The organism is Photobacterium nomapromontoriensis, assembly GCF_050336815.1.
Taxonomy (GTDB): Bacteria; Pseudomonadota; Gammaproteobacteria; order Enterobacterales; family Vibrionaceae; genus Photobacterium; species Photobacterium nomapromontoriensis.
On record NZ_JAKJSL010000026.1, the window covers coordinates 57,672 to 115,342 of the forward strand.

The 57,671-nt window shown below is 48.5% G+C and carries 50 protein-coding genes and 1 tRNA gene (2 of these 51 cut by a window edge); 27 read left to right on the top strand and 24 right to left on the bottom strand.

The features are described 5' to 3' along the window. From L4D12_RS10840 to ilvN, 3 genes are all read left to right on the top strand, one after another. Positions 1-1,071, top strand: partial view of an AMP-dependent synthetase/ligase gene (locus tag L4D12_RS10840; protein WP_428447854.1) — the 3' portion only. It extends 747 nt beyond the left edge of the window; only the last 1,071 of its 1,818 coding nucleotides appear in the window; its start codon lies beyond the left edge, outside the window; the stop codon is at positions 1,069-1,071. A gap of 637 nt (positions 1,072-1,708) precedes the next feature. Further along, complete coding sequence (locus L4D12_RS10845) at positions 1,709-3,427, top strand: acetolactate synthase 3 large subunit (protein WP_428447855.1); 1,719 nt, start codon at positions 1,709-1,711, stop codon at positions 3,425-3,427. Further along, positions 3,427-3,921 (top strand): acetolactate synthase small subunit, encoded by a 495-nt coding sequence (ilvN, locus tag L4D12_RS10850; RefSeq protein ID WP_428447856.1) that lies wholly within the window; start codon positions 3,427-3,429, stop codon positions 3,919-3,921. Before L4D12_RS10845 ends, ilvN begins: the two co-directional genes overlap by 1 nt. Before the next feature lie 318 nt (positions 3,922-4,239). Here ilvN and L4D12_RS10855 read toward each other — a convergent pair whose 3' ends face one another. Together L4D12_RS10855 and pykF are read right to left on the bottom strand one after the other, a co-directional pair. Next, positions 4,240-4,899 (bottom strand): FCD domain-containing protein, encoded by a 660-nt coding sequence (locus L4D12_RS10855; protein ID WP_428447857.1) that lies wholly within the window; start codon positions 4,897-4,899, stop codon positions 4,240-4,242. Between the two features lie 229 nt (positions 4,900-5,128). Further along, complete coding sequence (gene pykF / locus L4D12_RS10860) at positions 5,129-6,541, bottom strand: pyruvate kinase PykF (RefSeq protein WP_428447858.1); 1,413 nt, start codon at positions 6,539-6,541, stop codon at positions 5,129-5,131. Positions 6,542-7,129: 588 nt separating this feature from the next. Between pykF and L4D12_RS10865 the strand changes: the two genes are divergently transcribed. Further along, entirely contained in the window at positions 7,130-8,473 is a 1,344-nt protein-coding gene (locus L4D12_RS10865; protein ID WP_428447859.1) for a sensor domain-containing diguanylate cyclase, read from the top strand. Position 8,474: 1 nt separating this feature from the next. On the opposite strand, the gene L4D12_RS10870 is transcribed toward L4D12_RS10865, so the two are convergent. Next, the gene (locus L4D12_RS10870; protein ID WP_428447860.1) at positions 8,475-9,185 is read right to left on the bottom strand and encodes a helix-turn-helix transcriptional regulator; all 711 of its coding nucleotides are present in this window, start codon (positions 9,183-9,185) and stop codon (positions 8,475-8,477) included. Positions 9,186-9,511: 326 nt separating this feature from the next. On the opposite strand from L4D12_RS10870, the gene L4D12_RS10875 reads away from it, so the two are divergent. Then, a complete protein-coding gene (locus tag L4D12_RS10875) occupies positions 9,512-9,883 on the top strand; it encodes a hypothetical protein (protein ID WP_428447861.1) in 372 nt (123 codons plus the stop codon). Between the two features lie 56 nt (positions 9,884-9,939). Here the strand turns inward: L4D12_RS10875 and L4D12_RS10880 are convergent, their stop codons facing one another. After that, the gene (locus L4D12_RS10880) at positions 9,940-10,248 is read right to left on the bottom strand and encodes a hypothetical protein (protein ID WP_428447862.1); all 309 of its coding nucleotides are present in this window, start codon (positions 10,246-10,248) and stop codon (positions 9,940-9,942) included. 124 nt (positions 10,249-10,372) lie between these two features. On the opposite strand from L4D12_RS10880, the gene L4D12_RS10885 reads away from it, so the two are divergent. Further along, positions 10,373-11,599: a hypothetical protein gene (locus tag L4D12_RS10885; RefSeq protein ID WP_428447863.1), complete on the top strand. Its 1,227-nt coding sequence runs from the start codon at positions 10,373-10,375 to the stop codon at positions 11,597-11,599. Positions 11,600-11,726: 127 nt separating this feature from the next. Here L4D12_RS10885 and L4D12_RS10890 read toward each other — a convergent pair. The 5 genes from L4D12_RS10890 to rpsU all read right to left on the bottom strand — a co-directional run bounded on the left by L4D12_RS10890 (position 11,727) and on the right by rpsU (position 16,565). After that, positions 11,727-11,802 (bottom strand) — tRNA-Ile (locus L4D12_RS10890). A gap of 219 nt (positions 11,803-12,021) precedes the next feature. After that, on the bottom strand, positions 12,022-13,866 hold the full coding sequence (gene rpoD / locus L4D12_RS10895) for an RNA polymerase sigma factor RpoD (RefSeq protein ID WP_428447864.1): 1,845 nt from the start codon (positions 13,864-13,866) through the stop codon (positions 12,022-12,024). Positions 13,867-13,958: 92 nt separating this feature from the next. Further along, positions 13,959-15,710 carry a DNA primase gene (gene dnaG / locus L4D12_RS10900; RefSeq protein ID WP_428447865.1) on the bottom strand — a complete coding sequence of 584 codons (1,752 nt, stop codon included), beginning with the start codon at positions 15,708-15,710 and terminating at the stop codon, positions 13,959-13,961. Between the two features lie 168 nt (positions 15,711-15,878). Next, complete coding sequence (locus tag L4D12_RS10905) at positions 15,879-16,322, bottom strand: GatB/YqeY domain-containing protein (protein ID WP_428447866.1); 444 nt, start codon at positions 16,320-16,322, stop codon at positions 15,879-15,881. 27 nt (positions 16,323-16,349) lie between these two features. Further along, positions 16,350-16,565, bottom strand: a complete 216-nt coding sequence (gene rpsU, locus L4D12_RS10910) for a 30S ribosomal protein S21 (RefSeq protein WP_005301411.1) — start codon at positions 16,563-16,565, stop codon at positions 16,350-16,352. Between the two features lie 183 nt (positions 16,566-16,748). Between rpsU and tsaD the strand changes: the two genes are divergently transcribed. Then, on the top strand, positions 16,749-17,768 hold the full coding sequence (gene tsaD, locus L4D12_RS10915) for a tRNA (adenosine(37)-N6)-threonylcarbamoyltransferase complex transferase subunit TsaD (RefSeq protein ID WP_428447867.1): 1,020 nt from the start codon (positions 16,749-16,751) through the stop codon (positions 17,766-17,768). Positions 17,769-17,839: 71 nt separating this feature from the next. On the opposite strand, the gene plsY is transcribed toward tsaD, so the two are convergent. Then, complete coding sequence (plsY, locus tag L4D12_RS10920) at positions 17,840-18,463, bottom strand: glycerol-3-phosphate 1-O-acyltransferase PlsY (RefSeq protein ID WP_428447868.1); 624 nt, start codon at positions 18,461-18,463, stop codon at positions 17,840-17,842. 216 nt (positions 18,464-18,679) lie between these two features. On the opposite strand from plsY, the gene folB reads away from it, so the two are divergent. From folB to L4D12_RS10935, 3 genes are read left to right on the top strand one after another with little or no spacing between them, the layout of a single operon-like run. Then, positions 18,680-19,033, top strand: coding sequence for a dihydroneopterin aldolase (folB, locus tag L4D12_RS10925; RefSeq protein WP_428447869.1), 354 nt, complete (start codon positions 18,680-18,682; stop codon positions 19,031-19,033). Then, on the top strand, positions 19,030-19,515 hold the full coding sequence (folK, locus tag L4D12_RS10930) for a 2-amino-4-hydroxy-6-hydroxymethyldihydropteridine diphosphokinase (protein ID WP_428447870.1): 486 nt from the start codon (positions 19,030-19,032) through the stop codon (positions 19,513-19,515). Before folB ends, folK begins: the two co-directional genes overlap by 4 nt. 8 nt (positions 19,516-19,523) lie before the next feature. After that, complete coding sequence (locus L4D12_RS10935) at positions 19,524-20,327, top strand: undecaprenyl-diphosphate phosphatase (RefSeq protein WP_428447871.1); 804 nt, start codon at positions 19,524-19,526, stop codon at positions 20,325-20,327. Between the two features lie 123 nt (positions 20,328-20,450). Here the strand turns inward: L4D12_RS10935 and L4D12_RS10940 are convergent, their stop codons facing one another. Next, positions 20,451-21,677, bottom strand: coding sequence for a multifunctional CCA addition/repair protein (locus tag L4D12_RS10940; protein WP_428447872.1), 1,227 nt, complete (start codon positions 21,675-21,677; stop codon positions 20,451-20,453). Between the two features lie 198 nt (positions 21,678-21,875). Here L4D12_RS10940 and L4D12_RS10945 point away from each other — a divergent pair, with 198 nt between their 5' ends. Both L4D12_RS10945 and L4D12_RS10950 read left to right on the top strand, forming a co-directional pair. Next, a complete protein-coding gene (locus L4D12_RS10945; protein ID WP_428447873.1) occupies positions 21,876-23,540 on the top strand; it encodes an ExeA family protein in 1,665 nt (554 codons plus the stop codon). Beyond that, the gene (locus L4D12_RS10950) at positions 23,540-24,463 is read left to right on the top strand and encodes a general secretion pathway protein GspB (protein ID WP_428447874.1); all 924 of its coding nucleotides are present in this window, start codon (positions 23,540-23,542) and stop codon (positions 24,461-24,463) included. Before L4D12_RS10945 ends, L4D12_RS10950 begins: the two co-directional genes overlap by 1 nt. 66 nt (positions 24,464-24,529) lie before the next feature. Here the strand turns inward: L4D12_RS10950 and L4D12_RS10955 are convergent, their stop codons facing one another. From L4D12_RS10955 to L4D12_RS10965, 3 genes are all read right to left on the bottom strand, one after another. Beyond that, on the bottom strand, positions 24,530-25,147 hold the full coding sequence (locus L4D12_RS10955) for a TIGR04211 family SH3 domain-containing protein (RefSeq protein WP_428447875.1): 618 nt from the start codon (positions 25,145-25,147) through the stop codon (positions 24,530-24,532). A gap of 114 nt (positions 25,148-25,261) precedes the next feature. Beyond that, complete coding sequence (locus L4D12_RS10960; RefSeq protein WP_428447876.1) at positions 25,262-26,530, bottom strand: inorganic phosphate transporter; 1,269 nt, start codon at positions 26,528-26,530, stop codon at positions 25,262-25,264. Positions 26,531-26,560: 30 nt separating this feature from the next. Further along, the gene (locus L4D12_RS10965; protein WP_428447877.1) at positions 26,561-27,241 is read right to left on the bottom strand and encodes a TIGR00153 family protein; all 681 of its coding nucleotides are present in this window, start codon (positions 27,239-27,241) and stop codon (positions 26,561-26,563) included. 187 nt (positions 27,242-27,428) lie between these two features. Between L4D12_RS10965 and L4D12_RS10970 the strand changes: the two genes are divergently transcribed. After that, entirely contained in the window at positions 27,429-28,946 is a 1,518-nt protein-coding gene (locus L4D12_RS10970; RefSeq protein ID WP_428447878.1) for a CYTH and CHAD domain-containing protein, read from the top strand. A gap of 192 nt (positions 28,947-29,138) precedes the next feature. Here L4D12_RS10970 and L4D12_RS10975 read toward each other — a convergent pair whose 3' ends face one another. Beyond that, positions 29,139-29,909 carry an ion transporter gene (locus tag L4D12_RS10975; RefSeq protein WP_428447909.1) on the bottom strand — a complete coding sequence of 257 codons (771 nt, stop codon included), beginning with the start codon at positions 29,907-29,909 and terminating at the stop codon, positions 29,139-29,141. A 180-nt stretch (positions 29,910-30,089) separates the two neighbouring features. Here L4D12_RS10975 and L4D12_RS10980 point away from each other — a divergent pair, with 180 nt between their 5' ends. The 3 genes from L4D12_RS10980 to hldE all read left to right on the top strand — a co-directional run bounded on the left by L4D12_RS10980 (position 30,090) and on the right by hldE (position 36,294). Further along, positions 30,090-31,691, top strand: coding sequence for a methyl-accepting chemotaxis protein (locus L4D12_RS10980; RefSeq protein WP_428447879.1), 1,602 nt, complete (start codon positions 30,090-30,092; stop codon positions 31,689-31,691). Positions 31,692-31,866: 175 nt separating this feature from the next. Further along, the gene (gene glnE / locus L4D12_RS10985) at positions 31,867-34,740 is read left to right on the top strand and encodes a bifunctional [glutamate--ammonia ligase]-adenylyl-L-tyrosine phosphorylase/[glutamate--ammonia-ligase] adenylyltransferase (protein ID WP_428447880.1); all 2,874 of its coding nucleotides are present in this window, start codon (positions 31,867-31,869) and stop codon (positions 34,738-34,740) included. Positions 34,741-34,860: 120 nt separating this feature from the next. Continuing rightward, complete coding sequence (gene hldE / locus L4D12_RS10990; RefSeq protein ID WP_428447881.1) at positions 34,861-36,294, top strand: bifunctional D-glycero-beta-D-manno-heptose-7-phosphate kinase/D-glycero-beta-D-manno-heptose 1-phosphate adenylyltransferase HldE; 1,434 nt, start codon at positions 34,861-34,863, stop codon at positions 36,292-36,294. A 73-nt stretch (positions 36,295-36,367) separates the two neighbouring features. On the opposite strand, the gene tolC is transcribed toward hldE, so the two are convergent. Beyond that, the gene (tolC, locus tag L4D12_RS10995; RefSeq protein WP_428447882.1) at positions 36,368-37,651 is read right to left on the bottom strand and encodes an outer membrane channel protein TolC; all 1,284 of its coding nucleotides are present in this window, start codon (positions 37,649-37,651) and stop codon (positions 36,368-36,370) included. 306 nt (positions 37,652-37,957) lie between these two features. Between tolC and nudF the strand changes: the two genes are divergently transcribed. The 8 genes from nudF to idi all read left to right on the top strand — a co-directional run bounded on the left by nudF (position 37,958) and on the right by idi (position 46,375). Then, positions 37,958-38,596: an ADP-ribose diphosphatase gene (nudF, locus tag L4D12_RS11000; protein ID WP_428447883.1), complete on the top strand. Its 639-nt coding sequence runs from the start codon at positions 37,958-37,960 to the stop codon at positions 38,594-38,596. A 20-nt stretch (positions 38,597-38,616) separates the two neighbouring features. Next, positions 38,617-39,045 carry a DUF1249 family protein gene (locus L4D12_RS11005; protein ID WP_428447884.1) on the top strand — a complete coding sequence of 143 codons (429 nt, stop codon included), beginning with the start codon at positions 38,617-38,619 and terminating at the stop codon, positions 39,043-39,045. A gap of 30 nt (positions 39,046-39,075) precedes the next feature. Beyond that, positions 39,076-39,900 (top strand): 3',5'-cyclic-AMP phosphodiesterase, encoded by an 825-nt coding sequence (gene cpdA, locus L4D12_RS11010; RefSeq protein WP_428447885.1) that lies wholly within the window; start codon positions 39,076-39,078, stop codon positions 39,898-39,900. After that, positions 39,901-40,479 (top strand): esterase YqiA, encoded by a 579-nt coding sequence (gene yqiA / locus L4D12_RS11015; protein ID WP_428447886.1) that lies wholly within the window; start codon positions 39,901-39,903, stop codon positions 40,477-40,479. It begins immediately after the preceding gene. Positions 40,480-40,597: 118 nt separating this feature from the next. Further along, complete coding sequence (gene parE, locus L4D12_RS11020; RefSeq protein WP_428447887.1) at positions 40,598-42,481, top strand: DNA topoisomerase IV subunit B; 1,884 nt, start codon at positions 40,598-40,600, stop codon at positions 42,479-42,481. A 92-nt stretch (positions 42,482-42,573) separates the two neighbouring features. Then, positions 42,574-44,838 (top strand): DNA topoisomerase IV subunit A, encoded by a 2,265-nt coding sequence (parC, locus tag L4D12_RS11025; protein ID WP_428447910.1) that lies wholly within the window; start codon positions 42,574-42,576, stop codon positions 44,836-44,838. A gap of 183 nt (positions 44,839-45,021) precedes the next feature. Further along, positions 45,022-45,747 (top strand): 1-acylglycerol-3-phosphate O-acyltransferase, encoded by a 726-nt coding sequence (locus L4D12_RS11030; RefSeq protein ID WP_428447888.1) that lies wholly within the window; start codon positions 45,022-45,024, stop codon positions 45,745-45,747. A 103-nt stretch (positions 45,748-45,850) separates the two neighbouring features. Beyond that, positions 45,851-46,375: an isopentenyl-diphosphate Delta-isomerase gene (idi, locus tag L4D12_RS11035; protein WP_428447911.1), complete on the top strand. Its 525-nt coding sequence runs from the start codon at positions 45,851-45,853 to the stop codon at positions 46,373-46,375. A gap of 99 nt (positions 46,376-46,474) precedes the next feature. Here idi and L4D12_RS11040 read toward each other — a convergent pair whose 3' ends face one another. The 5 genes from L4D12_RS11040 to argF form a co-directional block, all read right to left on the bottom strand. After that, positions 46,475-46,861, bottom strand: coding sequence for a RidA family protein (locus L4D12_RS11040; protein WP_428447889.1), 387 nt, complete (start codon positions 46,859-46,861; stop codon positions 46,475-46,477). A 96-nt stretch (positions 46,862-46,957) separates the two neighbouring features. Further along, positions 46,958-47,827 carry a S1 family peptidase gene (locus tag L4D12_RS11045; protein ID WP_428447890.1) on the bottom strand — a complete coding sequence of 290 codons (870 nt, stop codon included), beginning with the start codon at positions 47,825-47,827 and terminating at the stop codon, positions 46,958-46,960. 213 nt (positions 47,828-48,040) lie between these two features. Then, positions 48,041-48,505 carry an aspartate carbamoyltransferase regulatory subunit gene (pyrI, locus tag L4D12_RS11050; protein ID WP_428447891.1) on the bottom strand — a complete coding sequence of 155 codons (465 nt, stop codon included), beginning with the start codon at positions 48,503-48,505 and terminating at the stop codon, positions 48,041-48,043. A 15-nt stretch (positions 48,506-48,520) separates the two neighbouring features. After that, positions 48,521-49,450 carry an aspartate carbamoyltransferase gene (gene pyrB / locus L4D12_RS11055; protein ID WP_428447892.1) on the bottom strand — a complete coding sequence of 310 codons (930 nt, stop codon included), beginning with the start codon at positions 49,448-49,450 and terminating at the stop codon, positions 48,521-48,523. A 313-nt stretch (positions 49,451-49,763) separates the two neighbouring features. Beyond that, positions 49,764-50,768, bottom strand: a complete 1,005-nt coding sequence (gene argF, locus L4D12_RS11060) for an ornithine carbamoyltransferase (protein ID WP_428447893.1) — start codon at positions 50,766-50,768, stop codon at positions 49,764-49,766. A gap of 406 nt (positions 50,769-51,174) precedes the next feature. Here argF and rraB point away from each other — a divergent pair, with 406 nt between their 5' ends. Further along, on the top strand, positions 51,175-51,585 hold the full coding sequence (gene rraB, locus L4D12_RS11065; RefSeq protein ID WP_428447912.1) for a ribonuclease E inhibitor RraB: 411 nt from the start codon (positions 51,175-51,177) through the stop codon (positions 51,583-51,585). Positions 51,586-51,721: 136 nt separating this feature from the next. Here the strand turns inward: rraB and L4D12_RS11070 are convergent, their stop codons facing one another. Then, positions 51,722-52,627 carry a bifunctional helix-turn-helix transcriptional regulator/GNAT family N-acetyltransferase gene (locus L4D12_RS11070; protein ID WP_428447913.1) on the bottom strand — a complete coding sequence of 302 codons (906 nt, stop codon included), beginning with the start codon at positions 52,625-52,627 and terminating at the stop codon, positions 51,722-51,724. A gap of 291 nt (positions 52,628-52,918) precedes the next feature. Between L4D12_RS11070 and L4D12_RS11075 the strand changes: the two genes are divergently transcribed. Both L4D12_RS11075 and L4D12_RS11080 read left to right on the top strand, forming a co-directional pair. Continuing rightward, a complete protein-coding gene (locus L4D12_RS11075; RefSeq protein WP_428447894.1) occupies positions 52,919-54,070 on the top strand; it encodes a YjgN family protein in 1,152 nt (383 codons plus the stop codon). Next, positions 54,070-55,062: a M48 family metallopeptidase gene (locus tag L4D12_RS11080; RefSeq protein WP_428447895.1), complete on the top strand. Its 993-nt coding sequence runs from the start codon at positions 54,070-54,072 to the stop codon at positions 55,060-55,062. The genes L4D12_RS11075 and L4D12_RS11080 overlap by 1 nt, the downstream gene beginning before the upstream one ends. Before the next feature lie 55 nt (positions 55,063-55,117). Here the strand turns inward: L4D12_RS11080 and L4D12_RS11085 are convergent, their stop codons facing one another. Further along, complete coding sequence (locus tag L4D12_RS11085; protein ID WP_428447914.1) at positions 55,118-55,531, bottom strand: DUF2061 domain-containing protein; 414 nt, start codon at positions 55,529-55,531, stop codon at positions 55,118-55,120. A gap of 163 nt (positions 55,532-55,694) precedes the next feature. Further along, positions 55,695-57,671: the 3' portion of a valine--tRNA ligase gene (locus L4D12_RS11090; protein WP_428447896.1), read on the bottom strand. It continues 885 nt past the right edge of the window; only the last 1,977 of its 2,862 coding nucleotides appear in the window; the start codon falls outside the window, past its right edge; its stop codon occupies positions 55,695-55,697.

A 57,671-nucleotide genomic window follows, 5' to 3' on the forward strand; every position in this document is an offset into this window, starting at 1 on the left:
CTGGCTGATACCAACTTGCTCCGAGAAGCGTTGACTGAGGTGAAGCCCAATGTGATGGCAGCAGTGCCTCGGGTGTATGAAAAACTCTATTCAGCAATTCATGACAAAGTATCGCGTGCACCGTTCCACCGTAAGCTGATCTTTACCTGGGCCGTAAACATGGGCGCGCGCATGGCGCTGGCTCGTCAGGAATGCCGAGAACCGTCTTGGATGCTGAAGAAAAGCTATGCGTTAGCTGACAAGTTGGTGCTATCTAAACTGCGGATGCTGCTTGGCGGTCGGATCAAGTTCATGCCGTGTGGTGGTGCTAAGTTGGATGAAAGTATTGGCCGTTTCTTCCATGCTATCGGGGTGAATGTCAAGTTAGGTTATGGCATGACAGAAACCACTGCGACCATTTCGTGCTGGGATGACAAATGCTTTAACCCAGACTCGATCGGGATGCCGATGCCAGGTGCCGAAGTCAAAATAGGCAAGGACAACGAGATCCTAGTTCGTGGTGAGATGGTCATGCGTGGCTATTACAACATGCCGGAAGAAACCGCGAAAAACTTCACAGAAGACGGTTTTCTTAAAACCGGTGATGCGGGCCATATCGATGAAAATGGTAACTTGTTCATTACCGACCGCATTAAAGAGCTTATGAAAACCTCTGGCGGTAAGTACATTGCGCCACAGGTGATTGAAGGTGCTATCGGTAAGGATCACTTCATTGAGCAGATCGCGGTTATCGCAGATACCCGTAAGTTTGTTTCGGCGCTGATTGTGCCATGCTTTGATACGCTGGAAGAGCACGCTCGTGAACTGAATATCAAATATCAGGACCGCTTAGAGCTGATCAAACACAGTCAAATTGTTGAGCTAATTGAGAAGCGTGTACTGGAGCTACAAAAAGATCTGGCGCGCTTTGAGCAGGTGAAAAAATTCACCCTACTGCCAAGCGCATTCTCAATGGATAAAGGTGAACTGACCCCGACTCAAAAGCTGCGTCGTAAAGTGATCCAAGATCGCTACCATCAAGAAATTGAGCAGATGTACGAAGAAAGCCATAAGAAAGCCAATCAGAAGTAGTGAACAACTGCCGATAGATTGATATGGGGAGCTTAGGCTCCCCGTGTTTTTTTGCTCTGCGTGATTTTTGGCCTAATCTCTCACCTCTGATCTCTCATCCCTTGTCTCTTTTCACTCACGACTTATCTCTTTTTTATTTGTCCTTTGCTCAGTCCTGACCCCATCAGACCAGATGGATACACTGCTTATCTGAACCACAACGGCTAAAGATCTGGTGATCGTTATGATGAAAACCATGATGGTGGTGAAAATTACTTCATTTTGGATGAATCGTGTTAACTGCATGTGAGTGATAGACTTGTTTGATGCAAAAACGTTACAGTTAATGCGGTTTATTGCAACGTGTTACTACTCGTTGTAGATGACATAGCATGAAAACGTTATTGATTTCATTATTAGGCTAAAAATAAGCCCTAACTATGTACTATCAGCCTGTATAGCTAATTGAGGTCGGGATGGAATTATCCTTGGCCGTACTTCTGCCACTGTGACGGTACAACCCATGCTGAGTAATATAATAGCCGGCCTCTCCAATCAGGCTATGTTATTCAGGCCTCAGTCACAGTAAGCGTGCATCAGCCAAAGGGCAGGATGAATTAGCTATATAGGATGGTAGTCGCGACCTGGAGGCAGAAATATGGAAATGTTGTCCGGCGCCGAGATGATTGTTCGCTCGATGATCGATCAAGGCGTGAAACATATCTTCGGATACCCTGGCGGTTCAGTACTGGATATTTACGATGCGCTGCATGAAAAAAGCGATATCGAACATGTCTTGGTGCGTCATGAGCAAGCAGCCGTTCACATGGCTGATGGTTATGCCCGTGCAACGGGTGAGGTGGGTGTCGTACTGGTTACCTCGGGGCCTGGCGCAACCAATGCGATCACCGGAATCGCAACCGCTTATATGGACTCCATTCCCATGGTGGTTTTTTCTGGCCAGGTGATGAGTAACTTGATCGGAAACGATGCTTTCCAAGAGTGTGACATGGTCGGGATTTCCCGTCCGGTGGTCAAGCACAGTTTTCTGATTAAACACCCAGAAGATATCCCTGAAATTATCAAGAAAGCCTTCTATATTGCCGCTAGCGGTCGTCCTGGCCCGGTTGTTATTGATATTCCCAAAGACATGCTAAATCCGGCTGAAAGCTATCCGTATCAATACCCGGAATCCATCGCAATGCGCTCTTATAATCCGACAACCAATGGCCATAAAGGTCAGATCAAGCGTGGGTTGAAAGCATTATTGGCCGCCCAAAAACCCGTGTTGTATGTTGGGGGCGGAGCGATTATGGCCGATTGTAGCCAGCAATTACTGACTCTGGCGGAGACACTGAATATTCCAGTGGTCAATACGCTGATGGGGCTAGGTGCCTTTCCGGGAAGCCACCCCAACTGTCTGGGGATGTTGGGTATGCACGGTACCTATGAAGCCAATATGGCAATGCATAATGCGGATTTGATCTTTGGTATCGGCGTTCGGTTTGATGATCGCACCACGAACAATGTTGAGAAATATTGTCCGAATGCCACCATCATGCACATTGATGTGGATCCGTCTTCGATCTCCAAAACTATCTCGGCAGATATACCCATTGTTGGCTCGGCAGACACCGTGCTCAATACCCTGCTGAAGTTACTCGACGAGCAGAACGGACAAATGGATGAAGCAGCCATTGATTGTTGGTGGAGTGAGATTGCGACGTGGCGAGGCCGCCAGTGTTTGAGCTATGACATCAATAGTGAACGGATTAAGCCGCAACACGTTATTGAAGTGCTGCATAAACTGACGGATGGCGATGCCTATGTGGCCTCCGATGTTGGCCAGCATCAGATGTTTGCAGCGCTGTACTATCCGTTTGATAAGCCACGTCGTTGGATCAACTCCGGTGGTTTGGGCACCATGGGCTTTGGCCTGCCAGCCGCAATGGGGGTCAAATTTGCCCTGCCGGATGCCGAGGTCATTTGTGTGACCGGCGATGGCAGTATCCAAATGAATATTCAGGAGCTCTCGACGGCGCTGCAGTATGACATACCGGTTAAGATCATCAACTTGAACAACCGTTTCTTGGGAATGGTAAAGCAGTGGCAGGACATGATTTACCAAGGCCGTCACTCTCATTCTTATATGGATTCAGTCCCCGATTTCGCCGCCATTGCCGAGGCTTATGGTCATGTCGGCGTTCGGATTTCTGATCCTAAAGATCTTGAAAGCGAGCTAGAAAAAGCATTGGCACTGAAGGATCGCCTGGTCTTTATTGATATCAGCGTGGATGAGACCGAGCATGTCTATCCGATGCTGATCCGAGGGGGGGCAATGAGCGAAATGTGGTTAAGTAAAACGGAGAGAACATAATGCGCAGGATTGTATCGGTATTACTGGAAAATGAGCCCGGTGCTTTGTCACGGGTTGTGGGGTTGTTCTCTCAGCGAGGTTATAACATTGAGTCGCTGACCGTCGCACCGACAGATGATCCCACCTTATCTCGCCTGAATATTACGACTCATGTTGCTGATGATGCTGCTCTTGAACAAATTGAGAAACAGCTTCATAAGCTGATCGATATCCTGAAGGTCAGCAATGTGACCGAAAGTGATCACCTTGAACGTGAGCTGATGCTCGTTAAGGTGAAGGCCAGTGGTTTTGCACGGGCAGAAGTGAAGCGAACGGCTGATATATTCCGAGGGCAGATTGTAGATGTAACCAGTCAGTTGTATACCATTCAGCTTGCAGGCACCAGTGATAAGCTGGATGCCTTTATTTCTGCAGTGGGTGAAGCAACGGAGATTATAGAAGTCGCGCGAAGTGGGGTGGTAGGCATCGCCAGAGGTGAACGCGCCTTACGGTAAGTGCTAACGCAATAATAGAATAGCACTGAAAAAGAGAAGCCTGGTGGTTGACACACCAGGCTTCTCTTTTGCGTAACTATCAGCCCACTGACATAGCCCGATTGGTATTAGACTAAAGTCTAAGAAGGTTGCTCATTAGGTGGTAGGGGATCGGGAGAGGGCTATGGATTCCAAGTGGCATTCAAAATTGATGGCAAGATTGACCGTGGTAAGCTTATTTTTTCTGGGATTTAACGTCAGTGCCTTGTACTTATTGCTTGCTGTGCTGTTGCTAAATACTCACCATAAAGAAATTTTTTGGTAGTTAAGGTCGCGCTATTATGATGCAAGGTACTGTTTTATTATCGCTAAAGTAGGCTGCGAGTGATCGGTTAGCAGTGTCATTGCCAGTTGATTATCGCGGGCCAGCACCGCTTTCATTATGGCTTCATGCTCATTATCGCCAGGCCAGCACTGGGTATCGGGGATAAGCTGGTTGAGCCAGATATGGCGGTAGCGTTCAATTTGTTCATCCACTTGCTGGTAAAGTGCCATGAGTGTCGGTGATTGACTGCCGGCAAGTATAGCCAGATGAAAATCATGGTGGCGCTTGATCCACTCTGTCACATCAGCGTTGATGTGGCCTTGCATTAGTCGGCTGAGTTTGTGGTAGTGGGTGAGAATATTGATTTCCCATGCCTCATCACCATGCGAAATGGCTTGCGGCAATAATAGTGCGGTAAGCGCCAACCGTGCCTTAAAGAGATCGTCTAGCTCGCTGGCCGACACAGGCATCACCCAGCAGCCTTTCTGAGGGGTGAAAATGACATATTTACGCCATGATAATTGGACGAGAGCCTCACGGATCGGTGAGGCACCGACGTGATATCGCTCTTTCAACTCAGCGACGACCAGCTTCTGTTTTGGTGGGAGCTGGCCAGACAGAATATCCTGACGGATCATCTCCATAACTTGATCGCTAAGGGTTGGGACGGACACAATCTACCTCACTGTATGACTACCACGTGAAACAACCAATCATTCCCATGAGGGATGTTTTATTTGGCGATTATACTGAGGATGAAAGTGATCTTCGAATGCTCTGCTGCAAAAGTGTGAGTAATTACCATTGAATATCGGTAATTTTCTAGGATGTTCATGGTTATAGGAATAAAAAACGGGAGCCATGGGCTCCCGATTGATCTCACTTTCTTTTATACCGTACTGCTTATAGTACGTGTACAGAAGCTGTGTTAGTTGTACCAGAAGGTACCAATGCGCCAGATACCATAACAACGATATCGCCTTTTGCGCCAAGGCCTGTTTCTAGTGCAAGTTCTTTACCACGACGGTAGAACGCATCAGTGTCATCGATAGAGTCAACAACCACTGGTGAAATACCTTTAGACAGGGTTAGCTGAGCAGCTGTCTTCTGGTTAGTCGTTACTGCAAGAATGTTTGCCGTAGGGAAATACTTACGGATTGAACGAGCAGATTTACCGGCTTCAGTCGCAACAACGATCAATGGAGCGTTTAGCTTCTCAGATGTGTCTACGGCACCTTTACATACCGCTTCTGTGATACGTAGGCGTGGGCTGTCTAGACGAGAACCTAGTTCAGCTTTCAGTGCTGCATCTGTACGCTGACAGATTTGAGCCATGATAGTCACAGCTTCGATAGGGTATTTACCTTTCGCAGACTCACCAGAAAGCATTACTGCATCAGTACCATCCATGATGGCGTTTGCAACGTCGCCCGCTTCAGCACGAGTTGGACGAGGGTTCTTGATCATTGAATCAAGCATCTGAGTTGCAGTGATAACCACTTTACGAGCACGGTTACACTTCTCGATCATCATCTTCTGAGCGAAGATAACTTCTTCAACTGGGATTTCAACACCTAGGTCACCACGAGCAACCATGATGCCGTCAGAGGCTTCTAGAATCGCGTCAAAGTTGTCAACGCCTTCCTGGTTTTCGATTTTAGAGATGATCTGAATGTTTTCGCCGCCGTTTGCATTAAGCAGAGCACGGATTTCTTTTACGTCTTCAGCCTTACGAATGAAAGATGCAGCAACGAAATCAACACCTTGCTCACAACCAAACTTAAGGTCAGCTTTGTCTTTTTCTGCAAGAGCTGGCAGTTTTACTGCAACGCCTGGTAGGTTTACACCTTTATTTTCGCCCAAATCACCGTTATTAAGTACTTTACACTTAACTTCAGTTTCTGTAGTTGCTAGCACTTCCATTTCGATCAGGCCATCGTCAACAAGAATCGTGTTGCCTTTAGCCAGGTCTTTAGCAAAACCAGGGTAAGTTACTGCGACGCGGTCTTGGTTACCGACAACAGAAGTATCAGTAGTGAACGTGAATTCCTGACCTGCCACAAGAGCAAAATCTTGACCGCCTTCAAGCTTGATCGTACGAATTTCTGGACCTTTAGTGTCAAGAAGAATCGCAAGTTGCTTACCCGTAGTCGCCATTACTTCACGTAGGTTGTTGATGCGCTGGCCGTGCTCTGCGAAGTCACCGTGTGAGAAGTTAAGGCGCATTACGTTCATGCCAGCATTTGCTAGCTTAGTAAGCATTTCTACAGATTCTGTTTTAGGTCCAATCGTACATACGATTTTGGTCTTTTTCATTGAGAAGTGTCTCCGGACGAACTTTTACCCAAGGGAAATTTAAATCACTGTGCCATACCTGAAAATGTGTGCTTAATCATCTTGAGAGACGCCAACCACCGCGGGTGGCAATACGCAAAAAATCTCACTTACATTCACGGGTATCAGTGAAAATACGAAAATTTACAAAATATAGCCTTACCAAAACAGTGGATTTGTTTTTGTAAGGTATCTCTTACCGTTCGTTTTATGGCAGTAACTGAAGCTTACTGCGTGATTATTGCAGCTCTGTGTCTGACTGACATAAATGAGCCAAGCAAACAAGCGACGTATACTAGCATAGTCAAACTCTTTAATCACCTTGTGATGATGTGCAAAATTTTACGTTGTGCTCAATTCAAGAGCTGAATTATCTACATATTTCACAGTTTTTTTTTGTTTATTATCAATGGATGATTAATTTTTTACCGCGAAATAAATCAATATTCACTGGTACGAGAGTTGCACTATTATCACCATGGGTATTGGCAGAGATTACGGGCTAGGGGTATATTGGTTTGACGAATGGTTTATGTGCAACAGGGATGTCTTTGACGGTGTCTATTTATAGTGATAGAGAGTTTGATCACAGACCGACTCAACCGTAATGCATACTTTGTTGTACAGTCCAGTAGAAATAAAGATGATTATTTTGTGATTAAAAATGCCGCCATCAGTGATCAGCTGACGTTTGCCACCCATTATGGTGTGGTGATTCACCGGGACTTTAAACCCTTGTATGCCAATGATGATTATGCTCGCTGTTTTGGTTATCAAAATGCACAGGAAATCCTTGCGCTACCCACTTTACTACCGCTGATCGCCGAGAATGAACAACAGACGGCACGGAATGCTTATATTAGGGTTATGAGTCGGCAAGAGCCGCCCGGGGTGAGACGCTATACCAACATTGATAAACAGGGTAATGAGCTCAATGTAATGACTGTCGACAATATTGTTGATTGGCAGGGCGTCCCTGCGATGCAGATCATCGTGATTGATTTCAGTGCCCAGGTCGCTATGCAGCGTAAGTTACAAGCCAGTGAAGAACGTTATCGTGAGCTGGTTGATGGCTCTATTCAGGGGATCTTAGTTCATAAGAATTTTCGCCCTTTATTTTGTAATCAAGCTTATGCCCACATGCTGGGTTTTGCAGATAGCCAGTCGTTGCTGGCGCAATCATCTATCCTGCCTTACATTGCCAGCAAATTTCAGCAGCAAGCCTTGAGTGATCAGCAGTCCTTACTTGATGGGCAGCAGAGCGTTATAAAAACCGAAGCCAAAGGGATTCGGCGTGATAAGTCACCCGTGTGGTTCAGCTTATTATCACGACCTGTGCAGTGGGATGGCGAGCAGGTCGTGCAAGTCACGGCGATGGATATTACTGAGCAGCATTATTTACGTCAGCAGCTTGAATACCGAGCTAATTTTGATGGTTTGACGAATTTACTTAACCGGCGGGCGTTGGGGGAGCATTTTGAGCTGCGGGTCATTGACGCTCAGACACATTTGACCCCATTGAGCTGTCTGTTAATTGATATTGATAACTTTAAATCCATCAATGATCATTTTGGTCATCAAGTTGGCGACATCGTACTCAAGCAGTTTGCGGTTAGCTGCAAATGTATCGCCCGTAAAATGGATATTATTGGGCGCTGGGGTGGGGAAGAATTCGTACTGGTATTGCCTCGAACACGTCTTGCTCAAGCCAAGCAGATTGCCAGTCGGCTGTGTCGTAACATAGAACGCCTGAGAATAAGCATCGGTACAGAAAGGTTGCATTTTTCCGTCAGTATCGGAGTGGCTACCTTAACCGATGCAACCAACAGTGTTGATACCATGTTACTTAATGCGGATAACGCGCTCTATGAGGCGAAGCGTCAGGGGAAATGCTGTGTTGTTACTGCCGTTTAAGTCACTCTTTCAATATTATTGATAATTGCTGGGTGATCAGGCTTGCTGGGATTTTGGCGCTATAGCCCAGATCCAGCGCCCGATCGAGTAATTCATTTTGGGTATTGGCATTAAATTTAATGCGCAGCTGAACCACATAATTCTCAACTGTTTTCACCGAGATACCGAGCACTCTTGCAATATATTGTGGTTTTTTACCATAGAGCAGTAAAAAGAGTACTTCAGACTCACGCGGGTTTAGGTTGATAGGTTGATTATGGCGATCAAGGCTAAACGACACTTGTGACTTGAGATCCAAACCCGTGGAGCGACAGATCCAATGGCCAACTTCAAGGATCGCCGTGTCCTTGAGTTCAATTCCGTGGAAAATGGTTCCTGTGATGTCGTTGTGATTATTCCGCCAGGGAGATTTAGTTACGAGATGGACTCGCCACTCCCCCGTAGAATCAGGATGAATCTCCAGACTTCGTACTCGATCTCCTGTCGTCATAACAAGGTGGTCTTGCTGCTGAAAAGATTCGCTACATTCGACGATAGGACCCGGCATATCAAAATCAGTTCGGCCAACAATGTCTAAGTGATGATCCAAGCCTGTCATCTTGCCATAGTCAGCATTGGCATAAACAAACACCGAGTCTTTATCTTTACATCCCCAACAGCCTGAGAGTTGATCTAATATTTTCAATTGCGGCGGAGTGGGATTATCGTTCATTGAGTTCATTATCGTTATTATGTTCAACTCGGTGCTACTCGATACCATTGCGTATACAATGACGTTTCTTTTTGCATATGACCCCGCGATTCACAATGCTTTGCCAAATGTGATTAATGCGTAATACGAATACAAGCGCGCGGATTATGCCTATATATATTTGAATGTAAACATAAAATGGATGGTGAGGTATTTACAATGAATGATATTGTTCCTATTCTCGTTGTCCGGTCACTGTATCGAGTGACCGGCGTATTCTGCCAATCCGTATCGGCATTATTCAACGATCCAGTGATTAAATCCCAGCTAGAGTAGGAGTATCAGTAATGACCCATGAAACCAAAACAATGGAAGTACCTGTCGCTATCGCCGATAGAGTGCAGACTTTGATTGATGCCTATGAAGCGAAAGAAAAGTTCAATGCTGAGCGTAAAGTTGTCGTGAACAATTTTCTCGCAATGGATGGCCTTAGTTGTGAAATGGCGGTTTATAGCCTGCCTCAGGGGGAGCTATTAGACACGCTCAGATTTGTGTATGAGCTTTCTGGTACCAACAGCAAGTTCATTACAAATATACTGTCACAGTCGCGAGAGAACCCAAAGAAGGTCTTATCTGACGCCCAGCGCTCATCAGCCAAGAGCCTATTATTTAACTTGATCAATGATCCTTCAGTTGTGTCAGCCATGAAGGAAATCTAACCTTTCATCGGGGCGATACCTACGTGGTATCGCCCATCAACCTCAGACGATAAAGGTTACTCTTTATTGCGTTGTTCAAGCCGAGCGACTTCTGCCTTCGTGGTACTAGTCAGTTGCCCCGATGCGCCCATCACCTTCAGCATCACGTAACCTGCTCCTATTTTATTGGCATCGTTTTCGCTCATGCTCGGGCAAGCTTCCTGAATATCAATCGAGCGCGCCGCCGCAAGCCGTTTCATTCCAAGAGGCCCACTATTGATCAGTTTCATCTCTGCATCGTGAAGTTTGAGTACTTCCCCCGTCACCGCCTTGCTTGGCTGTGTGGCAAGTACTTTAGCTTTTGTTACTAAATCAGAATTGTTCATCTTACTGCCCGCCTTATGTATTCTATTATGTGCTTTTCGCACACCCATTAACTGATGCCACTGATTGTAAATAATTTTTCTAGTGTTTATTATTGGCAAATAATGGGTACCTTTTTTGACACTAATGGCTAGACTCTCACCTAAGCACCACGCAGCCCTGGATATCCTTGATTACCTGCATTTTTATGATGTACTTACTTCGGTGTTCATTAATCAGCAACAGGTGGACAGCTATAATACGGTTTTGTCTGTGGTGGAGGGGCTCTTATCAGAGCATGCCATCACGGGAAGACAAGCCGAGATCACCCGTCATTACTTACTCTGTGGGCTAGAGATCATCCTTGGCCAAGATGACGGTCACTACCAGCGGCTGCAAGCCTTCCACGGTGAAATGTCGGTTTCAGAAGAGCAAGTCAACAAGATCACACAGTTCAACATCCAATTTTCTCTCGCACTCTTGAGTATTATTGCGGAAAAAAATGGCGTTGATCGGACGCTATTTCTTAGCAGCATGGATCAGCTCATCGCCAATCCAGACATTGCTCTTATTCCGCCGGTTATTCGTCAGCGATTAGTCGCTCGTTGCTGTAGTTTTCAGTTTCCCGATTCCGCTTTACAGTTCTATCAGCAGCTTATCGAGCGAGATGTCATGGCGTCACAAAAATACCGCCCTGTACTAGCCAGCGGCTCGGACGATGCGCAGACACAAGCGGAGTACGCCTTCTTGCGTGCCGGATTGGTGATTGAATTTGAAATATTGCGTCTATCGACCCACAGTATGATGGCAAAAAATCAGCAAGATCAGTTAGTGATTGAGCTGCCTCAAGCACATATCCCCCTTGAACAGCGGCGTAATATGGCCACGTACTACAAGCATGTAATTGACATTATATTTGACCCAAGTGCAAGTCAGTCATTCATTCTCTTTAATGCGGCTAAGCCTTTTGACAAACACGACATCGAAATATTCTTACAAAATGTCAGCCGGCTCCTTAATCGTAAGCGGTTGTTTAACGGTACTAAAGGGCGATGGATAGGCACCTTGGGGGCGCTACTTGTCGAAAAACAAAAACGTTTAATGCCCGAGCAAGCCATCTACTGTGAGTGTGATAACGCCGAAACGGCCAGTGAACATGCCAGCCAGATATTAAAGCAGCTGGGTTTTTCCACTTCAGCAAGAAGCCTGTATCTGCGGCACAAGGCATTCAAAAAGCAGCAATATCAACAGATGCGATTTTATAGCTTATGCACTTCCGGAGCCCCCTTCGCCTGGAACTGGGACATGGAAGATACATTTTATGAGATGGCTTTGGCCTTTGACCCCAATCAGAAACGTAAGCAGCAAGAATAAACATTGAATGTGTTTGGTGTGGTAAGGCTTCACCGCCAGAGGAGTTTGCTGCATAGCATTTTAGAAATGCAAAAAGGCCGAAGCGGTTATTCACCGCTTCGGCCTTTTCTGTTCTTACGAACGAATTTGGTGGCCCCTCCCAGACTTGAACTGGGGACCAAGCGATTATGAGTCGCCTGCTCTAACCACTGAGCTAAGGGGCCAGTGTGCGGGAAATTATAGGGGATGGTTTGCCCTATGTCTAGTGAATAAAGTGATTGTTTTGTCTGCTTTTTAGTCAGTTAGGGCGGTAAAAAATGAATAACGCTATCTGGCGCACAGAAGGGGAAGATGGGTAAGGGAAGGCCTGTATTAAAAAACGGGCCAAAGGCCCGTTTTGATATTGATAGCTATCTACGATAACGTTAAGCAATCACTTACTGTTATTCATCCAAGAAGCTGCGCAGTACATCTGAGCGGCTTGGATGACGCAGTTTACGCAGTGCTTTGGCTTCGATCTGACGGATACGCTCACGGGTAACGTCGAACTGCTTGCCCACTTCCTCTAGGGTGTGGTCGGTGTTCATGTCGATACCGAAACGCATACGCAGAACTTTGGCTTCACGTGGGGTTAGGCCTGCCAGTACGTCATTAGTTGCCATGCGCAGGTTGGTTGCCGTTGCTGCATCCATAGGTAGCTGAAGCGTGGTATCTTCAATGAAATCACCTAGGTGCGAATCTTCATCATCACCGATAGGGGTTTCCATTGAGATTGGCTCTTTGGCAATCTTCAGTACTTTTCGGATTTTGTCTTCCGGCATTTGCATGCGCTCTGCCAATTCTTCTGGCAGTGGCTCACGACCCATCTCCTGAAGCATCTGACGAGAGATACGATTCAGTTTGTTGATGGTTTCAATCATGTGTACAGGGATACGAATAGTACGCGCCTGATCAGCGATTGAGCGAGTGATTGCCTGACGGATCCACCATGTTGCGTAGGTTGAGAACTTGTAACCACGACGGTATTCAAACTTATCAACGGCTTTCATCAGACCGATGTTACCTTCCTGGATCAGATCCAAGAATTGTAGACCACGGTTGGTGTATTTCTTCGCGATAGAGATAACCAGACGCAAGTTCGCTTCTACCATCTCTTTCTTCGCGCGGCGGGCTTTCGCTTCACCGATAGACATACGACGGCTGATGTCTTTGATACGTTCAATCGACAGACCTGTATCTTGCTCTAGAATACGCAGTTTCAAGGAAGCACGACGAAGTTCTTCTTCGTAGTTCTTCAGGCGTTCCGCGTACGGTTTACCTGAGTTTAGTGCTTCGTCAATCCACTCCGATGATCCTTCATTGCCGGCAAAGAGGCTAACAAAGGTTTTCTTTGGCATTTTACTGTTGTCGACACACATGCGCATGATCAGACGTTCGTTGGTACGAACTTTGTCCATCGAGTCGCGTAGTGAACTTACAAGTTTGTCGAACTGTTTAGGGATCAGACGGAACTGTTTGAAAATATCAGACAGTGCTTCGATAGCGACTTCAGTTTTTGGATCCTGACGGCCATGAGTGTTGATGGCCAGTGCCATTGTCTCGTAGGCAATACGCAGTTCATCGAACTTTTCGCGAGCCAGTTCTGGATCAATGCCTGAGTCTTCTTCTTCTTCAGCATCATCGTCGTCATCGTCTTCAAGATCTTTGTCTTCATCTTCAAGATCTGATTCGCTGAGCTCTGAACCAATGTGGGTAGCTGTAGGCGCTGCTGATTCTTCTTCGTTCGGGTCAATAAAGCCAGAAATAATGTCAGTCAGACGAAGCTCGTCTGCTTCAACTTTGTCGAATTGCTCAAGCAGGTGCGCGATAGCGGTTGGATATTCGGCAACAGAACACTGAACTTGGTTAATACCATCTTCAATGCGCTTAGCGATATCAATTTCGCCTTCACGGGTAAGGAGTTCAACCGTCCCCATTTCACGCATGTACATACGAACAGGGTCAGTGGTACGGCCAATTTCGCTCTCTACGCTTGAAAGCGCTTGGGCTGCAGCTTCAATCGCGTCTTCGTCCGCATTGTCTTCTGTCATCATCAGATCATCGGCATCAGGGGCAGTTTCTACTACCTTGATACCCATATCATTGATCATCTGAATGATGTCTTCCACCTGATCAGAATCAACGATGTCTTCTGGTAGATGGTCATTTACTTCGGCGTAGGTCAGATAGCCTTGTTCCTTGCCTTTAGCAACAAGTAACTTTAGCTGTGACTGCGGATTTTGCTCCATAGACGATATCCAACTTAGGGTCTGATTGAGAGTGTGGTATGCAGAGATGCAAACCAATAATTATAACAAATTTCGTAATTGTTGACTACATACTAGCCAGGACGATTGAGTATCAGCAACTGCAATTCCCGCTTCTCTTCGGCTGATAAGCCGACGGTATTCGATTTAGCCTGCAACTTTTCGATTTGTTGTTTAACGCACTGGTCGATTACTTTGTCCATTGCGTCGAGAAATACATCTAGAGTATTGTCCTCATCTTTACTGAGGGGAAGCTCCCAGGCGGCCAATCGGGCCAACATACCTTCGCTTTTACTTCCTCGCCAGCTCTCTAGCAACTGGCCTGTTTTTATATTGGGGTTGATGCGGCATTTTTCAACTATTGATATCAATAAATTTAGTCCTGCAACATCAATTCCTTCAAAAGCCGCCATCTCAAATTCAAGGCTGTTAACAAATTCCGGGTGCTGAATCAGCAGAGCGATCACTTCTCGCATCGGGGTGCGTTTGATTTCAGTCTGAGGTGGCCGATGTTGTTGTGTTTCATCCCGTTTGAGTTCGATCCTGATTTGATCAGGTGGTAACCCTAAATTATAGCCTAGTGTGTTGAGTAGGTACTCTCGTAAGGTGTCTCCAGCAACTTTCTCAAGCAGTGGCTTGGCCAGCGTTTTCAGTTTTGCTTTGCCTTCTTTACTACTCATGTCGACTTGGGCTACGAGCGAATTGAACATGAATTCAGAGAGCGTCATCGCTTCGTTGATCTGTTGCTCAAAGCCGTCTTTGCCATACTGGCGGATATAGGTATCAGGATCCTCGCCGTCCGGCAGGAACATGAATTTGAGCTGATGGCCGTCATTGAGATACGGCAGGGCTTGCTCCATAGCGCGCCAAGCAGCATCACGGCCGGCTCTATCACCGTCGTAACAGCAAACCACTGTGCTCGTTTGGCGGAACAAGGTTTGAATGTGATCGCTGGTGGTGGCGGTGCCGAGCGAGGCGACGGCATAGTCGACCCCAAACTGGGCAAGTGCTACGACGTCCATATATCCTTCGACAACCAATAGCCGCTCGGGTTCACGGTAAGTTTGCAGTACTTCATACAGGCCGTATAACTCTCGTCCTTTGTGGAACAGCGGAGTTTCGGGCGAGTTGAGGTATTTCGGGGTACCGTCAGCCAGTACGCGACCACCAAAGCCAATTACCCGGCCTCGGCGGTCGTGGATCGGGAACATCACGCGACCACGGAAGCGGTCATAACGGCGGCCATTGTCGTTTTCGATCAGCATGCCGGCAGTAACCAGTGCTTCCTGAGCCTCGGCATCGCGGCCGAAGCGGTTACGGACCAGATCCCATTGGTCGGGGATAAAGCCAATACCGAATTTCTGTACTATTTCACCTGAAAGCCCGCGGCCCTTGAGGTAGTCGATCGCGACCTTTCCTTCTTGGTTGCGAAGCTGGGACTGATAGAACTGGGCGATTTTCCCCATGGTCTCATAGAGACCAATTTTTTCTTTGCTGCGGGTGGCTTGCCCGCCACCACTGCCTTGCTCGCGCGGCACTTCCAAACCGAGCTGGGAGGCGAGTTCTTCGATGGCCTCGACAAACTCCAGCCGGTCGAACTCCATCACGAAATCCAGTACGTTGCCATGGGCTCCACAGCCGAAACAGTGATAAAACTGTTTTTCTTGGCTAACTGAAAACGAAGGGGTTTTCTCGTTATGAAATGGGCAGCATGCACCGAAGTTTTTGCCCTTTTTCTTGAGCTTCACTCTGGCATCCACGATATCTACGATGTCATGCCTTGAGATCAGCTCATCGATAAAGGTGCGTGGGATTTTTCCTGCCATAGAGTGCGTGTTACCTGAGAGTCGGTGAAGAGGAGATCAAAGCAAAAGGTTATGGTGTTGGATAACACTTTGATTTGATGCCAGTGTAAAATCTCTGGCAGCAAAATACAAACAAGCCGCGCGTTCCGAAACAGGATTGCACGGCTTGTTGCAGAATTAGGGTTGGGATTAACCGAGTTTCGCTTTCACGAGTTGGCTAACTTTACCCATATCGGCACGACCCTGAATTTGAGGCTTAAGTACGCCCATCAGTTTGCCCATGTCCTGCATGCTGGCAGCACCGGTCGAGGCAATAGCCGCATCCAACAAAGCAACGACTTCGTCATCGCTCAATGGCTGTGGCATAAACTCTTCCAGTACGCTGATTTCAGCATGTTCGATATCGGCAAGATCCTGACGTTCTGCTGCTTCGTATTGAGCAATAGAATCGCGGCGTTGTTTTACCATCTTGGTTAACACTGCCAGCACATCGTCTTCGGAAAGAGTGATCTTTTCGTCAACTTCGCGCTGTTTAATGGCGGCAAGAACCAGACGGATAGCACCAAGGCGAGGTTTATTCTTCGCCTTCATTGCTGCCTTTTGTTCGTCTTTAAGACGTTCGATCAGAGTCATAACGCAATCCTTCTGTTAATCGTTAGATTAGTACAGACGAACGCGACGCGCGTTTTCGCGAGCCAATTTTTTCAGGTGACGCTTAACTGCCGCTGCTTTAGCACGCTTACGTACAGTAGTAGGCTTTTCGAAGTGCTCACGACGACGAACTTCAGAAAGGATACCTGCTTTTTCGCAAGAGCGCTTGAAACGACGTAGTGCTACGTCAAACGGTTCGTTTTCACGTACTTTGATTACTGGCATGTAATACTCACCTCAGAGTGATTCATTAACGCTGACGATCATAGAAATGTCAGCTGATTAAAAATGGTGCGAAATTCTAATCTGATCTGGGGGCATTTGTAAAGCATTCTACAACCCCGAACTGGTTAATTTCTGTCAAGGGCGGTAGTATTGCCCCCAATTACCATAAGTATAGAGGTTGTTATGCGTATACTGGGCATCGAAACCTCCTGTGACGAAACAGGCGTGGCTATTTTCGATGATGAGAAAGGCCTTTTGGCACATGAACTTTACAGCCAAGTAAAGCTCCATGCTGACTATGGTGGCGTGGTGCCAGAGCTGGCTTCTCGCGATCATGTGAAGAAGACGATTCCGCTGATCAAAGCGGCTCTGAAAGACGCTGGGCTGACCCCTGCTGATCTGGATGGTGTGGCCTATACGGCGGGACCAGGATTGGTCGGCGCGCTACTGGTGGGGGCAACGATTGGTCGTAGCCTGGCCTATGCATGGAACCTACCTGCTGTTGCTGTTCACCACATGGAAGGTCATTTGTTGGCTCCGATGCTAGAAGAGCATCCACCAGCGTTCCCGTTTGTGGCGTTGTTGGTTTCTGGTGGTCATACCATGATGGTTGACGTGAAAGGGATCGGCGAATACGAGATCTTGGGTGAGTCGGTTGACGATGCCGCGGGCGAAGCATTTGATAAGACCGCTAAGCTGATGGGGCTCGATTACCCGGGTGGCCCACGTTTGGCTAAATTGGCTGAACATGGTACTAAGGGGCGTTTTAAGTTTCCTCGACCAATGACCGATCGTCCGGGGTTAGATTTCAGTTTTTCAGGATTAAAAACCTTTACCGCGAACACGATTAGAGCCAACGAGGATGATGATCAGACGCGTGCTGATATCGCTTTTGCCTTTCAGGAGGCAGTCGTTGATACCCTTGCGATAAAATGTAAGCGTGCGCTAAAGCAAACGGGTTACAAGCGCTTAGTCATTGCTGGCGGCGTGAGTGCCAATACCTACTTGCGAGAGCAGCTTGCAGTGCTGATGACGAACCTGAAAGGTGACGTGTTTTATCCTCGTACTGAATTCTGCACGGATAATGGTGCGATGATCGCTTACGCTGGTATGCAGCGGTTAAAGAATCAGGAAACCATGGATCTTGGCGTGAAGGCTTACCCGCGCTGGCCGATCAACCAGCTAAAACCGATCAGCGAATAAGACTGAACGGTACGCTGGGCATTTGGTGTATGAATACGCTCAACTGCGTGAGCGACGACCTTCAAAGGGGATTACTCTTGCGGGGGGACGGATTTGTTTGCGCGGTTGAATTTATCCCAGATCTTGGTTTCTTTTCCTTCTAATAGTCGTCGTACATTGTCATTGTGGCGCAGTACGATCAGGCATGACAACATCGCGACAGGCATGGTGTATTCTGGTTTAACCCACCAAGTAAATAACGGTGCCGCCAATGCGGTTACCAGTGAACCGAGCGATGAGTAGCCGAAAACCAGTACGGTGATCAGCCAAGTGCCAATTAACATGCCACTCAGATCCCAGCCGATTGGGGCCAATGCCCCCAGTGCTGTCGCGACTCCTTTCCCCCCTCGAAAATGAAAAAACAACGGATAGATATGGCCGAGGCAAGCTGCGATGCCGATGATACCCAGCATAAAGGGGTTGACGTCGAGTAAATAGCTTAGCCAGACAGGCAGCATACCTTTGAGGATATCGCAGAACAGTACGGTAGCGGCCGCGCCGCGTCCACCGAGTCGAAGGACATTGGTCGCTCCCGGATTACCGGAACCGGACTCGCGGGGATCTGGAAGACCGTATATACGGCAGATCAGAACGGCACTTGAGATCGAGCCAAGTAGATAGGCACCAATAATGATCAAAAGTACGAATGGTGTCATGCAGAGTTCCTGTTGCTGGTGGTGTGACTCACCGATTAAATCCTTGGTCTATTATTTCGCTTTGGCTGCCATATGGTATAGTGCTAGCCCTTGGCTCATAGGCAACATGATGAGCTTTGAAATCAACGTCATACTAATTATCGACGATTATGACCTGATAATACGCGTTTTTGCTCACATTAGGTATCCGACCTCTAACATTATTAGCGATTGAACATGGATTCAGTATTTATCGAACAGCTTGAGGTTATCGCCTCCATTGGGGTGTATGACTGGGAGCAGACCATCAAGCAGAAACTGGTGCTTGATCTGGAAATGGCACACGACAACCGCCCAGCAGCAGAGCATGATGATGTGACACTGGCGCTGGATTATGCCGCCGTCAGCGATGCCGTAACGAGTCATATTCAGAATGGCCGGTTTTTACTGGTTGAGCGGGTAGCCGAAGAAGTTGCTCATTTGATTATGGCGCAGTTTGCCGTGCCATGGCTTCGGGTACGGGTTACCAAGCCGGGGGCGGTTGCGAATGCTCGCGGCGTTGGTGTAGTGATCGAGCGAGGCAGTAAGTGATCACTGTGTATATTAGCCTGGGGTCGAATATCGAGCGGGATTACCATATTCATGCGGCGATAGCCGAGCTCAGGCAGCTAGGTGATGACTGTCAGATCTCCCCGATCTTTGAGGCAGAACCTGTTGGTTTTGATGGCCCTAATTTCTACAATTGTGTGGTTGCCCTCAGCACATCATTATCACTTGAGCAATTGCAACAAACACTGAAGTCGCTAGAGCTGCAATATGGTCGCTCGCCAACCGCGGTGAAGCACCAAAGCCGTACGTTAGATCTTGATATCTTGTTGTATGGTGATGAAGTACGTGAAGATGCCCCCGTTCTGCCGCGTTCTGATATCTTTAAATTTGCTTTTGTAATATTACCGCTAATGGCGTTGTGTCCCGATCGAACGATCCCCGGGGATGGCCGAACGGTTACCCAGTTATGGCAGGAATTTGATCGTGAACAGGCGCTTTGGCCAGTGGAAGGTTTTGTAATTTAAGGACAATTATGAGTCATTTTGAAGCGTTTATTTTGGCCCTTATTCAGGGATTGACCGAGTTTTTACCCATATCGAGCTCCGCTCACCTGATTTTACCTTCAGCGATCTTTGGCTGGGCCGATCAAGGTTTAGTGTTTGATGTGGCGGTGCATGTCGGCACCTTGCTGGCAGTGATCGGCTATTTCCGTAAAGAAGTGGTGTCACTGTTATCCGCGTGGTTCGGATCGATATTTAAGAAACAGTACAATGCAGAGTCGAAATTGGCATGGATGATCGTGATAGCGACCATTCCGGCCTGTATATTCGGCTTGTTCATGAAAGACATCATTGAACTGTACTTGCGCTCGGCATGGGTGATTGCGGTTACCACTATCGTATTTGGTCTGCTGCTGTGGTGGGTCGATACCCGTGCGACACAGCAAGATGATGAATACCAAGCTGATTGGAAACGCTCACTGTTTATTGGTCTGTCACAGGCTGCTGCAATGATCCCGGGGACCTCTCGTTCTGGCGCGACCATGACGGCGGCGTTGTACTTGGGCTTTACCCGTGAAGCGGCGGCGCGTTTTTCATTTTTAATGTCGATTCCAATCATATTGTTAGCTGGTGGCTACCTGAGTCTGGGTTTGGTAAGCAGTGGCGCGCCGATTCAGTTAAATGTGTTAGCAATTGGTATCTCGGTGTCATTTGTCAGTGCGTATGCCTGTATCCACGTGTTTTTGAAATTAGTTACCCGCCTTGGTATGTTACCGTTTGTGCTTTACCGTTTGTTACTGGGCTTTGGTTTGGTGGCTTTCCTGCTGAGCCACTAAACGTCAATAGATTCGTTTTTTGCCCATGCTGCGCCTGCCGAGGCGTGGATCAAAATAGCCCAGCGAGATGCTGGGCTATTTGCTAACTGGGCTGATCTGGTAGGAGCTACTGAGTCATTCCGCTTAACGCAGTGTCATGAGTGCTTGTTTTACGGCTTCAGTGCGTTGCAGCCCTAACTGCTGTTTGATCGCTTGCCCGGTGAAGCCCGCGTCAACAATGGGTTTCACCTTGACGGTAAGGGCCGCGGCAAATGCACCCTGCAGAATATCTGCTTGTGGGTAGGCTTCTTGTTCAAATCCAGTGCGACCACGCACATCAGCGCGACAGCAGAGGGCGAGTTGTGCAACGCGCTCGGGTTTTCGCCAGGCATCAATCTGGTCGAAGATGCTGATAAAGGTTGCCGGGCGTAGCTCGGCTGCCGAGTGGATTTTGGTATGTTGCGCGCAGATCATCAGTGCCGTATCTCGGTAGTCATTGGGGATCCGCAACCGTTGGCAGAGCTCACGAATGGCTTTTAGCCCGGTTTGGCAGTGCATTTTATGACTAGGCCACTCAGCTTCTGGGGTGAGCGCTTTGCCCAAATCATGGACTTGGGCAGAAAAACGGATGACCAGAGAATCGCTGAGTTGGGCCGCTTGTGCAGCAACCAGCAAGGTGTGGATGCCACAGTCAATTTCGGGATGCCATTTTTCAGGTTGTGGCACACCGAACAGGGCGTTAATTTCCGGCATCACGACACTCAGTGCGCCGCATTGGCGTAGTACAGTGAGAAAGACTTCCGGATGGGCGCTGTGAAGGGATTTCTCCCATTCCATCCAGACGCGTTCTGGCGTGAGAGCGGCCAGTTCGCCAGCGACCACCATATCTTGCATTAAGGCCATGGTTTCAGGGGCGATGTGAAAGCCGAGGTGAGCAAAGCGAGCGGCAAAGCGGGCTATCCGTAACACACGCAGTGGATCTTCGCTGAATGCCGGAGAGACATGGCGCAATACCCGGTCGGTAAGATCTTGTTGGCCGTTGTATGGGTCAATAAGGCAGCCATCATTAGCTTTGGCGATAGCATTAATGGTTAGATCCCGGCGCATCAGATCTTGTTCAAGCGTGACATCTGGGGCGGAATAGCACACAAACCCGGTATAGCCCGCCCCGGATTTACGTTCGGTTCTGGCGAGGGCATGTTCTTGTTTGGTTTTAGGGTGGAGAAAAACGGGGAAATCACTGCCGACTTGGGTGAATCCTTGGGCAAGCATCTGCGTAGGAGTTGCGCCCACAACGACCCAGTCTTGATCTTTGACGGGTAATCCCAATAGGGTATCTCGAACAGCTCCTCCCACCAAATAAGTCTGCAATGGTATCTCCTTAAATGCTCTGTTTTGGCCAATTGCCACATTTTTATTATACCCAAATTATGACCAAAACGCTGTAGGCCCGGATGCAGAAATGGGGCTAAGCCCTATGATGATAAAGGCTTAGGGCTATACATTCAGGCGGGGTACAGGTAACGTAGAGGTCATTTTGCTCACTGGCCAAACACGAGACAAGCTAGCATGTATAAGGAATTTTTCGGGATTTCGGAAGCGCCATTTTCTATTGTCCCCAGCGCACGTTTTCTCTATTTGAGTGATCGTCACCGTGAGGCATTAACTCATATGTTGGGCAGTATGGGGGGCGGTGGAGGCTTTGGCTTGTTAACCGGGGAGGTCGGCACGGGAAAGACAACCGTGTTGCGGGCATTGGTGCCACGCCTGCCTCAGGCGACACAGGTCGCGGTGATCCTTAATCCGTCGCTATCCACCCATGAACTGTTGGCAGCCTTGAGTGATGAGTTAACCATTTCCTATCCGGAAAATGCGAGCACTAAAGTGCTGACGGATGGGATTTACCAGCATCTTTTGGCGAATCATCAGGCGGGGAAACAAACCCTGCTCTTGATTGATGAAGCACAGCATTTGATGCCGGATGTGCTTGAGCAACTGCGGTTACTGACCAATTTGGAGACAGACAGTACTAAATTACTGAAGGTGGTGCTGGTTGGCCAGCCAGAGCTGCAACAACTGTTACAGCAAGAGAGGTTACGTCAGTTAGCTCAGCGGATCACCTCCCGTTACCATTTACTGCCCCTGACCCTTGAAGAGGTTAGTGAATACATCAATTACCGGTTGCGGGCGGTTGATTGCCTGCATCCGGTTTTTGCGCCAGCGCAGACTGTGCAGATCGCTAAAGCGACCGGTGGGATCCCTCGATTGATTAATTTGGTGTGTGATAAGGCGATGCAGTTGGCTTATCAGAAAATGATGCACAAAATTGATAAAGAGACCGTTGCTCAGGCATGTGAAGAGGTGTTGAGCTGGCAGCTGCCCTCTCACCCACCGCTGCAAGCCAAGACAGGATCGCACAGAGTCTTGCCGCTTTTATCGTTAGCTGCCGGGGTGATGGTGGCATTAGGGGTGAGCTACTGGCAAGGCTGGTTACCGGCGATGAGCGAGCATACGGCGGCAGAGACGCAGGTTGAGCGACTAGGCGCCGAACCGCAGCTCCGAGTGGAAGCATCTCAAGTTCCGGTCACAACGGTTCAAGGTGTAAACCAAGCCGCGGCAGATGCATTACAGCGTTGGCAAGCCACTGTAAAGCAGGCGAGCTCTGAACGCAAAGCGATGCAAGTCATGTATCAGTTATGGGGCTATGATACCCGTCTTAATCAGGCCAATTGTGAGTCAAGTGGTCGTGTTGGCCTGAGTTGTTACAGTGGCAATGGCACGCTTGAGCAGTTGGGGTTGATTAACCGGCCTGCGATTTTGACGTTACGTGAGCCCGATGGAGCCAACTATTTTGTCACCTTGTACGCTATCCGTCAGGATACGGTCGAGCTACTGCTGGCCGGTGAGCGCATTGCCGTGAGCCCTCGCTGGTTAACCGAGCGGTGGAATGGCCAATATACCTTGCTGTGGCGACCGCCGTTAGGGGATAAAACCGCCATTCGATACGGGCAACAAGGCCCGCGGGTCGCGTGGTTGGATCGTCAACTCAGCAGCTTGTTGGGGCTGATGCCTGATCACCAGGATACTTTTGAGCAAGGGCTGCTTGATAAGCTACGGCGTTTTCAGCGGGCTCAGGACTTGTCGGTTGATGGTATTGCCGGGCCTCGTACGCTGATGGTAATTGATTCAGCGTTGAATTTGCCGGGACCCACTCTGCAACCGGAGAAAAGCTAATGTCTAAATTATTATCCTCGCTTACTCAGTCAGAATCTCATCGCTCAGCGCAACCATTGACACAAGGAAGAGCGGGAGGGACGGCTGACTACCGTAGTACGACATCGACCAGATCAAGCTGGCGTATGGCGGCATTGTGTTTTGCCATCCCGGTGATCGGGGTGTCGGTGTATGCCGGGATCTACGCTCAGGGGGAGACTCCTGCACAGTCACCGCTCAATCGCGCTGCAGCGACTGACCTGGTGGTCAGTACTCAGGCTCCGGTGATAAGTCCTTCGGTTTCGGTTGATGGTGTGCTGCCTGCATCCTTACAGCCAACGCCACGTTATCCCGTTGGGATCGAACATTTATCGTATCCGACGTTATATACCGAGGCATTGCCTCGCCTGCAAAGCGGCAGTAACCGATATACCATGCCACAGGCCTCGTTGTCCCCAAGCGTCGCCAGTCAGGCTTCTGACGCGGTGAAGGGGCGTGAGGCGTCAGTGCCTGAGCTAAAAACCGTACCGTCAAAGGCTGATAGCTGGGATCTGGAGGAAATTGACTATTCTCAACTGTCGCCGGAAATCGCCTCTCACTTACGTTCAGCCATTGCGGCCACGAAAGGCGATGATGAGCCGTTGCCACAGTTGTTGCAGGAGGAGCGGGAAGGGGAGGATGTAAGCCAACGTGGTTCAGAGCCAGAACCGATAGCTATCGGAGAGCTACCCGCGACGGTACAAAACCGGATTCCGACCTTGAATTTCCAGACCCATATCTATTCGAGCACGCCCGACAGTCGATGGGTTAAGGTCAATGGCAAAGAAGCGTTTGAAGGGGACGAGATAGCGCCGGGGGTGGTCTTGCGCCAGATTAAACCGCGAACGGTGGTGTTTGATTTTGATTCCTATCTGGTCTCCATGCCGGCACTGTCTGAATGGTAGACAATGTCGCGAGTTGATATAAAAAAAGGCAGCGAGGCTGCCTTTTTTTGTCTCTGTGGTTGGGGATTAAGCCCAGCCGTTATTGCGCTTACGACGGCGCGGGATCAGGTGTGGCAGAACCAAACCAAGGAGCAGACCGCCGCCAGCAACCATGCCACCGTAGGTGAACCATCGCATTAGCAGATCGTTCTTTTGGGTGTCGATTTTGGCACGTAGTTCACGGATCTCTGCTTGAGAGGTCATGAGTTGTTCATTGAGCTGACCATTCTGAGCTTCTAGATCAGTAATTTGCTCTGTGCGTGTTTTGAGTGAGCTTTGTAGCGTCACTACTTTTTCATCACCCGATTGCAGGGCATCGGTAAGCGACGCTTTCACTGCTGTTAGTTCTTTCTCAAGCGCAGGGACGCGTTCTTTCAGGCCCATTTGCTTAGAGATAAAATCGGAGTTAACCCAACCGACACGGCCACGGCTGTCACGCACTTGGCTGAAGCCCGTATCTTTGTTTGTGGTCAGGAGTGCAACTTTACTACCGGCATTTACACTGCCAATAATACGAAATTGGTTACTTGGGCCTTTGTGCATGTAAGTGAACAAGTCATCGGAAATATACCGACTCTGTTCGGCTTGTGCAGGGAGGGTGACCACTGCGAAAGCCAGTAAAAGTAAGCTGATTAAGTGCTTCACAATTTAATTCCTTGGAGAGCCTGTTTTCTCGAGAACACAAATAGTAAGAATTTTGTGCCGCGGGTGCAAGAAAAGAGGGAGGCAAAGCCTCCCTCTTTTTAACCTGAGCCAGGTTTAGCCAAATACCGCTTGCATCAAATAGAAGAAAATGACTGCGAGTAGAGCGCCAGCGGGTAGAGTGACAACCCAAGATGCCACAATATTACGTACTACACCAAGGTTTAGTGCCGCAATACCGCGAGCAAAGGCAACACCAATGACACCACCAACCAGAGTTTGGGTGGTAGAGATAGGTAAGCCTGTACCGGATGCCAATACAACCGTTGATGCTGTTGCTAGCTGAGCGGCAAAGCCACGGCTAGGGGTAAGTTCGGTAATACCGGTACCCACTGTTGCCATCACTTTGTGACCCATGGTCGCAAGACCAATCACAATACCGACACCACCTAATGGTAAGATCCACCATGCCATCGTCGTTTGTTCAGCGATTTGACCCATACTGTGTACAGTTGAAACAACTGCAGATAGTGGACCGATCGCGTTAGCAACATCATTTGAACCATGGGCAAATGCCATGGCACAGGCAGTTACAACCATCAACAAGCTAAATACACGTTCAACACCAGCATAACCGTTGCTATCAACAGAGGTGCCGTCGTCAGTGTATTTCTTACTGATGTAGATGTAACCAAAGATCATTACAATCGTTGAAACCGCGATAGAGGCAACCCATGCTTCACCGCTTGATAGATGCAAACCGACATGTTTCAAACCTTTTTTGATAGTTACCAACGCAATGACCATCGCAGTGATAAACATATAAACAGGAACAAAACGCTTTGCATTTTTCAAAGGGTTATCTGTATCAAAGATTAAGCGCTGAGCACTAATGAAGATCAAATAAGCAAAGATACCGGAGATCAGCGGGGTAATCAGCCAGCTACCCACAATACCTTGTACTGACGACCAAGCTACAGCTTCAGTTCCGACAGAAATACAAGCAAAACCGATGATCGCACCAATGATAGAGTGCGTAGTTGATACAGGCCAGCCCATGTAAGACGCGAGCAGTAGCCATGTACCAGCAGCCAATAGCGCCGACATCATACCGTAAACCAAAATTTCTGGTTTATCAGTAAAATAAGCCATATCGATTACACCCTTACGGATGGTATCGGTTACTTCACCACCGGCAAGATAAGCACCAGCGAATTCGAAAATCATCGCAATGATGATTGCTTGTTTAACTGTTAACGCTTTTGAGCCTACTGAAGTACCCATTGCATTGGCAACATCATTTGCACCAATACCAATTGCCATCAAAAGACCAAAAAAAGCCGCCACCATAATGATCATGGTGCCGTAGTTAGCCAGGATTTCCATTGTAAAACCTTGTTATCGTTACATATTTCGCTAAGATCGCGAAAGCATGATTTCAAGACGCGAGCCGACGCGTTGCGCCTGATCAGCAATACCGCCAATCCACTCGAGGATCTTGTACAGGAACATGACATCTACCGGATTGTATTGATCTTCGATAGACATAAGCTGTTGACGAAGTTTGATTTGCATACTGTCTGTATCATCTTCGATAACATCCAGTTGGTTAATCATCTCAGCAACAAGCGTCACTTCCCTTCCCTTAAAGCCAGTCTCTAGGAGTTCGTCCAGTTCGTTAATGACACGACTTGCCTGATTGGCGGCGTCGAGACAACGTTGAACGTAGGCAACAAAGTCAGGGTACATTGAAGAAGGAATTTGCAACTGACGGCCTAAGACTCGACCAGCGATGTCTTTAGCCAAGTTGGCAAGTTTATCCTGTTGGGTAAGCAGGCTGAGCATGTCAGTCCGATCGACTGGCATAAACAGGCCACGAGGAAGTTTCAGACGGATCTCACGCTTGAGCACATCCGCATCTTTTTCAAGCTGCGAAATTTGCTCCCGTAGGATGGTCGCCTGATCCCAGTCACCCGCCTTACAGGCTGCGAAGAAAGGGACGAGCAGTTCGCAACATTCATTTACGCGAGTAACGTGACGTTGCAATGGTTTGATTGGGGATTTAGCAAAGAGCCCCATAATTGTATTTACTGGCATAGCCGAATAACCTAGAAAGAGCCTTTATTGGCGAATTCTTGAACGATGGTCATTGAGGCGCGCATGTTAACGCATAAGTAAGTATAGGGGAATTAATTTCGTTCAAGGTTTGGTTTCTCTTTCTTCGTACTTGCCCCTAAACGCAATTGCCAATATCCTTGGTTTGCCCCTGTTTATAGGTACAATTATGGAAACCGAGATAGAACTGAAGTTTTTCGTCTCACCAGAATTTTCGAGTCAATTATTACGCAAAATTAGCGAATTCAAGATTCTGCAGCAAAGTCGTCGTGAGCTAGGCAATGTCTACTTCGACACCCCAGACCAAATTCTTCGACAATATGATATCGGCCTTCGGGTCCGTCGTTTTGATGATGTATTTGTTCAAACATTGAAGACAGCTGGACGTGTGGTCGCAGGTTTACACCAACGACCAGAATACAATGCTGAAACCAATGGCACCGAGCCTGATCTTTCACTTCATCCGGTTGCGGCTTGGCCCGACGGGTTTGATCTCGATCAGGTACAGAAACAATTAAACCCTCTATTTTCAACTGATTTTGTCCGTCAGCAATGGTTAGTCGCTATGCCTGATGGTAGCCAAGTTGAGTTGGCTTTTGATCAAGGGGAAGTGCGAGCTAATGGCAAAACATTCCCGATTTGTGAAGTAGAGTTGGAGCTGAAATCTGGCCAAACGGATGCGCTGTTTACCCTTGCGCGCGAATTATGCACCGAGGGTGGAATGCGACTTGGCAACCTGAGTAAGGCTGCCCGTGGTTATCGTTTGGCTGCTGATTATCAGGGCGATATGGTCAAGCCATTGACCAGTGTACACCTCAATGGTGATGAGAGTGTTGAGGGCGTTTTTGTCAAAACCCTTGAACATGCCCTTGAGCATTGGCATTACCATGAACAAATTTTTGCTGAGCGCCAAGAGGCGACTGCTCTTGAGCAAATTCAGCAGGCATTAGGCTTGCTCCGCCAGTCTTTAGTGACGTTTGGTGGCATGATTCCTCGCCGGGCCAGTGCATTGCTGCGTCAAGAGCTTCAATGGCTTGAGGGTGAGCTGGATTGGTTGTCTGAATCTGCAGGTATCCGTTATCTTTTGGCTGAAAAAGGCAATGCGCTGCGCAAGCTGGATAATCGTAAGGCATTGATGAAACAGCTTGAGGTTCGTCAGGAGGATCTGCCGGAGCCACAGGAAACGCTACAGCTTATTGAGTCAGCTCGCTATTGTGGCTTACTGCTCGATTTGAGCCGCTGGATCCTGAGTCGAGGCTGGCAGCCGTTTCTTGATGATAAGGCGAGTGCCCGCTTAGCAGACAATGCCAAAGGGTTTGCCGATATGATGCTGGCACGCTCTTGGCAAGAATTGCTGGACGTGTTCCCCGTAGAGCGTCAGCTTAACCGGATTGATTACCTTGATCAGCAGCCACGTTTGCTTCGAAATCTAATGAGCGGCCTGAGTTTTGCCGACTTGTACGATGAAGAAAAGCGTAAGTTGTTTCGAATGCCATGGCTTGATTTGCTGCAAGGCATTGACGATTTGCGCCAGCTTGAACCTATTCGGGCTTTGATCGCCTTGCAGGATGACGAGGAAGAGCGTCGTCAGGTTGAGAAATGGTTGATGCGCAAAGAAGAGTCACTGATCCATGCGATGGATCAGACGCGTCAAATTGGGATTGAACTGGCACCGTACTGGCCTTAACTCTCAGCGATTGCTCTATTAGTGAACCTGCCGACATGTGTCGGCAGGTTATTTTGTAGGCGCACATATCTCGTTTCGAGTCTAGAATTCAGAATATTCCATTTCGTGCCTTTAGCTTCTCCTCGAGGGCCTAGAATCTCTAATCTTGCCCCTCTACACTCTCTCCTAGCTCCTAATCGCTACACTCGGCCCTTATTCCTTCGGTGCTTGCTGGTTGAGCTGTTGCTCAATCCTCTCCAGCCGTTCGAGCAGTTGTTCCTGCCTTGCCAGCATATGCTGCCACTCTTGTTCATGACGCTTGGCGTCTTTCTCTAATTGTTGCTCCGGATCCGTAATAATTGAGCTGATCAGACCGGCCACCATCCCGAATAACGCCACGCCACAGATAATGATCACTGCCGCCAATGTTTTGCCCATCAGGGTAACGGGATAGTGATCGCCATAGCCGACAGTGGAAATGGTCACAAATACCCACCATAGCGCATCACCCGCACTCTTAATGTTAGATCCTGGATCTTCTCCTTCGAGGATCAGCATCATGGAGGATCCCACTGTAACCAGTATGGTCAGTAATAAAAAAATGGTGGCGATTGTGGCTTCACGACGATTTTGTCGAATTTGGTTAAGGACATGGTGACTGGAGCGAATCAGGCGGATCACCCGGAAGATTTGTAATAGTCGGGCAAACCGAAAAGGCTCGATAACCGGGATGCTGGCCACGAAATCGATCCAGTGAGTTTTAAGATAAAGTGTTTTTTCTGGGCTGCGGAAAAAGTCCGCTAAGAGTTGGCACCAAAACAGTAAGCAGATAAAGGTATCGATACCGAGTAGCAGGATGTAGGCCTCGCTGCCGTGTGGCAGAAAAATCATCGACGTGACAATCGTTAGCGAGAGGAAGGAGAGAATGAGAGCCATCAGGCTCATCGGATTGAGATCATATTTGACGGCGTCGATCTTTTTCATCATTAAATGTTTGTTAATCTTTCTAGAGGGTTAGAATGTAAAGATATTTCGGTGCAAAAAATAATTTTTCTAAAGATTGAGTACGCACCGAGGAGCTGTTTTCCCTCCGTGATGTCAGTGGCAGTATGTCATGCTATGGACAGCGCAGAGCCTTGTAAAGAATATATATGGAGATTCGCTATGACCAAAATGGTTTTCAAACCATGGGAGCAAGGGCTAAGTAACATCAGGCTAATTCCCAAGTTGGTACTCTTAATGGTCTTCAGCACCATTTTGCTGGTGGGGAAGCAGTTATGGGATGCGAATACCTTTTATCAGGCTGTTTTGGATATTCAGCAAGATCGGGCTAAAGAGCAAGCACAGTCGACAGCAGCGGTGCTCCAGAACATATTGTTGGACAGTCAGCAAGGCGCCGCAGTGGCCGAGCAGGTAGTGACCGCGCAGGCCTCGGCAATGGGGGCTGGGGCGTACGTTTATTTGGTTGAGCGCGATAGTAATAAGGTGCTCGGTCACCCTGCTGCCAATACATTGGCTGGGTTGGCTGGGAATATTGATGGTCAAGTTAGTTTAAATCAGGCGCTGCAGCAGTTTAGTGGCGCTGGCATATTAGTGCTTGATGACCAGTCTCGGTTTGAATATGCAGTGGAACTGCCAAAGAATAATTGGGTGGTGGTGGCTTCTCAGCCCGCGTCAGAGGCTGACAGTTATTACCAACAATATCTGACTCAGGTCGCTTGGCAAACGATGTTGATAATTATCGCATTTGTGGTGATTTTACTCGGTGGTTCTGGCCTTATGTTGCGCCAAATGCGTTATTTAGCAGGCAGTATCCAGCGTTTGGCTAGCCGTGATCTGTCCCAGCCCATTGATATGGGGTGCCGAGATGAGTTTGGTGATCTGGCGCTAGAGCTGGATAAAACCCGTGTGCAGTTGCGTGATGTGATTTGTAACCAGCGCGATGTTGCCGGAGAATTGTCGGGTCTGGCTGAAGTGATGTCGATCAGCATGGTTGAGACCAAAGAATCGGCGCAGGAAGAGTTTAATGAAATTGATCAGCTTGCGGCGGCCATGAGTGAGATGAGCCAGACTGTGAAAACGGTGGCGGATCATGCGCGAGAAGCTTCTAGTGCGACGGAAGGTACTTCTCAGCAAGCGTTGCAGGGACAACAATTTGTTGCACAGACGATAGAGACCATCAATCAATTATCACAAGATATTAGCCAGTCTGCTGGTGCGGTTAATCAGGTGGAAGTGCGGGTCGATCAGATTGGTAGCGTCATTGTCACGATTCAGAGTATCTCTGAGCAGACGAACCTGTTGGCACTGAATGCGGCCATTGAAGCGGCTCGCGCCGGTGATGCCGGACGCGGATTTGCCGTGGTAGCGGATGAGGTGCGCAACCTAGCCCAGCGAACCCAGACCGCAACCGTCGAAATTCAGGATATGATCACCCAGTTGCAAAACAGTGCGCAGCAGGCGGTGAGCTTGATGGAGCAGAGTGTGGTTGAAGCGGCGGAAGGGGTGGCATTGATCACCAGCGCAGGAGGCGAACTTGATAAGATAGTCGAGCAAGTCAGAAATATTAACGACATGAACTTCCAGATAGCATCAGCCGCAGAGCAGCAGAGTACAGTTGCTGGGGAGATGAACCAGAACTTGACCAATGTGCGAGAGTTGGTAGAGGCGTCAGTGGTGGTGGTGACTGAGTTATCTGAAACCTCAGATGTAATGCAAGAGCATGCCGCTGACTTAGAAGGTAAAATACAGGCTTTTCATGTTTAAATGAGTGACCGCTAAGAGAGACTACATTCGGGGATCCAGTAACCGTAATACCCGTTTGTGGGCTTTGGCACATTCAGCTCCCAAGCCCCATGATACAACGCCCGCCTTTGCGGGCGTTGTGCTATGGTGGGGCGACGTAAGATTGACCTGCCGTATAACAGTAAAAGGAACCACTATGATCCCGCAAAATCTGATCAATACAGCGATGGAAAAAGCTTGGGATAAAGTTGCCCAGAGTCAACCAGAAGGCATTGCAAATTGGTCTGCCCATCGTCTTGAATCGCTCCGGCAGGTGTTGGGATACAGCGATTTTATTACCACCTCGATTGCTCGAGATGTCAGCTTACTGCCTTGGCTCAATGATCACCTTGATCAGGAGGAACGGTGCACCATTTATCGTTCCGAGTTAGCCGCATTACTGACAGCAGTGGTCGATGAGACCAGCTTATTGCGTGTGTTACGCCAATTTCGATGTCGTGAAATGGTCTGGATTGCCTGGCGAGATTTTACCGCTGAAGCCTCGTTAGCGCAGAGCCTCGCCCATTTATCGCAGCTGGCTGAGGCGATTATTATGGAAGCCTACCATTGGTTATATGCTCAGAGCTGTAATGAGTGGGGAACCCCCATGAATGCGGCAGGAGAAGCGCAGCCGATGCTGATCCTCGGAATGGGAAAGTTAGGGGGCGGCGAGCTGAATTTTTCGTCTGATATCGATCTTATTTTTACCTACCCGGAGAATGGTGACACTCAGGGGGGGCGTCGTAGTCTGTCGAATGCCCAGTTTTTCACTCGCCTGGGTCAGCGGCTTATCAAAGCGCTTGATCAGCAGACTTATGATGGCTTTTGCTATCGGGTGGATATGCGTTTGCGGCCATTTGGTGATAGTGGCCCGCTGGTGATGAGTTATGCCGCGCTGGAAGATTATTATCAAGAGCAGGGCCGTGACTGGGAACGCTATGCCATGATCAAGGCACGGGTGATGGGACGCGAGAGCTTTAGCCAGTATCAGGAGCTGCGCCAGATGCTACGGCCTTTTGTGTTCCGTCGCTATATCGACTTTAGCGCCATCCAGTCATTACGGCGGATGAAATCAATGATCAGTAGCGAGGTGCGCCGTCGAGGATTGCACAATAATATTAAATTAGGCTCAGGGGGGATCCGTGAGGTCGAGTTTATTGCGCAATCTTTTCAGTTGATCCGGGGGGGGCGGATCCCGGATTTACGTGGCCGTGGGCTACGTGAAACGCTGGTCGCGATCCGTGAGCATGGGTTATTACCCGACCCTCAGGTTGACGCTCTTGAGCAGGGCTACGATTTCCTACGCCGACTGGAGAATCTACTGCAGGCCATTGATGATAAACAGACACAGACCCTACCCGATAAGCCACTTGACCAGTGTCGTCTGGCACTGGCGATGGGCTATGTAGATTGGTCTGCACTCACTCAAGCGATCAGTCAGCAGATGGCGGCGGTACATGCGGTATTTGATGACATTATTGGTGCCGACGAGGATGAATTAACGCTTGAGGCGGCGGCGCAGTACCACGAAATGTGGGCGATGGTAAAAGATCCGGATGTATTGCTGACCATTCTGAATGAATTGGAAGCCCCTGATGCTAAATCGCAGGCCTTGTTGCTGGGTAACATGAAGGCTGAGTTGTCGAAGCGAACGCTGGGACCTCGAGGGAGAGAAGTGTTGTCTCGATTGATGCCTGCGGTACTGGCACTGGTGGTGCTGCGGGAAGATGCGGCAGCGGTGCTCGAACGCGTGAATAAGCTCATTGTACGGATTGCGACCCGTACCACCTATCTGGAGTTGCTCAGTGAACACCCCGCAGCGCTGGAGCAATTGATCCGGCTGTGTGCGGCGAGTCCGATGGTCGCGGCACAATTGGCTCAATACCCCATTTTGCTCGATGAATTACTCGATCCTCAGCATTTGTATCGCCCAACCTCATTGGCGAATTATGGTGATGAGCTGCGAGAATATTTAGCCCGTATTCCCGAAGAAGATATGGAGCAGCAGATGGAGGCGATCCGCCAGTTTAAGCAGACTCAGCTGCTGCGGATCTCCGCGGCAGATATTGCGGGCACACTGCCACTGATGAAAGTGAGCGATCACTTAACCTATCTTGCCGAGGCCATTGTTGCAGCCGTCGTTAATCAGGCTTGGCTGCAGATGGTTGATAAATACGGCAGTCCATCGCACCTAATGGATCGTGACGGACGCGGCTTTGCGGTACTGGGCTATGGCAAAGTGGGCGGCTGGGAGCTGGGTTATGGCTCTGATCTGGATTTAGTCTTCCTGCATGACTGCCCTGACAATGTTTATACCTCGGGGCGAAAAGAGATTGATGGTCGCCAATTTTATCTCCGTCTTGCTCAGCGTATTGTGCATTTGTTTTCGACGCGAACCTCGTCAGGTGTGCTCTATGAGGTGGATGTGCGTTTGCGCCCGTCAGGGGCTTCGGGGCTGTTGGTCAGTACCATGGAAGCCTTTGCGGAGTACCAGCAGCAAGAGGCTTGGACATGGGAACATCAGGCATTGGTTCGGGCGCGGATGATCTATGGTGACAACACGCTGCAACACAAATTTGTTGCTGTGCGCGAGCAAATCTTAATGCAACCGAGAGAGCCGGTTAAATTACGCAGTGATGTCGTAGCGATGCGGCATAAGATGCGTGAGCATTTAGGCAGTAAACAAGCGAGTATGTTTGGTCTGAAGCAAGATAAGGGCGGTATTACCGATATTGAATTTCTGGCTCAGTATCTGGTGTTGCAGTATGCATCCGGTGAGCGAGCGTTAACCCGGTGGTCAGATAATATTCGGGTGTTTGATACGATGGCTGAATATGGCATTCTCGCGCCAGAAGAGGCAATGCAGCTTAAGCAGGCATATTGTGTCATGCGAGATGAAATTCACCGTTTGAGTTTACTGGGTTTACCAGCCTATGTTAGCAATGAAGCGTTTATGGTTGAGCGAACGGCGGTGCAAGCCATCTGGCATCAGCGGTTGGAGCCGGATATGACGGTTCCAACTGCTGAGTGAACCGCAGGTCGTATAAGAGGCCTAACATGACAGATATACCGAGGATTTCCCCTTGGTTAGATGCATGCTAAATTGGCTTTGTGTTAATATTTGGGGGTTATCACAATCCCGGAGAAAAAAATGAAACTGACTCTTCCTGATTATGATCAAGCCGGTGTGCTGGTCGTGGGTGATGTCATGCTGGATCGTTATTGGTATGGGCCGACAGGTCGTATCTCGCCAGAAGCACCTGTGCCGGTGGTCAAGGTTGATCAGGTTGAAGAACGTCCGGGTGGTGCCGCGAACGTCGCCATGAATATTGCGGCTTTAGGCGGGCATGCTCGCCTCGTGGGCCTGACTGGTATTGATGAACCAGCGAAAGCGTTGTCTGAAAAGTTAACGTCACTGGATGTCCATTGTGATTTTGTTACGTTGGCCGAGTACCCGACGATCACTAAACTGCGGGTAATGAGCCGTGGTCAACAGATGATCCGCCTCGATTTTGAGGAAGGGTTTCACGATGTTGCGGCCGAGCTGATCTTGCCGCGTATGGAGCAAGCACTGGCATCGGCCTCGGTGGTGGTATTATCTGATTATGCAAAGGGCGCGCTGGAGCATGTTCAGGACATGATCCAGTTGGCTCGTCAGCGTGGATTGCCAGTAATGGTTGATCCCAAAGGCGCCGACTTTGAGCGTTACCGTGGTGCAACCCTGCTCACGCCAAATTTGTCTGAGTTTGAGGCCGTGGTAGGGCGTGCTCGTACTGATGATGAGCTGGTAGAAAAGGGCTTAGCCCTGATAGACCGGTTTGATTTCGATGCGTTGCTGGTGACCCGTAGCGAGCAGGGGATGACTTTGCTGCAGAAAGGCAATACAACGCCACTGCATATGCCAACTCAAGCCAAAGAAGTGTATGACGTAACAGGGGCTGGCGATACGGTAATTTCGGTCTTAGCTGCGTCGTTAGCGGCAGGTAAATCGTTGTCAGATTCGTGCAAGCTAGCCAATGCTGCTGCAGGGGTGGTGGTGGGTAAGCTTGGCACGTCCACTTTATCGACCATTGAGCTGACAGAAGCCATTCACGGTAGTCAAGACAGTGGTTTCGGGGTGATCAGTGAAGCGCAACTGAAGCTAGCGGTACAAGCTGCTAGGGCTCGTGGCGAAAAAGTGGTCATGACTAACGGTTGTTTTGATATTCTGCATGCTGGTCATGTGGCCTATCTGAATGAGGCGGCAAAACTGGGCGATCGTCTGGTTGTTGCTGTTAATGCAGATACCTCGGTACAGGCATTGAAAGGTCCTGGTCGTCCGGTTAATCCGGAAGATCGCCGCATGGCGGTATTAGCAGGGCTTGGTGCGGTTGATTGGGTGGTGCCTTTTAGTGAGGAGACTCCTCAGCGATTGATCAGTGAAGTGCTGCCAAGTATTCTGGTTAAAGGCGGTGATTACAAACCGGAGCAAATTGCCGGTGGTCAAGAAGTGATTGCGGCAGGTGGTCAAGTGTTGGTGCTGAACTTTGAAGACGGTTGTTCAACCTCTGAAATCATTGCGGCGATCCGTGGCGGTCGAGGCTAGACACTTGACGCCGTAAACTGGCATAAAAAAAGCGCCATCATTGATGGCGCTTTTTGTTTTCTATGACGAACACTTATTGAGTCTTAATCAAACCGGCATTGACATCGAGGATATCTTGCTCGTTTAGTGAGCCAACTGCTTGTTTTAGCTGAAGTTGGCTGATGATGTAATCGTAGCGAGCGTTGGCCAGCTGACGGTTGGCATCATAAAGACGGCGAGTTGAATCCAGCACATCAACAATGGTACGGGTACCCACATCAAAGCCGGCTTCAGTGGCTTCCAGGGCTGATTTAGCAGAAATAACAGACTGCTTGTAAGCACGCAGAGCACCAATAGAGGCATTAATGTTGTTATAGAACGCACGAACATCTTTCACGACACTGCGGTAAGAACCTTCAAGAGCTTCACTGGCCGAGACATAAGAGTATTGTGCTTGTTTCACTTCAGACGTGGTACGGCCACCCGTATACACAGGCAGAGCAAGGTTGATCCCTGCAGTCAGGGTACCGTCATCTGTGGTCGGTAGCTTATCGTCGTAGTTATAGCCAGCATTGAATGACAGGCTTGGCAGATGGCCTGATTCAGCCAGTGCGATTCCATCTCGGGCGATATCTTGTGAGATGCGTGACGTTAGCAGAGTAAGGTTTTCTTGTTCTGCATCTTTAACCAGCTCAAGAACCTTGGCTTTTGGTGCGCTGGCTGAAAAGCGTTTGGTGTCGAGCACGCTGAGGTCAGTATGTTCTTGACCCGTAATCTCGCGCAGCCCTTCATAACTGTTGGTCAGGGAGTTCTCTGCCAAAATTTCATTGGCAAGCACACTGTCATACTGGGCCTGAGCATCGTGTACGTCAGTGATCGCTGAGAGGCCCACTTCAAAGCGTTGCTTGGTTTGCTCAAGTTGGCGGCCAACGGCTGCTTTTTCAGCACGCACAAATTCCAGATCGTCCATCGCGCGCAGTACATCAAAATAGGCATTTGACACTTGCAGGATCAGGCCTTGCTGAGACGCAGCATAAGAGGCGTCACTTTGGCGGGCCTGCTTTTCGCTGATATCAAGGTTTACCCAGCTCGCGCGGTTGTAAAGTGATTGCGATAGGGTCAATCCGGCATTGAAGCCTTCAGTATCGGCATCCATACGCGCAAAGTTGTAACCCGCGGTGAGGTTGATCTGAGGTAGTAAAGAACTGCGGCTTGAATTGATGGCTTCAAACGCAGCATCTTTATCTGCAGCCGCACGGAGCAGCTGAGGGTCATTTTGTTTAGCTTGTTGGTAAATTTCGGCTAAATCATCAGCCAGTGCTATGTGGCTGAAGCCGCCAAGCGCAACGCTAACTATAAGCGGAAGCAATTTTTTCATGTATGCCTATCCTGGTCCTGACAAAAAATACGAGCAAGGTTTCAGTTTAACGTATGTTTCCTTGCCTGAAACTGATCTATTTACATTTTTACTTTATTTTACGTGTTTTTAGTGTTGTGGCGAGGGCTGTTTGAAATTGAAATTGTGATTCTAAACGGGTCATGATTAAAAATGGCTTAAATAAAATCGTAATTATTGTCATAAATGTTGAATTAAATCATTGATGATTGTTGAGGGTGATGAAAAAATAGCTGGCTATGCTGACGAAAAGCATCACCTTCCAAGGTGGACAGAGGGAGAAGACCGATGGGCAAAATACACGTTGAACACAGTGAGCCTGCTCACTTTAGCCGTAATGATGTTGAAGTGTTGGCAATCGAGCCACTGTACCAGGGGTTCTTTAACATGGTGAAATACCGTTTCCGCCATCGCTTATTTGCTGGTGGCTGGAGTGAACCGATGGATCGTGAATTATTTGAACGCGGCCATGCAGCAGCCTTGTTGCCTTATGATCCGGAGACTGACCGTGTTGTGCTGGTGGAGCAATTTCGAGTGGGTGCGATGGCGGCAGACTGCTCGCCTTGGCAGCTTGAGATCGTGGCTGGCATCATTGAACCGAACGAGATCACTGAAGATGTGGTGCGCCGTGAGGCGGTTGAGGAAGCGGGAGTCTCCGTGACTGAGCTGCATAAAATCACTCGTTATCTATCAAGTTCAGGCGGGTGCTCCGAAACCTTGGACATTTTTGTGGGGCGAGTTGATAGTACAACAGCGAACGGTATCCATGGATTGGCTGAAGAAGGTGAAGACATCCGTGTGCATGTGGTGTCTCGTGACGAAGCCTATCGCTGGGTCGAGTCGGGGAAAATTGAAAATGCAGCCTCAATCATTGCACTACAATGGTTGCAACTGAACTATGCACGTTTGCAGGCTCATATTGAATAAAGCCCCGTGGAGGATGCCGATTGAATAAAAGATATTCTGTTGATTTTACTGCTATCATGCGGCTATACGAAACCAACTATGCGAAGTTGCTCCCATTACTGCCCAAAAGCGATTTGGTTGGTGAACAGTGCATTTATTGTGTTTCTGATCAGACGTATCTTTTGACGATCACCGAATCAACCCGTTATACCACGGTTGTTGAGCTTGGCTTGGTATCGGGAGAAGCTCTGCCCGATTACCTGATCCCAAAGATGACAATCAGGTTGTACCATGATGCCAGAGTCGCAGAAGTGTGTCGCGCACAGCAGATTTCACGCTTGAAGCCAAGGTATGATTACCCTAATTTGCGAATGCATCAGAAAGACGAGAAGCATCAGGTCAATCGCTTTTTGGGCGATTGGTTGGTATTTTGTCTCAAAAATGGGATCCGCAAGCAGTCGGTTTGTTAACAGTATCAGATAAACAAGGTTTTAGACGTTTTGCAGAACTACACTCTGCCACAGGCGAACCCCGATAGCGTGGTTTTACTCCAAATTACCGATACTCACTTATTTGCCAATGATGGCGGTAGTTTGCTGGGTGTCGCGACAAAAGACAGTTTTCATGCCGTGCTGAATGCGGTAGAGGCTGCTGCACATCCGTTTGATGCGATTGTAGCGACCGGTGATATCTCTCAAGATCATACCGAAGCCTCCTATCACCGGTTTAGTGAGGGTATAGCGCGCTGGTCGCAACCGTGTTTTTGGCTGCCGGGCAATCATGATTACCCACCGAGTATGCAGTCTGTTTTGCCTTCTTCGCAGATCAAAGCGTGCCAGCAAGTACTGGCCGGAGATCACTGGCAAGTGATTTTGCTTGATAGCCAAGTAAAAGGCGTACCTCACGGTGAGCTGAGCGACAGCCAGCTGGCGATGCTTGATCAGGCATTAGCCGCTTACCCTGAACGTTACGCGCTGGTGTTACTACATCATCACCCGATACCCGCGGGCAGTACTTGGTTAGATCAGCATCAGTTGCATAATGCTGACGCATTTTGGCAGGTGGTTGCACGCTACCCGCAGGTTAGGGCGGTGCTTTGTGGTCATATCCACCAAGAATTGGATCATCAATATCAAGGTGTGCGAGTGTTAGCCACACCCTCGACTTGCATCCAGTTCCAGCCTGACTCCCATGACTTTGCCTTGGATCAGAACGGGCCAGGATGGCGTTATCTTGAATTGACACCATCTGGTGAAATCAAGACACAGGTATCCCGTTTAGAAGGCCATGATTTCACCCCTCGGTTCGATGCAGCAGGCTATTAAATGAAATCATTGCTACTCTATATCCATGGCTTCAACAGCTCACCTCAGTCATTGAAGGCGACGCAGATGGCAGAGTACTGCCGTCGAGAACGGCCTGACATTCGGGTAGAAATACCGCAAATGCCTTGTTACCCTGCCGCTGCTGCAACATTTATTGATGATTTGGTTCATTCGCTCAATAGTGAGTATCGGGTAGGGGTAGTCGGCAGTTCGCTGGGGGGCTATATCTCGACCTGGCTGAATGACCGTTATCAAATTCCGGCTGTGCTGGTGAATCCAGCGGTGAAGCCCTACGAGTTATTACAGGATTATCTTGGCGAACAGGAAAATCCGTATACCGGAGAGCGTTATTGGCTTGAGCCAAAACACATGGATGAACTGCAGCAGATGGATGTTGCTCAAATAGCCTACCCTGATCAGCTGTGGCTATTGCAGCAGGAAGGGGATGAGATCCTTGACTACCGTCAAGCGGTGACAAAATATACCGCGTGCCGTCAGACAGTGGAACCGCAGGGCGATCATAGCTTCATCGGTTTCGACCGTTATCCTGCACAAATTATCGAATTTTTAGGGCTTTAGCGCCCTACTTAGATCAAACACGACCCACTGTTGTGGGCCGCATTCTCGACCCCTGCTTGACAACCGAGCTGGGGTTACTGACTATTGTGACAAAAATTTTCCGTAACTTTCCGTAATTATGACAGAGCAAAGCTATAACGCTGGAGCCATTGAGGTTCTAAATGGCCTTGAGCCAGTCCGCCGCCGTCCGGGTATGTATACCGATACGGTAAGACCTAACCACCTTGGGCAAGAGGTCATCGATAACAGTGTCGATGAAGCCTTGGCGGGTCACGCCCGTAAAGTGGAAGTTATTCTCCATGCCGACCAATCCCTTGAGGTAATCGATGATGGTCGAGGGATGCCCGTTGATATTCACCCAGAGGAGGGCGTATCAGGGGTTGAGCTGATCCTCTGTAAACTGCATGCCGGTGGTAAATTTTCGGGTAAGAACTATCAGTTCTCCGGTGGTTTGCACGGGGTGGGGATTTCGGTGGTCAACGCCTTGTCAAAGCGAGTGGAAGTCACGGTTAAGCGTGATGGACAAATCTACCAAATCGCCTTTGAAAATGGTGACAAAGTCTCCGAGTTAGAAGTGATCGGCACTTGTGGTCGCCGAGCGAAAGGTACTCAGGTTCATTTCTGGCCTGATGCTAAGTACTTTGACAGCCCTAAGTTTTCGGCGACTCGCCTGAAGAATAATCTGAAAGCCAAAGCGGTACTTTGCCCTGGTCTGGAGATTATCTTTACTGATAAAAATACCGATGAAACCTTGCGCTGGTGCTACGAAGATGGTCTGAAGGATTATCTGGCAGAAGGCGTGAAAGGGTATACCTTGTTACCTGAAGAGCCGTTTACGGGTGTGTTCAGTGGCCAAACGGAGGCGGCTGACTGGGCGCTGCTCTGGCTACCGGAAGGGGGGGAGCTGGTAACAGAAAGTTACGTTAACCTGATCCCGACCGCACTCGGCGGTACGCACGTTAATGGCCTGCGTCAGGGCCTATTGGATGCCATGCGTGAATTCTGTGAGTTCCGTAATTTGTTACCACGCGGCGTCAAGCTAACCGCAGATGATATCTGGGATCGCTGTGCCTATGTGCTCTCGGTGAAGATGCAAGATCCACAGTTTGCCGGTCAGACCAAAGAACGCTTGTCATCACGTCAGTGTGCCGCCTTTGTTTCTGGTGTGGTGAAAGATGCCTTTAGCTTGTGGTTGAATGAACGCCCACAGCTGGCCGAGCAACTGGCGGAAGTATGTATTGCCAACGCCCATCGAAGGATGCGCGCCAGCAAGAAAGTCGTACGGAAGAAGATCGCCTCAGGTCCGGCGTTGCCGGGTAAGCTGGCAGACTGTTCACAGCAGGATCTTAACCGCACCGAACTGTTTTTAGTCGAAGGGGACTCGGCTGGCGGTTCTGCCAAGCAGGCGCGAGACCGTATGTTTCAGGCGATTATGCCGTTGCGCGGTAAGATCTTGAATACCTGGGAGGTTTCTGCTGACCAAGTACTGGCATCGCAAGAAGTGCATGACATTTCAGTTGCGTTGGGTATTGATCCGGATAGCGATGATTTGAGCGGTTTGCGTTACGGTAAAATCTGCGTTCTGGCGGATGCGGACTCCGACGGACTCCATATTGCCACCTTGTTGTGTGCACTGTTCATGAAGCACTTTGAAGCTTTGGTGCGTGCTGGCCATGTTTATATTGCCATGCCGCCACTGTACCGGATTGATCTGGGTAAAGAGGTATTCTATGCCCTGGATGATGCAGAGAAAGACGGCATCCTTGAGCGACTCAGTGGTAAACGCGGTAAGATCAACGTACAGCGATTCAAAGGCTTGGGTGAGATGAACCCGCTTCAGTTGCGTGAAACCACCATGGATCCTAATACTCGTCGTCTGGTCCAGTTGACCATTGATGACGATACGCAGACCAATGAAATGATGGATATGTTGCTGGGCAAAAAGCGGGCGGAAGACCGCCGTCACTGGCTACAGAGTAAAGGCGACGAAGCCGAGGTGTGATTGGCCTTATCGCCTCACAGCTTAATTGATAATATGGGCAGGCTGCGACAATGTTGGCCTGCGCCGAGAAAGATGAAACGGAATACCCGACGATGACTGATGTCTCAATGGATGGCGTAGAACAGCTTCCGCTACGGAAGTTTACCGAAGACGCTTACCTGAACTATTCCATGTACGTGATCATGGATCGTGCCCTGCCGTTTATCGGTGATGGTCTAAAGCCCGTACAGCGCCGTATTATTTATGCGATGTCTGAGCTGAATCTGTCTGCTACAGCGAAGTACAAGAAATCTGCCCGTACGGTCGGTGACGTACTGGGTAAATATCACCCGCATGGCGATTCGGCTTGTTATGAAGCCATGGTATTAATGGCGCAGCCATTTTCTTATCGCTATCCGCTGGTTGATGGTCAGGGTAACTGGGGTGCGCCGGATGATCCTAAGTCATTTGCCGCGATGCGTTATACCGAATCACGTCTGTCGCGCTTTTCAGAAGTCTTACTTAATGAGCTTGGTCAAGGCACTGTAGACTGGGGGCAGAATTTCGACGGCACCATGAAAGAGCCGAAGATGCTTCCCGCGCGTCTGCCGCATATTTTACTCAATGGTATCACTGGTATTGCGGTGGGAATGGCAACGGATATTCCGCCGCATAATGCACGTGAAGTCGCTGATGCTGTCGTGCACTTGATTGATAACCCGAAAGCGGGTCTTGATGAGGTGATGGGCTTTGTTCATGGCCCGGACTATCCGACAGAAGCGGAAATTATCACCCCGAAGGCTGATATTCAGAAAGTCTACCGCACTGGCCGTGGCAGCATTAAGATGCGCGCGGTCTGGCATAAAGAAAATGGCGATATTGTTATTACGTCATTACCTCATCAGGTTTCAGGGGCGAAACTGTTGGAGCAAATTGCCGCTCAGATGCGCGCTAAAAAGCTGCCAATGGTTGAAGATTTACGTGATGAATCTGATCATGAAAACCCAACCCGCATTGTGATTGTGCCACGTTCTAACCGGATCGACAGTGAGCAGTTGATGAATCACCTGTTTGTCTCGACCGATTTGGAGAAGAGTTTCCGCGTAAACCTCAATATGCTCGGTCTTGATGGCCGACCTGAGGTGAAAGGGCTGCTGCAGATCTTGACCGAATGGTTGGTCTTCCGCCGTGAAACAGTCCGTCGCCGGTTGCAGTACCGTTTAGATAAAGTGATTGCCCGTTTGCACATCCTCGAAGGTTTGCTGGCGGCCTATCTCAATATCGACGAAGTGATTGAGATCATCCGTTCCGAGGACGATCCCAAAGCTGAGCTGATGTCACGTTTTGAGCTTAGTGCGATTCAGGCTGATGCCATTTTAGAAATCAAGCTGCGTCAATTGGCGAAGCTGGAAGAGATCAAGATCCGCGGTGAGCAAGATGAACTGGCGAAAGAGCGCGAACAGCTGGAAAAACTGTTGGGCTCTGAGCGTCGTCTGAACACCCTGATCAAGAAAGAAATTTTAGCCGATGCCGAGAAGTACGGTGATGATCGCCGCTCGCCATTGATAGAGCGTGAAGAAGCGAAAGCCCTGACAGAGCGTGAATTGATCCCATCGGAAGCAATCACGGTGGTGCTGTCGGAAAAAGGCTGGATCCGCCATGCCAAGGGGCATGATGTTGATCCAACGACTTTGAGCTACAAGTCAGGTGATAACTTCCTAGCCCATGCTCGAGGTAAGAGTAATCAGGCAGCTATCTTCCTCGGTTCAGATGGGCGTAGTTATGCACTCGAATCGCACTCACTGCCGTCGGCTCGAAGCCAGGGCGAGCCGATCACGGGTCGTTTGAATCTGACTCCCGGTACGCATATGCGTCAGGTGATGATGAGCGATGATGATCAATTGTGGTTGATGGGCTCGGATGCTGGCTATGGTTTTATCTGTAAGTGCAGCGATATGGTATCGAAGAACAAAAATGGCAAAGCGTTGTTGACGGTACCAGAGAAAGCAGAGGTGATGCCACCGCAGCCAATCAATGATCTGGATAATGATGAAATTCTGGCGATCACCAATGAAGGCCGGATGCTATTGTTCCCGATAAAAGATTTGCCTCAGCTGGGTAAAGGTAAAGGGAATAAGATCATTAATATTCCAGCGGCCCGCTCCAAAGCGCGTGAAGAATTCTTGTCGCAACTGGTTGTCCTGCCGAAGGGCAGTTATTTAACCTTGTATGCAGGTAAGCGCAAGCTGGGCTTGAAGCCATCAGATCTCGACAACTTCCGTGGTGAGCGAGGCCGTCGAGGGGCGATGTTACCACGAGGGTTGCAACGTGTGACGCGGATGGAAGTGGATTTTCCCAGCGATGCTAGCGCAGAATAATAACCAGTAACAGATTGAAGACGCCCTCCTTTTGGAGGGCGTCTTTTTTTTGGAAAGGTTATTTCCAAGTATTTTGAAATAGCTTGGATATATGATCTAAGTGGTCTTATTTCTTTACATAATGAGTGTATTTTCTGATGGCGTGAGTATACTAGCGAACGCTTGTACGCTGAGGAGAAGTTGATGATATTTATATTGCGGATGATTGCCGTTGCAATCTTTGCTGTTGTGACGTTTGTATTTGGTTGTGGATATTGCCTGCTCAGCCCACGTAACCCTAAACACGTCCGTACGTTTGGTCATTTGTTCAGTAAGATGTCCCGAGTGTTTGGGATCAAGCTGGAAATTCGTTACGCACCAGGTGCCGATCAGGTCGGGCCTAGTGTGTACATTGCGAATCACCAAAACAACTTTGACCTGTTTACCGTCGCAGGTGCAGTGATGCCGCGAACGGTTACGGTGGGAAAGAAGAGCTTGGTGTGGTTGCCACTGTTTGGCCAATTGTATTGGTTAACGGGGAATATCCTGATTGACCGCGCTAATCGTACTAAGGCGGCGGGGACGATTGGCCAAGTGGTCGATAAGATCAAAGAGCGTAAGGTTTCGATTTGGATGTTCCCTGAAGGGACACGTTCACGTGGCCGTGGTTTATTGCCGTTTAAAACGGGGGCATTTCATGCTGCAATTGGTGCGGGTGTGCCGATTGTACCGATTGTGTGTAGTAGCACAGAAGGTGTTAAACTTAACCGTTGGGATAACGGTGTCGTGATCGTAGAGGTGATGCCTCCTGTCTCGACCGAAGGGTTAACCAAAGAAGATGTTCGTGAACTGTCTAACCGCAGTCGTGAATTGATGGAAAATAAACTCAATGAGCTTAATGCCGAGGCGGCCCGTCGTTCAGCGAAATAAATCGCGGGAATGAGATAGCTTAGCGGACGTTGAGTCAATGTTAATTGGATAAAATAAGGACATGCCAGTGCATGTCCTTTTTGTTTGGGTAGTTGTGGTGATCATGATTGAAGAACTCGTTATTTTAGTGGATCCACAAGGTCGGGAGCTGGGGGCTCAGGAGAAGATGCAGGCTCACCGAGATGGTGCTCTTCACCTGGCGTTTTCAGTACTGCTTTATCGTAACCGGGCTACTGGGCGTGAGTATCTACTGCAGCAGCGGGCGATGGATAAATACCACAGCGGGGGGCTATGGACCAATACCTGCTGCTCCCACCCTCGACTGGGTGAGACGATGGAGCAGGCTGGGATCCGACGTTTGGCTGAAGAGATGGGTATTGTTGACGTCGAACAACTGGATGATATTGCTAACTTTATCTATCAAGCCAAGCTTGATAACCAGCTGGTTGAGCACGAATTGGATCATGTATTGGTTGCTGAATCTGATGTGATTGTTGAGCCGAATCCCGCAGAGGTTATGGCTTATCGCTGGTGGCCACAAGCCGATCTGGCTCAGGCTGTTGCTAAGCATCCTACCCAGTTTACCGCTTGGTTCAATCAAGTGTTGGATGCGGTTGAAGCACACTGATACACTGTATCGATGTAAAATGTACCGACATAAAAAAGCTGCCTTGTTGAACCGGCAGCTTTTTTTATGCAGAGTGGTACTCCGCTAAATCAAATTGACTTATTTACGTACAGCAATCGCTTCAATTTCGATTTTTACATCTTTTGGCAGACGAGCTACTTCCACGCATGAACGGGCTGGATAAGGGGCATTATGCTCATCAAAGAACGCGCCGTAGACCTCGTTAACCGCAGCGAAATCGTTGAGATCTTTAACAAAAACGGTCATTTTCACGATATCAGCGACTGTTAGGCCTGAAGACTCAACCACGGCTTTCACATTATCCAGAGACTGACGTGCTTGCTCGGCGATACCTTCTGCCACTTCACCTGTTTGCGGGTTCACAGGGATCTGGCCAGAGGTTAGTACCATATTGCCTAGATCAACGCCTTGAACGTATGGGCCAATAGCAGCTGGAGCCTGCTCGGTGTGAAGTACTTGAGTCATTACTTGTCCTTACTTTATCAGGGTTTGAAAATCGATAGTGGCCTAGTGTGCAATTCAATACCGTGCAGGTCAAAGGGTTTCCGTGATGTGGCGTGATTAGTATGATGAATTGTACCCAGACTGGTTGAGCAAACTCCGCTTGTTTAATAGCGATGAGGATTCGGATTGAGCCGTGGTCAAATTGTCATCACTATTCTCCCGAGGAGAAGTGCTTGTGATGATAGCCTGCTCGTCTGAGCGGTTGAGTTGAGTGATATATTCTGACACTTGAATCGTAGCTAGCTCAGGACTGGCTGCATGCGAGGCAATCCCGAGCGCATCGAGCCAGTCAAAGATCAGCGTCGCCGGAATAAATTGACTATAGCGTTTGGCGGGACGGAGATTACGGAGATCTTCCGGGTTGTGGACAATCGCAATTGTGATCCCGGCAATTTCGCCATCAGTGTTAAAGACTGGCCCGCCACTCATCCCAGACATGACTGGAGCATCACTGAGTGAATAAAGGCAGTCAGTGTTGGTATCTATGACGTCTTGAAGGTAACGACCTTGACCGCTAATGCTGTTACCAAGCAGAGAGTGGCCCAGATGGCGTACGGGTTGATCCGGGTAGATCAGTCCCCATCGAGGAACCACATTTGATGGGCGTTGGATCAGCGATAAATCACAATAGGGATGGTGAATAACATCAAGATCCCATGACAGCTTAGCGACGTGCTTGGCGGTGATCATATAGTTTGAGGTGATCGGAACCGCAGAGCCAAACCCGCCAAGCAGCATGGGCACACCAATGACCACCATCTTGTTGGCGCTGTGATCCGCGGCTTGGCTGACTGGGCCATTACTGGCGATACAGCCCGATAGTAGTAGGCTCGCCGCAATTAAGCATGCCGTAAGTAAGCAGGGAAGGGGGGGAACTGGCCGACGCTGGATACGACGGATGCGTTGAATACGATCGATATAATTCATGCCACTGACCTTTATTATCATTATTATTTGCCGCGAACATTCGTTGGTTGCGGCTTTGGTTTTAATCAAAGGTAGCGTTGGTGAGTGGCGCGAGAGCGCTCTAGAAATGAGAATAAAAAAGCCCGCTCAAGGGTGAGCCGGCTTTCTTATGAACGGTGCAGAAAAGCCCGGTTTGAGACCATGATATATTACCGGGTTGGTCGTTGAACGGGTTTAGTTATGCTCGGTAACAACTTCGCGAGAGAAAACTTTCTCGCAGTATTTACACTTAAGCTGAATATCTTCTTTCTTGGTGAGTACCATGAAACTACTGTCTACGGGCTCACCATGTGAAATACAGTTACTGTTAGGACATTTAAAGATTGCCGTAATACGCTCTGGGAGTGATAGAGCCAGTTTCTTAACCACTTCGTAGTTTTCTATTTGGTTGACGGTTGCCTTCGGTGCATAAAGCGCTAACTGGTTAGCCTGATCTTCATTGATAAAGATATTTTCAATCTTGATCAGATCCTTGGCACCTTGTGCCGATGAGGGCAGATTGAGACCAATCGTCACTCGCTGGTTGGTTTTGTGCATATTGAAAAGTTTGAGCACTTTGATCCCGACATTGGCAGGAATGTGGTCGATAACGGTGCCGTTCTTGATGGCTTCGACCTGTAGTTGGGTTTCTTTGACCATGCTTTTTACTCCTGCTTAAATATCTTCGTTCAGTACCAGTGCCAGTAATGCTTCACGGGCATATACGCCATTGCCTGCTTGCTGGAAATAGTAGGCATACGGAGTTTTATCGACATCTACCGTGATTTCGTCAATACGCGGTAAAGGATGAAGCACTTTCAAGTTGTCACGGGCTTCAATCAGCATGGATGCTGTCAGGATATAGGCCGCTTTCATATGCACATATTCAGATTCATCAAAGCGCTCTTTTTGTACCCGAGTCATGTACAGAATATCTAACTCAGGAATGATGTCTTCCATGTCGCTGTGTAAGCTGTAGGTGATCCCTGCTTCATCAAGTTCTTCACAGATGTAGTCAGGCATGGCTAATGCGTCAGGTGCAATAAAGAAGAACGAGATGTTGTTGAATTTTGATAACGCTTGGGTCAGTGAGTGCACGGTACGACCGTATTTTAAGTCACCGACGAATGCGATATTCAAGTTATCTAAACGGCCCTGAGTTTCATAGATGGTAAACAGATCCAGCAGGGTTTGTGTCGGGTGTTGGTTGGCACCATCGCCAGCATTGATCACAGGGATCCCGTGTGAGAATTCAGAGGCTAAACGTGCCGCGCCCTCACGAGGGTGGCGCATAACAAAGGCATCAACATAGGATGAGATAACTTGGATCGAGTCAGACAGTGTTTCGCCTTTGTTGGCCAGTGAAGTGTTTCCTGGACTGTCGAAGCCAATTACTGTGCCGCCAAGACGCTGTACCGCAGTTTCGAAAGACAGACGGGTACGGGTTGATGGTTCGAAGAAGCAGCTAGCGACCACCTTGTTTTTCAATAGCTCAGGGTTTGGCTCTGCTTTAAGTCTACCAGCCGTCTCGACGACCAGTTCAAGATCACGACGGCTCAATTCCGGGATGGAAATTATGTGCTTTTGAAACAGCGAATTCGCCATGGCTTCTCTTCCCTCTTAATCACTTAATGAACGATACGTGCCTGCATTTGCGATAGGCAGACAAAAAAAAGCCCCCTTAATAAAGGAGGCTGTTTTTATAGGCTATGGGAAAAACAAAAAATGGCAGCATCACCGAATAACGGCGAAATAGCATCAGACTGTACTGAGCGGACTGGCGCATTTTTTATCTCTCTCTAGACAAATTGCGAAGGATTATACCCCCATTTTTTGATAGCGCAAGCGTTTGCGGGAACAATTCATACTAGATTTCATTGATTAGTGTTGTTGTTAAACCCTTCGTTTTGGATGAAACCTAGCCGCCTAAAGTTGCGACCATGACGGCTTTGATAGTGTGAACGCGGTTTTCAGCCTCATCAAAAACGATAGAATAGTCAGATTCAAATACCTCTTCAGTCACCTCAAGCCCTGTCATGTTGTATTTCTCGGCGATTTCAGCACCCAGCGTGGTTTCATCATTGTGGAAGGCAGGCAGGCAGTGCATGAATTTTACATGTGGGTTGCCAGTGGCTTGGATGACATCCATATTGACTTGGTAGGGGGCCATGAGCTTTACTCGTTCATCCCAGGCTTCTTTGGATTCCCCCATGGAGACCCAAACATCGGTATAGAGGAAGTCGCAACCCTGTACGCCTTCTTGCACATTTTCCGTGAGGGTAATTTTCGCCCCGGTCTTGTTTGCGATCGCACGGCACTGAGCGATGAGTTCCTCTTCTGGCCAGAAATCGGCAGGTGCAACCAGGCGGATATCCATCCCCATTTTAGCCGCGCCAACCATCAGGGAGTTGCCCATATTGTTGCGTGCATCGCCAAGATACGCACAGCACATTTGGTGTAATTGCTTGCCTCGGCCATGCTCTTGCATGGTGAGAAAGTCAGCCAGAATTTGAGTCGGGTGGAATTCATCGGTCAGTCCATTCCATACTGGTACACCGGCATAGGTGCCGAGTTCTTCTACGATAGTCTGGCCGAAACCACGGTATTCAATGCCGTCATACATCCGGCCCAGAACGCGAGCGGTATCTTTCATGGACTCTTTATAGCCGATTTGAGAGCCGGATGGACCCAAGTATGAGACTTGGGCGCCTTGATCAAACGCAGCTACCTCAAAAGCACAACGGGTACGGGTAGAGGCTTTTTCGAAGATCAGTGCGATATTCTTGCCATTTAATCGGGGTTGCTCGTAACCGCTGTATTTGGCTTTTTTCAGATCCGCGGCAAGATCGAGTAAGTACTGGATCTCACGTGGGGTAAAATCGAGGAGTTTTAGAAAGTTACGATTACGCAGATTAAATGCCATGTTGTTCTCCTTTCTTGATCGGTATATTACTGGCCCGTTGACGCCGAAGACATCCATTTTCGGCCTCAGCCATATGGCTTATCTATATTGTTAACGTATTACGGGGTGTTTGTGAATAAATATTCTTATTTTTTGCAATATTATTTGCCATGATGCATTTTTATCTGAGTGAGGCAGGTGGTTGGCCGGGTGTTTCTGGCGGGGATAGGCGGGATAAGTCAGTGTTGTGATGCCTCGTTGATTTGTGTGGATCGTCGGTTGGGAAAATTACGAGGGATAGGTAAGGAATCAATGACTCTATCTGCTTGCTAAGGGTGTAAATTCGCATGGTAATTCGCCGCGATCCGTGCGATATTTGCCAACGAATTTATTCCACAGTTGGAGTTACCCCATGTCTTACGCAGAACTGTCTTATGCAGAACTGATTGCAGAGCAGAAGGAAGAGACACGCGAGATCATTGCCGCGTTGCTTGAAGATGGCAGTGAGCCTGATGCGCTATATACGATTGAGCATCATTTTTCAGCCGACACGTTTGAAGAGCTAGAAGCCGCCGCTGCTGAAGCATTTAAAATGGGCTTTGAGGTACTGGAAGCTGAAGAGCTCGAGTTGGCACCAGAAGACGGTGGCGGCAAAGTGGTTTGTTTTGATGCAGTCATGGAATCAGCATTGAATGCTGAACTCATTGATGAGCAGGCAGAGAAACTGATTAAGCTAGCTGAAAAACATAGCATTGACTACGATGGCTGGGGTACTTACTTCGAGTCAGATGAAGATGAAGATGATGATGAAGACGATTACGAGGATGATGAAGAGTAATCTCTTCATTGGTTTGTAATGTTGAAATTTAATTGAGAAAGCTGGCATGTTAAGCCAGCTTTTTTTATGCCTAGATCTCTGACGTTGCTGAAGAACTGTGCTATCTATGGGCGAATTATGTCTTTTGGATCAAGAGTTACAGCGTTTTAAACATTTTGATTTTACCAATATCATCACCTGCTGTGCCCATGGCCTGAGAGATGTGGATAAAGCCCAGTGACTCATAGAGGGTAATCGCTTCTGTTCGATTCTCTGTGACTTCGAGATAACAGCCGTGAAAGCCGTGCTGACGAGCAAACTTTAAGGCTGTGACTGCCAGTCGTCGCGCCAATCCTCTGCCACGCAGTTCGGGTAAAAAGTACATTTTTTGCAATTCGCAGATCCCGGGTTCACCTATTAATGGCGCAATGCCACCGCCGCCTAGAATTCGATTATTTCGTTCGATCACCCAAAAAGCACTATCATCATCGGTATTGGTGGTGCTGAACGAATCCAAAGTAGGGTCAGCAGTGTCATAACCTTGATCTGGCATGAGGTTATATTCAGCGGATACTCGGCGGACGATAGTAGCCATCGCGGCATTATCAAGTGGAGTCCGTGGACGTAAGAGATAACCCTGTTGCTGTTTAGTGCACTGAATTGCACGGCTGTAGCGATGCAAGCTGGTAGCAAGTGCCGTAATTTCATCGTGATCCAGTTGACTCAAAAACTGCTCAACTTGTTGGTTAAGCCCGACATTAAGGGTTTCTAAAACCGCTTGTCCTTTAGTGGTCAGTTGCGAGATCTGCTTGCGGCCATCATTGGGATCACTGATCGTGTGGAGTAATCCGGCATTATTCAGGCTGGCATTGGTCCGGCTCGCATTGGATTTATCTACATTTAACCGTTCGGCTAATTGATTCACCGTGAGTGGATCCTGTTCTATTTCCAGTAAGGCATGTACTTGTACCGGTGTTAAATCAAGCTGACCACATTGGTGGTCGAGCATTCCCAGTTCTCGGACTAACTGTCGGGCGAGGTGGCGGAGGGTAGTGGCATCCATGACTGATTCCATTGTGGGTTCCGATATTATCCATTGTTTATTATTTGTTGTTATAGGTACGTTCCGTATAGGACGCCGTTGAACGCAAGTTAGTTGCGAATCGCAACTATGTCAATATGGTGTGGTTACATCATTGAAATGAATGCTGTGAAGTGTCTCGCAGAGCTGCAATCAAATAAAAATCATGAGCTTATAATTGCATTATATGCACTCATAACCATTGGTGTATGCGATAATTGGGCAATCCAATATCAGTTATGTTTATCAGTGTAATTTCGGAAGATAATAAATATGGAAAATCAGGTTAAATTTTATGGCCGAGGTGGCGAGTTCTTCGGTATTTGGATCGTTAATATATTACTCACTATTGTTACGCTAGGGATTTATTCAGCGTGGGCAAAAGTAAGAACCAAAAAGTATTTTTATGGCAATACCGAGCTGGGTAGCGATAGGTTTGACTATCATGCTACTCCGATGCAAATTCTGATCGGCCGAATTATTGCTGCTGTTTGTTTGGCAATTTGGGTTATAGGCACTGAGTTTGTACCGATGCTTGCGATTGGTTTAATTGTCATTTTAGCGCTTGCGTCTCCGCTGTTGATTCGCAATAACACCCGTTTTGATGCTCGTGTTACGAGTTATCGTAATGTCCGGTTTGATTTTGTCGGTACGTTAAAAGGCGCTTACGGGGTATTTCTTGGTTGGCCGATCCTAGCCTACGGCGTACTTGTGCTCGCCATATTGTTGATCTCTGTTGTCGCGGGAAGCTCCGCACTGGCTGGGGTTATCATGGGAGTGCTAACATTCGGTTTGGGCTTTGTGATCTATGCGTGGATAGCCTCACAAATTGCGACTTATTTTATTAATGGCTACCGTTATGGTGACAGGAAATTCAGCGGCACGGTAGAACTTAGTGCTTACATCAAAACGTATTTACTGGCTGGTTTACTAGGGGCTGGGCTGAGTCTTATTATGCTGATTGTTGTCGGTATGTTTATTGGTGTATCGACTTTTACCGCACTCTCATCCCCCGATCTACTGGCACAGCAAGCTTCTGTGGGAGGTATCGTTGGCATGGTAGTGACTGGCTATGCCTCGATGTTTCTGATTTTCTTTGTTGTGATGGGATTTGTTCAGGCCAGAATTCGTAATTATTTGTTCAGTAGAATAGTTATTGAGGGGGAGCCAGAATATGGTTTTGTTTCTCGAATGACGGCAGGTGGCTTGATCTCTCTGATGCTCACTAATTTCTTAATGACAATCGTGACGCTGGGTATTGCTCGTCCGTGGGTTATGGTCAGGAATGCCAATTATGTGGCTGATACAACCGCCGTTACTGGGGATTTGGATCAACTGGCTGTTGAAGGCAATGAGGTGGTGGGTGATTCTGCCATCGCAGATGAAATCGCAAATGCCTTTGATCTGAATATAGGGCTTGGTTGATGATTCAGGGCTTTTGTCACCCTCCTCGTCGCTCAGAAAAGCAACCCGCCAGTGTAACGGTATTATCTGATGGCCAGATCCAATTGGTGACAGAGCAGGGGCAGCAAACGCTGCCCCTTATTGCTATTACGATCAGTGAGCCATTGGGGTCATTACCGATCAAGCTTGTTTTCCCCTGTGGGTTGCAATTTATCCCTGATGATTCGATGCAACTTGAACGGGCTCTACGTGCTAGAAAATGGGCTTGGTTACACCGGACGGAACGAAGTTGGGCGTTGATTCTGGGCAGCTTACTGGCAACGGCATTGCTGTGTGTGATGTTTATTACCCATGGTATTCCGCTTGTCACCAAGGGCATTGTTACCGTTATGCCATCTCAGGTATCGGTTGCTGTCGGTGATCATGTTCTGAAGGTGTTGGATAAACATATGCTGGAGCCCAGCGAATTAAGTGTGGCACGGCAGGCTGAAATTAAGCACCGGTTCAACGATATGACTGTTCGGTTAGCCCCTTTGCCTGTGGCGCCCAAGTTGTTGTTTCGCCAGTGGGGGGATGGGCCGAATGCCATTGCACTCAGTAATGGCAGCATTATCGTGTTTGACAGTTTGGTTGAGTTGGCAGAGCAACCAGCTCAACTCGATAGTATTTTATTGCATGAGTTAGGACATATCGATCATCAGCACATCATGAAATCGTTAGTGCGATCGACACTATGGTCGGTATCGGTTGCAGTGATCATTGGTGAAACGTCAGGGCTGATTGATGTGCTCAGTGGGGCAGGGGTTTTCTTGGTCACTCAGGGCTACTCGCGTACCGCAGAGCAAGAAGCCGATACGTATGCTGCTAAATGGATGCGACACCTTTATGGGACCGTTACCCCGATGCAGCAGATGTTCGAGCGTTTGCAGGGCTTCGTCGGTGAGGGCCGAGAGCTGCCGCAATGGCTTAGTACCCATCCTGGGCTCGATGAACGAATTGATGCGCTGAAGTGATTATTGGGCATTGCCATGCTCGTCGTACCGGATTTTTGACTTATCCTAATGACTATTAGTGGTGGCAGTTTATGGCATCGTATATTGAGCATGGACTTTTGCTTTCATGTTGTTCTTTACGCTGCCATATCCGCTCATGGAAATAGTAGGCAACTGTATTGATACATGGCTCAATCATCGCCATTACGCTGCCAATTAAGATGTCACCAGTGAGAAGATAAACCACACTGAACGCGACACTGAAATGAACCACAGCAAAGCTGATTGTTTTGCTGGCAGGAGCACTAAAGTGTGATTTTTTAAGGATCTGGGTCTGCCATGCTTTTTCGTGGAAATAAAATGCGACGGTGTTAACCATTGGCTCGATCATCGCAATCAGACTACCGAGCAGAATATCGCCTGTCAGTAGGTAGGCAACGGTAAATGCAACGGTAAAGTGGATAACGGCAAAGCTAATGGTTTTTTTCATCATGTGTCCCTCAATTGGATAATTTTATAGTAGTGATAATTATTATCATTTGCAATTGGTAAGGGTGATTTATTTGATAGCTTTTGACGATGGATTATCTTGTTTTGCGGAGGGATAAAAAAAGGCTGCCTTGAGGCAGCCTTTTTCATCTCATGCGAACGGATTATAGCGCAGCGATAGTCGCTTGCTGCTCAGCCAGTTTCACCAGTGTTTCTTTGTAGCCATCTAGCTTTTCGCGCTCTTTAGCGATAACCGCTTCAGGGGCTTTAGCCACGAAACCTTCGTTACCTAGCTTGCCAGCGATACGCTTGATCTCACCTTCTGTTTTAGTGATTTCTTTCGCTAGACGAGACAGCTCAGCATCTTTGTCGATCAGACCTGCCATTGGGATCATTAGCTCAGATTTGCCAACCAGTGCAGTTGCACATGCTGGTGTATCTTCGCCATTCGCTAGCACCTTGATACCTTCAAGTTTCGCTAGTGACATCAGAACCGTACGGTTTGCTTCAATACGGGCCGCATCTTTCTCATCAGCAACCTTCAGCATCACGTCTAGCGCTTTGCTTGGTGCGATATCGTATTCAGCACGTAGGTTACGAATGCTGGTGATGAAGGCTTTCACCCACTCGATATCAGCAATCGCATCGGCATTGAAGTTGGCGTCATCATACTGAGGCAGAGCCTGCAGCATGATAGTGTCACCGTCTACACCGTCAACCAGTGGCTTCACACTCTGCCAGATGGTTTCTGTGATGTAAGGAAGCACAGGATGAGCCAGACGCAATGTCTTCTCAAGCACAGTAATCAGAGTGCGGCGTGTTGCGCGCTGCTGTACTTCTGAGCCTTTCCAAAGAACTGGCTTAGTCAGCTCTAGGTACCAGTCACAGAACTGGTTCCAGATGAACTCATAAATGGTGTTTGCTGCCATATCGAGACGGAAGTTGTCGATGTGTGCATTGAACTCTTTCGCTGCAAGCTCGAACTGAGATTCGATCCACTTGTCAGCCAGTGAGAACTCAAGCTCTGCACCTGGGGCAAAACCGCAGTCTTGCTCTTCGGTGTTCATCAGTACGTAACGGCTTGCGTTCCAGAGTTTGTTACAGAAGTTACGGTAACCTTCCAGACGCTTCATGTCCCAGTTAATGTCGCGACCGGTAGACGCCATTGCTGCTAGAGTGAAACGCAGAGCATCTGTACCGTAAGCATCAATACCGTTTTCAAACGTTTTACGTGTTTGCTTTTCAATCTTTGCTGCTAGCTGAGGCTGCATCATATTGCCACAACGCTTTTCAACCAACTCTTCCAGACCGATACCGTCAATCATGTCGATAGGGTCAAGTACGTTACCCTTAGATTTCGACATCTTGTCGCCGTTTTCGTCACGGATCAGACCGGTAACGTAAACGGTTTTGAATGGGACTTGTGACTTGCCATCTTCATCTTTACAGAAGTGCATGGTCATCATGATCATACGGGCAACCCAGAAGAAGATGATATCAAAACCGGTTACCAGTACATCAGACGGGTGGAAGGTTTTCAGATCATCCGTTTGCTCTGGCCAGCCTTGGGTGCCGAATGTCCAAAGAGCAGACGAGAACCAGGTATCCAGAACATCGTTGTCTTGACGAAGCACAATCACAGGAGCCAGATTGTTTTGCTCACGCACTTCTTCTTCGCTGCGGCCAACGTAGACATTGCCATCGTTGTCATACCAAGCAGGGATGCGGTGACCCCACCATAGCTGACGAGAAATACACCAGTCTTGAATGTCACGCATCCATGAGTAGTACATATTTTCGTACTGCTTCGGCACGAATTGAATATCACCATTTTCAACGGCAGCAATTGCTGGCTCAGCAAGAGGTGCTGCACGAACATACCATTGTGCAGTTAGCATTGGTTCGATAACCACGCCACCACGGTCACCGTAAGGGATGGTTAAATCGTGATCTTTAATTTCTTCTAGCAGACCAAGCTCGTCGAATTCAGCAACGATGGCTTTACGCGCGGCGAAGCGCTCCATGCCGTGGTATTTCGCTGGAAGATCAGTGCTGTATACATCGCTTTCTTCACCATTGGTAGTGAATACTTCAGCGCTGTCACGAATGTCAGCGTTGAAGGTCAGGATGTTGATCATTGG

Coding starts and splice junctions, on each gene's coding strand:
- rpsU (WP_005301411.1), bottom strand. CDS start 16,565: ATGCCAGTAATCAAAGTACGTGAAAACGAACCGTTTGACGTAGCACTA.
- L4D12_RS11085 (WP_428447914.1), bottom strand. CDS start 55,531: ATGAAAAAAACCATTAGCTTTGCCGTTATCCACTTTACCGTTGCATTT.
- L4D12_RS10975 (WP_428447909.1), bottom strand. CDS start 29,909: ATGAAAAAGATCGACGCCGTCAAATATGATCTCAATCCGATGAGCCTG.
- tsaD (WP_428447867.1), top strand. CDS start 16,749: ATGCGTATACTGGGCATCGAAACCTCCTGTGACGAAACAGGCGTGGCT.
- L4D12_RS10960 (WP_428447876.1), bottom strand. CDS start 26,530: ATGGAAATCCTGGCTAACTACGGCACCATGATCATTATGGTGGCGGCT.
- L4D12_RS10880 (WP_428447862.1), bottom strand. CDS start 10,248: ATGAACAATTCTGATTTAGTAACAAAAGCTAAAGTACTTGCCACACAG.
- L4D12_RS10945 (WP_428447873.1), top strand. CDS start 21,876: ATGTATAAGGAATTTTTCGGGATTTCGGAAGCGCCATTTTCTATTGTC.
- L4D12_RS10950 (WP_428447874.1), top strand. CDS start 23,540: ATGTCTAAATTATTATCCTCGCTTACTCAGTCAGAATCTCATCGCTCA.
- L4D12_RS11040 (WP_428447889.1), bottom strand. CDS start 46,861: ATGACTCAAGTACTTCACACCGAGCAGGCTCCAGCTGCTATTGGCCCA.
- pyrB (WP_428447892.1), bottom strand. CDS start 49,450: ATGGCGAATTCGCTGTTTCAAAAGCACATAATTTCCATCCCGGAATTG.
- ilvN (WP_428447856.1), top strand. CDS start 3,427: ATGCGCAGGATTGTATCGGTATTACTGGAAAATGAGCCCGGTGCTTTG.
- L4D12_RS10905 (WP_428447866.1), bottom strand. CDS start 16,322: ATGACTCTGATCGAACGTCTTAAAGACGAACAAAAGGCAGCAATGAAG.
- L4D12_RS10885 (WP_428447863.1), top strand. CDS start 10,373: ATGGCTAGACTCTCACCTAAGCACCACGCAGCCCTGGATATCCTTGAT.
- tolC (WP_428447882.1), bottom strand. CDS start 37,651: ATGAAAAAATTGCTTCCGCTTATAGTTAGCGTTGCGCTTGGCGGCTTC.
- L4D12_RS10980 (WP_428447879.1), top strand. CDS start 30,090: ATGACCAAAATGGTTTTCAAACCATGGGAGCAAGGGCTAAGTAACATC.
- L4D12_RS10935 (WP_428447871.1), top strand. CDS start 19,524: ATGAGTCATTTTGAAGCGTTTATTTTGGCCCTTATTCAGGGATTGACC.
- plsY (WP_428447868.1), bottom strand. CDS start 18,463: ATGACACCATTCGTACTTTTGATCATTATTGGTGCCTATCTACTTGGC.
- pyrI (WP_428447891.1), bottom strand. CDS start 48,505: ATGGTCAAAGAAACCCAACTACAGGTCGAAGCCATCAAGAACGGCACC.
- L4D12_RS10875 (WP_428447861.1), top strand. CDS start 9,512: ATGACCCATGAAACCAAAACAATGGAAGTACCTGTCGCTATCGCCGAT.
- L4D12_RS10965 (WP_428447877.1), bottom strand. CDS start 27,241: ATGCCAGTAAATACAATTATGGGGCTCTTTGCTAAATCCCCAATCAAA.
- parE (WP_428447887.1), top strand. CDS start 40,598: ATGACAGAGCAAAGCTATAACGCTGGAGCCATTGAGGTTCTAAATGGC.
- L4D12_RS10845 (WP_428447855.1), top strand. CDS start 1,709: ATGGAAATGTTGTCCGGCGCCGAGATGATTGTTCGCTCGATGATCGAT.
- L4D12_RS10970 (WP_428447878.1), top strand. CDS start 27,429: ATGGAAACCGAGATAGAACTGAAGTTTTTCGTCTCACCAGAATTTTCG.
- pykF (WP_428447858.1), bottom strand. CDS start 6,541: ATGAAAAAGACCAAAATCGTATGTACGATTGGACCTAAAACAGAATCT.
- yqiA (WP_428447886.1), top strand. CDS start 39,901: ATGAAATCATTGCTACTCTATATCCATGGCTTCAACAGCTCACCTCAG.
- argF (WP_428447893.1), bottom strand. CDS start 50,768: ATGGCATTTAATCTGCGTAATCGTAACTTTCTAAAACTCCTCGATTTT.
- L4D12_RS11070 (WP_428447913.1), bottom strand. CDS start 52,627: ATGGATGCCACTACCCTCCGCCACCTCGCCCGACAGTTAGTCCGAGAA.
- L4D12_RS11075 (WP_428447894.1), top strand. CDS start 52,919: ATGGAAAATCAGGTTAAATTTTATGGCCGAGGTGGCGAGTTCTTCGGT.
- L4D12_RS11045 (WP_428447890.1), bottom strand. CDS start 47,827: ATGAATTATATCGATCGTATTCAACGCATCCGTCGTATCCAGCGTCGG.
- folB (WP_428447869.1), top strand. CDS start 18,680: ATGGATTCAGTATTTATCGAACAGCTTGAGGTTATCGCCTCCATTGGG.
- idi (WP_428447911.1), top strand. CDS start 45,851: ATGATTGAAGAACTCGTTATTTTAGTGGATCCACAAGGTCGGGAGCTG.
- hldE (WP_428447881.1), top strand. CDS start 34,861: ATGAAACTGACTCTTCCTGATTATGATCAAGCCGGTGTGCTGGTCGTG.
- L4D12_RS11080 (WP_428447895.1), top strand. CDS start 54,070: ATGATTCAGGGCTTTTGTCACCCTCCTCGTCGCTCAGAAAAGCAACCC.
- dnaG (WP_428447865.1), bottom strand. CDS start 15,710: ATGGCAGGAAAAATCCCACGCACCTTTATCGATGAGCTGATCTCAAGG.
- L4D12_RS10870 (WP_428447860.1), bottom strand. CDS start 9,185: ATGAACGATAATCCCACTCCGCCGCAATTGAAAATATTAGATCAACTC.
- nudF (WP_428447883.1), top strand. CDS start 37,958: ATGGGCAAAATACACGTTGAACACAGTGAGCCTGCTCACTTTAGCCGT.
- parC (WP_428447910.1), top strand. CDS start 42,574: ATGACTGATGTCTCAATGGATGGCGTAGAACAGCTTCCGCTACGGAAG.
- rpoD (WP_428447864.1), bottom strand. CDS start 13,866: ATGGAGCAAAATCCGCAGTCACAGCTAAAGTTACTTGTTGCTAAAGGC.
- glnE (WP_428447880.1), top strand. CDS start 31,867: ATGATCCCGCAAAATCTGATCAATACAGCGATGGAAAAAGCTTGGGAT.
- L4D12_RS11030 (WP_428447888.1), top strand. CDS start 45,022: ATGATATTTATATTGCGGATGATTGCCGTTGCAATCTTTGCTGTTGTG.